We start from the raw sequence: 57,671 nt of genomic DNA, 5'->3' as shown, positions 1-57,671 counted from the left end.
GGAACAGGTTGCAGGTATGGGTATCCCTATGATAGTTAAGTATTGGGAAGGAACGACACATGTTGACCGTGGCGGAAATGTAAAATTTTTGCGTAAAGATTCTGTTGATGAAATCAAAAAAAATATTGAAGATGTATTTTTAGGTAATAAACTTGATAAGATGAAATCTATTGCTTTAAATAGCATGAAATTTTTCTCTTATCGCAATATAGCAGAAAGAAGTATTGTTTAGCGTATGAATATTTGTGTTGTTTGTTCTGATTATCCTAGTAAAAAGTCAAGTACTTTTTCTTTTGTCAAGCAACTTGTTGACGAGTTTGCTGAACAAGGGCATTGCTGTTTTGTTGTATCGCCGTTTAGTATTACTAGGTACAAGTGCTTTAATAAAGCAATTGAAATTCAAAAATTCAAGTCTGGTGGACAAGTTGTTCTAATTCGTCCCAATTATCTATCTTTTTCAATGTTTAGAATCGGTCATTTCTGTCCAACTGATTTTTTTCAAAAACAGGCTCTAAAAAAAGCGTTTAAAATGTTGCCTATTATCCCCGATGTGATATATGCACATTTTTGGTCTTCTGCAATTTTAGCATTTAATTTTGCAAAAAGAAATGATATTCCTCTATTTGTTGCATCCGGGGAGAGTTCTATTCCCAAACCTCTAAACAAAATCTCATATCAAGTATCTTTTTGTAATTATATCTCTGGGGTTATTTGTGTTTCCAAAAAAAATAAAAACGAATCGATTAATCTAGGTTTAACTTCGGATGATAAGTGTGTTGTAATTCCAAATGCAATTGACGAAAAAAAATTCTATAAAATGGATAAAAAAGAATGTCGAAAAAAATACGATTATCCTGAAAATGCTTTTATTGTTGCTTTTGTTGGATGGTTTAACAATAGAAAAGGTTCCAATCGAGTTTCTGAAGCAATAAAGAAATTGAACAATCCCAATATATATTCCATATTTGTGGGAAATGGTCCTGATGAGCCAAGTTGTCCAAACATTATCTTTAAAGGTAATGTAAAACATGAAAAATTATGTTCTTTGTTAAATTGTGCAGATATTTTCGTTTTACCAACTCTTGCAGAAGGGTGTTGTAATGCCATAATTGAAGCGATGGCATGCAATTTGCCTATCATTAGTTCTGACTTATCATTTAATGACGAGCTTTTGGATGAAGGAAATTCCATACGCATAAATTCTAATTCTGTTGAAGAAATTGCCTTTGCAATTAATAAACTGTATAACGATTTTCAACTACGAGAATCAATGGCTGAAGGCTCTTTAAAAAAAGCCTCTAATCTTACAATTGATAAAAGAGCAAAAGCTATCATACAATTTATCGAAACTCGTATATCGGGAAAAACGACAAATGTTTAGTTGGATTAATAAGCCCAATTTATATACCCTTGGTTGGTGTATCTATTTTTATCAAGGAATTCTTTTCCCCGATGGTTTTGTTGCGATAAAACTAATGATGGTTGTATTGTTAGTAGTTTCTCTATATTATGTATTTATCGCAAATACCCAATATAAAATTCCCGCTTATTTAATGGGATTGAACGCTTTACTTTCGTTATTTACTGTATATGGATTATATTTGATAATAATTCCTTATGATTATAATCCTGTACCTGGTTCAGAATTTTTAAAACAGATTTATGTATCTTTATTACCTATTTATGCATTTTATGTTTTTTCGAAGGAAGGTAGGATAAATGAAAAAAGCGTTCAAATATGGGCGATTTTCTTTATTACATTGACTATTGTATATTATTTTGCAAGTGAACGAACATTATTGCGGAATGCGATACTTGCAAAAATAAACAAAACAGAATTTACAAATAATATTGGCTATTTATTTACAGCGTTGATTCCATTAAGTCTTTTTTTTAAAAAACGTGTTCTTTTGCTATATGTCATTTTAGGAACGTGTTTTGTTTTTACAATAATGGCAATGAAACGTGGCGCTATTATTATTGGTGTAATTTGCATAATGCTTGTTTTATGGAATGCTTTAAAAACGTCAAATATCAAAACCAAAATTAGCATTATGATTTTATTATTTATTTTATTTGTTGTCGGAGCTAAATTTGTTGAATATAAGATGGAGACTAGTGATTATTTCATAAATAGAATTGAACAAACTTCTGAAGGAAATGCAAGTGGAAGAGATAGACTGTTTAGTGCGTATTTAAACTATTTTCTTGATGATGCTTCTCCTAGTCAATTTTTTTTAGGATCAGGAGCTAATTACACAATGCAGATGATTGGATATGCCCACAATGATTGGTTGGAAATTGCTGTAAATCATGGCTTGTTGGGTGTTTTATGTTTTATTTTTTATTGGAGCATGTTTGCTAAAACAGCTTGGGTGGGGCGGCTAAAGAAAACAGAGAGTCTTGTTATGCAAATTGTATTTATTGATTTTTTCTTACGAACTTTTTTTTCAATGTCTTACCGAGAAATGCATGTTGTTTCACAACTGATTTTGGGGTATTCTTTAACCAAGGAGATTCGTGATGAGCAAGTTATCTACAGCAATCACACTGTTTAAAGATAATAAATTAACCTTTATAAGTGCTTTAATTGGAAAAATAAGTTTCTTATTTCCTGATAAACTGTATTTACAACTACAGTTTCGATTAAGGATGGGGTATCGATTGAATTTAAAGACTCCAAAATCTTTTAGCGAAAAAATACAGTGGCTAAAACTTTACAATCGCAATCCACTTTATACAACGCTTGTTGATAAGTATGCTGTTAAAAAGTGGGTGGCTGATAAAATAGGCGAGGATCACGTAATACCTACACTTGGTGTATGGGAGAATGCTGATGATATAGATTTTGACAAATTGCCGAATCAATTCGTATTGAAAACAACCAATGGTGGCGGAGGTGATGTTATTATATGTAGGGACAAATCAAATTTTGATAAAAAAAAGGCTATAAATCATCTTAATAACGGGTTAAAAAGATCCTTATATAAGGAATTGAGAGAATGGCAATATAAACACATCCCCCCACGAATAATCGCGGAAAAATACATGGAGGATGAGAGTGGAGAATTAAGAGATTATAAGTTTTTTTGCTTTGATGGAATCGTTAAGGCTCTTTTTATCGCATCAGATAGATTGAAGGTAAATGAAGATACAAAATTTGATTTTTTTGACAGAAATTTCAATCATTTGCCAATCACAAACGGTCATCCAAATGCCAAAATTCAACCTCAAAAGCCTAAAATGTATGAAAAAATGATTTCTTTAGCAGAAAAGCTATCATCGGGGATTCCCCATGTACGAGTGGATTTGTATGAGATTGATGATAAAATTTATTTTGGAGAAATGACATTTTCTCATCATAGTGGAATGTGTCCTTTTTGTCCGATTGAATGGGATTATAAATTTGGAGAATGGCTGCAACTTCCTTCAAAAAGGATTCAATGATGTCCATTTTAATTGGTGCAGATATTGTCCCTACAAAGTCAAATAATGTATATTTTGCCTCTGGCAATATGCAAGATGTGGTGGGCGTCGGTTTACTTAATTTGCTGAGCAAGTCTGATTACCGTATTTTCAATCTTGAATGCCCTCTAGTCAATGCCGATACACCCATTCAGAAATGTGGTCCTAATTTAAAAGCTGAAGTATCAACCGCGAAAGGGTTAAAATCTATTGGTGCAGACCTGCTGACACTCGCTAACAACCATATTATGGACCATGGTAATGCTGGGCTAGAGTCTACTATTTCGATTCTTGAAAAAGAGAATATTTCTTTTTTGGGTGCTGGGAAAAATTTGGAAGTTGCAGCAAAGCCTTTTGTATTTTATATAAACGATAAAAAGATCGGTGTTTACGCATGTGCAGAACATGAGTTTTCTATTGCAGAGGGGAATAAACCCGGTGCAAATCCTTTTGACCCGCTTGAATCTTTTGATCACGTTGTGAATCTAAAGAAGGATTGCGATTATGTGATTGTTCTGTATCATGGAGGTAAAGAGTATTATCGTTATCCTTCGCCAATGTTACAGCATATATGCCGTAAATTTGTACAAAAAGGTGCCGACTTGGTAATTTGCCAGCATAGTCATTGCATTGGATGTGAAGAAAAATACCATGATGGAACTATTGTTTATGGACAGGGAAATTTTATTTTTAATTCTATTAACGCATCTTTATCACAAACTAGTCTATTGATTGAAATTAAGGATGATTTTAGGATTGATTATATTCCGCTTGAAAAGCATGGTTGTGGTATTCGCTTGGCTAAGAATGATGCTGCAAAGAATATCATATCTGATTTCTATCATCGGAGTGAACAGATAAAGAACGCTGAATTTGTTAAGAGGGAATATTCCAAATTTGCCAAGGATATGCTAAATCATTATTTATTGACTTGTTCTGGATATGGTCATAAATTTGCATTAAAATTTTTTAACAAATTGAGTAGATATAAAATGACTGATTTTATCATTAGTCGGTTTAGAACGAAAGAGTTGTTGGCCATAAGAAATTTTATTGAGTGTGAAGCTCATCGAGAATTATTTGTTGAAGGATTAAAAAATGAACCATTTTTTATTTAGCATTTGCGTTCCTGTTTACAATGTGGAAAAGTATGTTTCTGAATGCATAGAATCTGTTTTAAAACAGACTTATAAATTTTTTGAATTGATTTTAGTCGATGATGGCTCCAGAGACGATAGCTTAAAAATTTGTAAAGAATATGAAAAAAAAGATAACAGGATAAGAGTTTTTTCTAAAAAAAATGAAGGGCAGATCGCTACTCGAAATTTCGCATTTTCAAAGGCTTCTGGTAATATAATCTTGTGTTTAGATTCTGATGATTTTTGGGAACCAGAAACATTGGATAAACTTAACCAGTATTTCATGAAATACAACTGCGATTGCATATATTACAACTGGAAACGTTTTTTTAAGGGCGAATCTTACTTAGATAAAAAAATAAATGATAAAATCGAGCTGATCAAAGATAAAAGATTGTTGTTCAAAAAAATTTTGGGAGATACGTATTACAATTCCATGTGTTTAAAAGCTTTTAAAAAGAATTGTATTCCATCAAATAATGATAAGGTCTTTGAAATAATCCGGCATGCAGAAGATCTCGTTCAAACTGTAGAAATAATGGATAAATCGGACTGCGTACTATTTGTTCCTGATATCTTTTATAACTATCGTGTAAATATGAATAGCATTTCACATAATGCGTCTAGCAGGTTTTATGTTCCTGGTAATCCTGTTAGATTTTTTGCTTATAACTTTCTAAAAGAAAAGAATCTATATTCTCAAGAAGATTGGGATGATTATGGAAAATTTTGCGCATCTATTTTTTATTCAAACTTATTAAAAATATCAAGGCTAAAGACATCGATAAAAGAGAAAATTTCAATTTTGGAAATAGAACGAGACTCTGAATATTACAATCAGTTTCTGAAATCGTATAAAACTGGAAATGGTTTAAAAAATTTGAGTCTTGCGCTGTTTAAAAAGAAAAAATTTATAATGCTTTATTTTTTTCTCGCAATGATAAAAATGCTGAATTGTTCTAGCTTTTTTTTGAGAAAATTGATAAAATCAACGTTCTATTTAACTTTTAATAAAAAGATATAAAATATGAATAAGCTACCATTAATTTCTGTAATAGTTCCAATTTATAATATGGAACATCTCTTGAAACGAGCTTTGGAGAGCGTTCTTGCTCAGACTTTGACAGAGTGGGAATGCATACTAATAGATGATGGATCAACAGACAATAGTCCTAAAATCTGTGATGAATATGCAAAAAAAGATTCTCGTTTTAGAGTTTTTCATAAGAAAAATGGTGGGGTAAGTTCCGCAAGACAATGTGGGATAGATAACGCTACAGGTATATATTCTATACATATGGATCCAGATGATTGGATTGACAGTAATATGCTACAATCACTATACCAAGCCGCAGAAACGAAGAATGCCGATATGGTAATTTGTGATTTTATGATTGAATCAAAATTTGGATCATTCCGCAATGTTCAAAAACCAAATAGTTTGAATCATTTTGAAATACTGAAACAGTTGTTATCCTGGAATATTCATGGAAGTTGCTGTAATAAACTAGTTAGACATTCTTGCTATGCAAAGAACAATATATCTTTTCCAAATAAAATGATCATGTGGGAAGACTTGTTTGTTTGCTGTAGAATACTTCAAGACGACATTAAGGTTGCTTATTTGCCAATGCCGTTTTATCATTATGACCGAGTTTCAAATGGTACCAGTGTTGTTTCCAGCATTTCAAGAAAAAAAGAAGAATCAAAAAAATATTTTATAAATTTCTTTGAATCTAATTTCGGAAATGCTATAGATTTTTATTATGTTAAAAGGGATTTAAAATTAGGATTGTTATGGCATTTTCTGAAAAAACCAGAGGACATTGAAAAAGATGAAATTGTAAACACATATCCCGAAATTAATCAGAGACTGTTAGAAGGTTCTTGTTTTTCTTTTAAACGCCCCTTACATAATGCGCTCAAGCTTGTAATCTCTGGTAAAAATGAAAAAATCATAGTGATGTATTTTAAAATACATCAGACTGTGTTGAACTTGCTGGCATTTATAAAACATAAGATTTTTAGAACTGTAGTCTAATCTACTATTAAACATATAAAAAGGATTGAGAAAGAATGCAAATTGGTATTATCACACAACCATTGTTAAACAATTATGGCGGAATTTTACAAAATTTTGCATTACAAGTTATTTTGAAGAAAATAGGCCACAATCCAATCACAATAGATTATATACCCAAAACCCCATATGTCCTTTTTTTGAAAAATCTTATAAAGGAATTAGTTTTAAGTATTGTGGGAAAAAAGGTTTCTTTTTCTTTAAATCGGAAATTTAGGGGAGATCGAAAAAAAATCTTTTCAATTTTTGTTCACAAATATATTTCAAAAACAAAGTCGGTTTTCAATTATAGAAATACAAAAAAATTAGACAATTTTGACATGTTCATTGTCGGAAGCGATCAAATTTGGCGCCCAAAATTTATTCCCTATGTCGAAAAGGATGTCTTTCTTGATTTTTGTAAATATGATAAGAAATTAAGGCGTGTGGCGTATGCTGTTTCTTTTGGTTCCGATCAATGGGAATTCAGTCCTGAGCAAACAGAAAAATGCTCGATGTTGGCAAAAAAATTTGATGCGATAAGCGTACGAGAAGAATCTGGGATGAAACTGTGTAAAGAACATCTTGGCGTAGATGCAACCTGGGTTCTTGATCCGACATTGTTGCTTGATAAAGAAGATTATTGTGAAGTTTGCAAAGATGTTCCTGTTGTTCGGGAACGATTTCTTGCTGCATATGTCTTAGACAAAAATGATGCAGTTCTTGCTCAGTGCGAGTCTATTGCGACCAAACAAGGACTTACGCTTAAATTCTTTGAAGCTGGTTCAAAAGCCTCGTTATCTATTCCTGAATGGCTTGCCATGTTCCGTGACGCCTCTTACGTGGTGACGGATTCATTCCATGGAACGGTTTTTTCAATAATTTTTGGTAAAGAGTTCAAGTGCTTGTATAACAAAAAAAGAGGTTCTGCACGATTTGATTCTCTTTTGAAATTATATAATTCAAATAAAATTGAAGAAATGAGAGGCTTTTCACTGAACTGGTTGAAAAATGCTCTGGAAAACTAATCATTAATAAACATCAACTATCATTAGAACGATGAATGAAAAACAAGAAAGAAATTACGGCATAGATTTATTAAAAATTATCTCCATGTATATGGTCGTACAACTTCATGTCCTTGGATGTGGAGGAATCTTAGGAAATTGCGAAAATTTTTCTTTTAATTATTATGTCGCTTGGTTTCTTGAAATATCGGCTTATTGTGCTGTTGATGTATTTGCTATGATAACGGGCTATTTAATGGTTGAGAAAAAAATCAACGGTTTTAAAATAATACCATTATGGCTTACTGTGTTTTTCTATTCTACATTGATATCCCTTTCTTTTTATTTTATTCCTTTTCTGTCGTCAATATATGTACCTTCAAAAATATCAATAATCAAATCATTTTTTCCGGTTGTAAGTGGACAATACTGGTATTTTACGGCATATTTTGGAATGTACTTTTTCATTCCATTTATTAATATGTTTATTAATTCTATAGAAAAAAGAACTCACCGAAATCTTTGCATTACAATAATAATTGTTTTTTCATTACTTCCAATAATGAATCTCGGAGATATAAAATCTTTTGGGCTTTTACATGGATATTCAGCGATATGGCTTTCCTGTTGTTATATAATCGGTGCATACCTAAAAAAGTATCCTTTAAATATATCGCCCACAAAAAGTCTAATAATTTATTTTGCTTCAATATTTTCCATTTGGCTTATAAAATACTTTTCGCATTTCATTATATTCCATTTATTAAAAAAGGAAAAAGATGTAAATATATTTATTGATTACACTTCTATATTAGTGATTGTATCTGCAATAGCTTTAGTATCTTTTTTTGGAAAGCTAAACATAAAAAATATGTTATGTAAAAAAATGTTAACATTCTCGAGTGTGCTATCATTTAGCGTTTATCTAATCCATACGAATCATTTCATTTATGGTCATGTTATAAAAGATTCATTTATTTCAATTGTCTCAACGAACCCATTTAGACTATTTGTAGGAGTCATTGTGTATTCATTAATGATATTTGTTGTCTGTTTGTGTATAGATACGATTAGATATGCTTTATTCAAATTACTAAAAGTCCAACAAATACCGAATTTTCTTGCGAAGAAATATAAATTTTTCAATGGGTAGTTGACAGGTAGTTGGTAATTATGGGGAAGCTTACAATGGAGACGTTACCAATCCATACATCAGAGCCTATTGAAATATCTGCTACTTTATGGGGCTGTTCCCGAATTAGTCGTCCTTTATCAAATTGATGATCTGCATTTATAATATAACATTGTGCAGCTATAATTGTGAATATACCGGAGCAAAATACACCATGAAACCGGAGTAATGGAAACCGGCGTACCGTTTTGATGGGAACCTCAATTCCGGCATCAAGGAAACCTGTCTAATTTTATTCAGCACAATTCCGTGCAGATAAAATAGACAGGAGGTCAAATGACCAAATACCGCGAAATCCTCAGGCTACGAAGCCTGGGATTAAGCCAAAACGACATCGCATCAAGTTGCCATGTATCGAAGAAGACCGTCAACAGGGTCTTGAAACTTGCTCAAGAACACAATCTCCGCTGGCCGCTGGAAGAAAGCCTAACCGATAGGGAAATTGACAAAATTATTCATCCCGATGGAAATACGGCCAAGAAAACCACAGACAGGAAAATGTCTGATTTTGAGCATGTCAAAAACGAACTGCTTAGAAACTGCGTGAACAAGAAGCTCCTCTGGGCAGAATATCTTGAGGAATGCAGGCTTCAAGGGGCCAAGCCGCTCATGTATTCACAGTTCTGCCACTACATCCTGCAGGATGAACGAGTCCGCAGAGCGACCATGCATATCAACCGCAAGCCCGGCGAACAGATTGAAGTTGACTGGGCTGGTGATCCCGCATACATCATCGATTCCGAAACAGGAGAACAGAAAAAGACTTGCTTGTCGAATACAACGAAAAGCCCTTCCAAAAGAAGGAGGGCCGCAGAAAAGGACTGTTCGACCTGAAAGAGAGAACGTTCCTCTTGCCGCTGCCCCGGACGCGCTACGAAAACGCTTTTTGGCGCAGTTTCACGGTCCAGTTCAATTACCACATCTGCGTTGATGGCAACTTCGTGACGTTTGTGTATTTAAAAAGTTTCTGCACAAAATAGTCGCGAAGAATCATCGCATCGTACGTGTATTCACGTGTCAAAAAAACGCCATCACACATGTCGTCTTTAAAGAACTGACCAGGATGTATTTCCTGGCACGGAATTTTTGCAGCCTTGCAAAAGTCCATAATCTGTTTGTGGTCTGACCAAGAATATTTCGCAGACGTAGCGTAGACCTTCTCAAATTCGCGATGAATGCAGAAATCAAGGTCTTTGTTGAAACGCTCAAAATAATAAGCCGACTTAATAGCCGTAGAAAGGCAGCGCGGATAATGGTATCCTTGGTGCACTCTCGCCTGGTTGATGTAGGTCGCCCGCATAAACGGAGCCGGATCTTTTTCGAGAACCAATACCCGATTTCCCCGTTTTGCACAGAAAAGAGCAGAGTACAGACCATACAGGCCGACTCCGATGATTATTTTATCGTAAGATTCGATATGTACATTTTCCCCATTCTTTTTATTTTCCCAAGCACTTCCCTCAAGCGATAATATAGCTTTTTTACTATAGTAGGATAAGGACAATACATTTTTACAAGTAAATCAAGCGCGTACTTATCTAAATTTGAAAAAAACTCGACACGCTTGGGATGCTGTTTACTAGAGCGGACAATGCAGGGATTGCCAGCAATAGCGGCATCGACAGACGATTCACATTGGACAACTTTATCAGTTATGGAGTCGAAAAGCCCTCTGCTGTGGGCTGTGTTCAACAAAACAACGGATGTCCCCTTATTGTCATCCATCTCGGGATGAACTTGTGCAATATTCCAATAGTCACCAAGCGTAATATCTGCGATGCGGGGTAATTTCCCATAATGGCAATCGGCGCAGCTTGTATTTAAGCAAATGTTTTGCAAAAATACGCGCATAAACTTATCTTCGCGAAGCGTTTTGGAAAATTGAAAACAGTCTCCAGAGATTGTATTCAATGACGAAGTCATTGAAAACAATCTCCACCCGTTCCGCTTATCGCGAAAACGGGTGGAATTCACAAGAGCCGACTTGTCTTTCTCAATTTCTGCAACATACTTTTCAAAGACCTTCACACTAGGCGAACCATGACACACAACATCAACCGTGAACAAGTCGGCAGAGGTCGCCGCATTGCCGAGAACCGCATAAAGGCCAGCAACTTGGCAAGGGGTTCCCGAAAACAACACCTTGCGTCCCGCCTTGAGCAGGCTACGGATTTTTTGATACACAAGCCCGACATCGGCCTGCACATACTTAGATCCACGCAATCGAGACAATTCAGCCTTGTTGACAACAACAATATGACCGAAGTGAGCTTTACCCAACTGAGCGACACCAACAACTACGCCGCCATCATCTAAAATGCGCTCCGCCAAAACGGTAAAAATACCACCGCTAGAAGACTGCAAACGGACAGACTCATTCTTCGCATAGGCTGCCACCGTTTTCGGCGAAACATCTGCGGCATTCGGGTTTTCAACAGGCTTGTTCCATGGGCACACTCGTTCGCACATTCCGCATTTAACACATTTTTCTGCATCAATGACGGGACGATAAAACCCTTCGGCATCTAGCTGCATAGTTATCGCGTTGCGGGCGCACGCATTGACGCAAGCGGCACAGGATGAACAGTTTTGGACGGGAATATTCATGCTATGCCCTTTTTCAAAAATTTCTTTATCGGTTTTAGAATCAAATCGCGTTCGTAGTCGTTCATCGAAATCTTAAAGAACAGAGGCAAATAAATCACCAGATAAACAACTATACCTGCAATGAGTTTTACAACAGAATCAAGAGCATATTGTTGCAAAACATAATAGGTCAGCACAGTCATTACCGCAGGAACAACGGACATCTTTACTATTTCAATCCAAAAGCTGACTATATCTATTTTTTGCTTAACCTGATAATATACATTCATCACCAATATTTGTCCTAATGTGAGAGCTCCCGCAATTGCACAGGCACAGCCTATACCCCCATATAGTTTAGACAGCGGAATTTGCGCTCCAAGACTCACAAGAGAAATAACCAAATATAGAAGAGATCTGAACCTCATCTGGTTACGAGCCTGCAAAATCGTTATTCCCAAGTTCTGAATCAGAGGAACTGTCAGTGGTACAAAAAAAAGCATTGCGATAATGTACGCTTCATCATAGCCGTCCCCAGCCCATAAGTGAATAAATTGGCGACCAAAAAGGAAAAATCCTGAAAGGACCAAGATCATCACGCAATACTGAATTCGTCCAGTTTTGATGAACAAATCAGATATTGCTCGGCCATCTGATTCTCGAACAGCCATCGCAGTTACTTTGGGCAAAAACACCCCACTAATTGCAGTCGAAAAGCTCATATACATGTGTTCTAAAGAAATAGCAACGGCAAATACGGCAACAACAGCAGTTCCTGCATACGCACCCAATATGAATTGCCCAGTACTCCAATATATGCGATCCATGATGACATTCAAAAAAATCCAAAATGAGTAAATAGAAACCTCTTTGAGAAAACTCCACTTGAATTTGACGAATTTCATTTTAATATTCAGGTAATGCTTACAATACCCAAAATTAAGACCAAGCGTTAAAATGTTGAAAAAGGTAGTAACGACCACCATAGCGATAGCCTTGTAGCCCAAGTTTAAAAGAACAATCATCGTCGCCGTATTCAGGATGATACGCACAATAGCAATCACCTTCTGGAAAACAAACTGTTCATACGCAGTAATAATCGAGCCAAACAAGCTAAATGGGAATGTAATAACCAAATTAAAAATCATCAGAGCTAGAATAATTTTCGTTCGTGATAGCTCATTAGTCGTCATAGAGGCTTCAAAAATATTCTCAGCGTTCCAATACAAAACGCCACCAGCCATTAAGGCAATTAGCCCAAGTCCGCAATACAACAAGAAGAACATACCAAACATTTCATATTGTTCTTCTCGTTTGTTTTCAGCTCTGAATTTTGCAGTGTAACGAACAATTGCGTTACCAAAGCCCAAGTCAAGAATCGTCAAATACGCGACAATAGATGCGGCTATAGAATAAAGGCCATATTCCGACTTGCCCATCATGCGGAGCATAAAGGGCGTATATAGTAGTCCGACAAGGTTATGAAGAACCAGGACTACATAAGAAAGTAAGGCTCCTGTTTTAAGTTGAGAAATTGGCATATATATGATTCCAAATTGTAAAAAACAACTCAATTCAATAAATTTACAAAAATTCAGTTATTTATATGAAAATAATCCATTAGAAAAGCTTTCTTTTCAATCCAATTCATATGTTTTGTCATTACACATTTTTTCTCAACTTTTTTACGATATTCATTAAGAGACTCAATAACTCTTGCTGGGCATCCTGCAACTACAGAATTATCAGGAACATCTTTCGTTACAATAGCTCCTGCTCCGACAACACAGTTCTTACCAATTGTAACACCCGGTAAAATGATGGCGTTCCATCCGATATTACAATTATCCCCAATCTTTATCATTCCAAAGACGTCGGCATCCACAAGTATACCATTCTTTCTTAAGGTCCACACGCCTCCATCGTGTGTAGCAAATTTTACGCCGTAAGAAATTCTTACGTTATCTCCTATTTCAATAAGATAGGGTTCTGATCCAAAAAACACATCTGGAAAAATTTCACAATTTTTCCCAAGGCGCCCCCCCCCCGACTTAAAGTAATAGACATTATTTTTTAAGGGAAATACTTTCCGAAATATTTTATGGATCAAATGCAGCATTATACGTTCCTTAAAAAATTACAACTGTTTATCAAGTGCTTTTTTAACCAATTCAATGAGGATTGCCTCCATGCATCAATAATTAAGTCAACTTTATTCCAATCAATTTCAGCATTAAGAAGTTTGTTCAAGGTTGAAGGATTTTCTTTACCGGACAAGCATCGATAATCTAGACCCACTTTGCCTAACAAAGTTGAAAACCGCTCATTCATCCCAACTTGTTTTGCACGGTTAAGAATTACCAAAAAAGGTTTATGGAATAAAAGACAAAAAACAACGCAATGAAAAGAATCTGTAACAACAAACTTTGAACAATCAATGTACTGCAACCATTTTGATACAGAAACAATTGTTTTTTCATCTTTAAGGTACACCTCTTTTATATGATTACAAAGAATAGACCTTATTGAATCTGGCACATTTTCCCGTATACGGTAGACGAAAGTGTATTTACCATGAATCCGTTTATAACGGAAATTTTCCCGATAGAAGTCTGCTTTATGCAAAATCGTCGGATCACAAACACAAGTAACATCTTTTACGCCTAATTCGTTTAAATAGGAAACGGAGGATTCTTCTCGAACACTTATAGCATCAAACTTTTGAAGCAATGGCGTTACCTTTTTTTCAAATTCTTCCGGCCAACGATTTTTCCCTAAAGAAGCCGCATATGAAATTCTATGAATATGATTTCCTGAAAAATTAGCGAAATAAAAATCTTCCAAATTAGGCGTAAAATCGGGATTCCACACCTGGTCACTTCCAACAACAATGATTGATCCAGCTTTTAGAACCGATTCACATTCTGAAATATTCAAACATTCAAGTGATTGTATATTTCGCCAGTCTTTAAAAAGAGGATTGATTATCCTATGCAAATGTTTTTTTGTATAATGGTAAAATAAAATAAAAGGCCAAAGAACAGGATGGCGTTCTTTGGTTTGTTTTTGAACACATAATAAATTATTTTGTTTGATTGCAAGAACTCTAGAGTGCACAATTTGTCTTTGCAAAGCGAAGCACTGCAAAAAAGCCCCATAATTTAAAGCATTGAAGAATGTAATTGTAAAATAGTTCATGCTTTACCTTTCGTAATCAATCTAAAGTAACGGTAAATTGTTTTTAAAGTTCGACAACAATAGTCGTATAGGTATCTTATTCGAACTCCTTTAAAAGACTTCCACACTTCTTTCTCATACAACAGGCAATATCGTACTGATTTATACGGATTGTTAGAGGTTGCCGACCCCTCTCTCCAAGTATATTGATAAACATCATTATCTATGATTTTTATTGACCTTGCTTTTTTTGCATATCTTAAATTAAATATGAAATCTTCTCCATTTGTTATACCCCGCGGAATGTCAAACATCGTGTCGTCCATTAATTTTTTTAGAAAAAGTTTTGCCACAGGCCCCCAATGAACGGAACGCTTTGCTAGAAGGCGATGTATGTATTCTTTCTGAGTCCATTCTGTATTAATTTTTGGAAAAGTCCAGTTAAGATTAGTCTGCATATGTCCAATAACGAGATCAAAACCATAGCTTGCATTTAACAAAATCTCAATTGCCTGAGGGGGAAGTTCATCATCAGCATCAACAAATGTTATCCATTCGCCATTTGCGATGTCAACACCTTTTTTTCTAGCCTGCGTGACGCCTTGATTTTCCTGGTCAATACAAATTATTCGTGAATCTGTTTTCTTCCACGACTCCATGATTTCTAAGCTTCTATCTTTTGAGCCGTCATTAACGAGAATGATTTCAATGTTAATCACAGATTGATTGACTAAACTTTGAATACAATTGTCAAGATATTTTTCCGCATTGTAAACTGGAACAACAATGGAAACATCAATCATATATTAAACTTTGCTCCTGCTCTATTCATTAAAATGTTTTCTTGTTCTAAATTTAGGATTTTTTCTTCTATTATTACCTAGGTATCCGACATCTGAAATTTTGAAACCGTTTTTCCATAAAACATATGGGAATGATAATTGATCCCGTCCGCTACCAGACTGCAATAATTCATTCCACCATGCTGTCATGATTTTCTTTGCAATATCGTTTTTTAGATCAACAACAATAATAGTAGCTTCAATCATTCCAAAATGTTCTGGAAAACCCTCTTGACGGTATTTGGTCATTTGAGTTTTTATCGCGCCCAAATTCCCTCGTTTTAAAACCTCACAAGCTTCTGCTTCTTTGTAGACGCAATCACGATAATCATGAGTATGCATGGCTATGCCTATTTTAGAATTATGAGCAATAGGGCATAGACAACGAATGTCAGAACAAATGTCAATATTTCCGTCTATATAAATTGCGTAATCGTATGCATTGAAGATATTCCATGGATTCAATTTGCAAAATCGATTTATCATTGCATAATCATATTTTGATGCTGTGGCTGGAATTTCTAAATGTTGCCATATGGATTTTGTTTTTTTAGACGAATCGGAAATGCAAAAATAATCCATATCGTCGTCAATCAAAATTGGGTTGTTTACATTGTCGTAGCCATTGGTAATGCACGTATAAACAGCGACTTTTTTTGATACATCTAGAAATGAACCTTTGGCGTAAAAAACGGGCGTTAAATCTTCTTTTTTTCCTTTTGCTAATTTTTTTAAGAGACTGCGACTTTGGATAAAAGAAAGTATTCTTTTAAAACTGAACAACGAAAATAAAAAGTTTAATGCAATTTTACGATTACATGGATTTTGTAAACGAACGATTTCTTCATTTTGCTTTTCTATGGCGTCAATGCAACTTTGAATTTTCATCATTAATCCTATTGGTTTACCTTAACAGGTTCTTTTATACATTCATTCAATACAATTCGCAATATTTTAAGTGATTTAATACTTTCTTTACATTCAAAAATTTTCTTTTTTCGATTTGTTTTCAATGTTGACTTGGTTGCCGCTTTTTCTGCATGAAAAATTTTTAGATTAGGATTATAGACTGTAAGGAGGTGCTTACTTCTAATTTGAGCTAATAAAATGTCTTCTTCCGCATACATAAATGTTCGTGGATCAAAGCCTTTAAAATGCTCAAAGAATTTTGGAGAAAAAACATAACAGCAGCCGTGTAGTTTTACATTTTCTTGTCTAATTTCGTCAACCGTTACATTCTGGGGACCCCTTATTATTGTTTTTACAAATGATTTAATTGTATTCCATAAAATATCAACGCCACAATAAGCTCGAATAAGGGCGAAAAACGTACGCCGCAACGTTGTATTTACCTTTTTTATAGTGTTTAATTCCGTATGCATCGGGTTCTGATTTTTACCACCATATGTTGCAACGTACGGTCCCATTACGGCGAACTTACTTTTTCCCCACTCTTCTAGGATAACTGAGCAAAAATTTTCTTGAATGAGATAAGTGTCATTATTTAGAACAATGACGAAATCGGCGTTGTATTTTTCACGAGCACAATATATGCCAACATTGTTTCCTCTTGCAAAGCCAAGATTTTTTTCATTTAAAAGAACTTCTATATTGGAAAAATTCTCATATTCCCTTTTCAGAAACACGCCACTACCATTAGGACTGTTATTGTCAACAACAATAACAATAAAATTCCTTTGATCACATTTTTCTAGAATTGAGTTAATACAGCGCTCGGTTTCAGCAACAACATTATAATGAAGAATGACAAAGGCAAATTTCATAGGAAACCTCCACTAATTTTATATAATTTCACATATTCTTCAAAACGATCGTTCATATCAAACTTTTTTGATCTAGCAATGCATGCTTCCATGGAATATGGTTTTTCGTCACATATTCTGCAAATTTCAGATTCCATAGTATCTACATCATCGCAATCAACAACAGAACCACAGGTTTCATCAATGCATTCGGGACTTCCGCCTGTTCTAAATGTTACCACAGGTGTTCCGCAGGCCAGAGATTCCACATTCACCATACCAAGAACTTCTTCCCTTGTAGGGTTTGCAAAAACATCTGCAGCAGTATAAATTTCAGCAAGTTCCTTCTGATTTTGAGTACGATGGATTGAAATAATGTTTAACGGTAACTTTTTATCCACGTTATCATCGGTGCCAACCAATACGATTCGGTAATCATCAGGCAAACGTTTTGCAAGTTCAATGAAAACATCAAGACCTTTGCGGATGCCCCAACCAAAAGCAACCCCAAGAACAATTTTCTTGTCCGCCAGTCCATATTTTTTGCAAAAATCGCTTTCCGTGGGTTTAAATATGGAAAGATCTATGCCACTAATTATTACTTTAACAGGATAATCTTTGAGATACGATTGCTTCGTCAAATAACCAAGCCATTGTGAAGGTGTTACTAAAACACATTGCTTTATTCCAGTAAAATATTTCTTTTTCAGATTCCACATCATGCGAGACGTGTCGATATATGACTGAGGATAATCTCTCTTGGGGTATGGACAATCGTGACAGCCTTTTTTCCATCTATCGCATTTTGCTAAGACAAAATGTGGGCATCGTCCTGTAAGACTCCAACAATCATGCAGAGTCCATATTACAGGAATACTATTTTTTTTTATAAATCTAAAAAGGATTGGTAAACAAATGAAATGACCATGTAAATTATGTAAATGAATCAGTTCTGTCTTATTTTTTTTCAGCTTTCTGCACAAAAATATTGTTCCGAAAAATGACATCAATGATTCACACCCTAACAATGGCGAAAAAATACGGTGCAATACATTTTCGATTAGAAAACCAAAATAATTGTGAGATGTTTTCTTTTTTGAATTAAACCATTTTCGAGAATAGGTATCAACAGTGAATCCGTGTTTTTCAGCCACTTTTTTTAGCTGTAGCATGATTTTGCCGGTGCTACCGTAATCTACAGTATTAATCATGGATATGAGCATTAGAATGTCCTAATTCCAAAAAAAAATATAAGGATAAGATTTTGCCCATGACGATGAGTAATAGCTATTTAAAGCAAATAAGCCAAAAGCAAGAACAACAACAAGTTTGGTGGATAATGAAAAATATTTGTTATTAATATTTTTCAATGTTGCTGGTAATATTAAAGGCATCATATTCATAAAATAATAGCTGGTTCTCATAGCTATGGAATAAACTCCTGAAAAAGAAGTAAGAAAACATGCTATAAGCACAAGGTTTAGCATTCCATTATTTTTTTCATTTTCTTCTGCAAATAAAAAACAAAAAACATATATTAAACTAAAAATACAAAAAAAAGTAAATGCACCCGTTTCTTGAATTTGAACATTGGATTTAAATACTTTACTTAGAACATTAAACAAAGGAATCTTTAATGCAAATGTTAGAATAATGGCAACTACAGAAATCCAGCGACCTTTTTTTGATATTTTTATGTAATACAATGGATAAGCCAAAAAAAACAAAACTGCAGATGAATGAAATGACATTGCTAAAAAAACAAGAATAACAAAAATTTTATAACGGTGTTCTTGTATAAATAAAAAAGCTATCATACAAATGCCAACTGAAATTCCTTGTCTTAATCCAGAGAAGCATATTAAAAAAGATTGTAGAGACAAGTAAATAATGTATGATAATTCGATTGACTCACTTTCTTTATAGAAAAGAATGATTATAGGCACAATAGATACAATCGCACAAGCAATTAATAAAATCTGATAATTATTACCAAAGAAGCCCAAAAACCAATTAAAAAATACATACCCTTTTTCGTAGTTTAAAAAGCTTGGTAAAGCTATAACTTGTGAAAAGGAAAGGGAAGAAATATACTGAAAGGATCCTAGGTATCCTCCAAATCCTCCATATCCTAAATCAATACCCATCGATGGGTGTCGGAATGCTAAAAGACAAAGGATTGCACCACCATAAATACAAGATCGAATAATCCTATCATTCCCACAAATTGTAACTTTAGAAAAAAGGATATAAAAGTAAGCAAAACTTAAAAATAATAGATAGTAAATAGCCATAATCGCCTTATATTTCTGCAATTGCGTTTAACAATTCAGTTCCATTAGTGTTTGCATCGTGGTATATATTCGCTGTTGCAAGAGCATTACTTATAATAACAGAACGATCGCTTTCTGACATAGAAACTATTTTGAACAGAGTATTCTTTAACTTATCCTTATTGTCTACAAGCACTGCACAATTATTTCTTCTCAAATGCTCCATAGATGCAATTTGAGAAGGCCCATATGCAAGTAGTAAAATTCCGGAACCTAGAGAATCGGCAATTTTTGTAGAAATTGAGTTTTTTACAAGATCAATTGATTTTTTGTCAAACGCTTCCACATGCAACAAACATTGAGCCGAATAAAAAACCTGTCTAAATTTATCTCCAGAAATAAATCCATTCAATTTAATTGATTTACGTTTTCTCAATTCATTTAGTATACCTTCATCGTTCTCACCACTATATATATTCAATGAATAATTTTTATTATATTCTTTATTTATTTCATCAAGGGCATCTCCAATATCGCACAAGGATATATAGCGATTACATCTAATATTTCCCATATAAGTCAATTCTTTAATAGTTCCCCTTTGTAAAGGAACCGAAGCTATTGGAAATGATGTCCCCGTCATGATGACTTTTGTAGGTTTCTTAAAATATGGCTCGTATATATTTTTAAGTTCTTCGGAAATCGTTACAATTAGCGATGTTTTACTCATTAATTGCTTCATTTTTCGTTTTAGCAAAATATCCTTGATTTTATCAACAATTCCTTTTTGAGGCGACGTAAAAAAATACTCATCACAAACATAAGTGACAATAGGAACATTAAGGAAACGGCTACATTTTAAAGCAATATTATAAATAAATTTATAACCACCTGGAGCAATAAAAATGTGCGTTATTTGTTCTTTTCGCAACCATTCCCTTAAAGATCCGTTAAACCAAGGTGTTATCGTCCACAAGAAATCTCGAGCAAGACTTCTAAATGCTGAACGATTTTTTTTATTTCTGTAAAACGATTCATCATTCCTATTTTCAAAAAGTTTATGATTTAGATTACTTGCAGGATTTATTTTTATTTCCTTCCCATAAACTTTAAACTTCTTAAAAAAATGAAGGACATCTCTATCTGTTATCCTATAATAAGAGTTACAAGCATTAACATCTGGTATTGTAGGATAAATGTAAAATTGACATAATTCTCTTCTTTGAAATGCTGAAAATAACGAGCAAAATGTTTTGCCCATACTTTGAAAAGTTGAGAAAGAATTATGAGAAATAATCAATATTTTCACAGCAAGTCCATTATTTGACAATACGTATTATTACGATCGAATTTTTCTTCAGCGCACTTACGAGCATTTTTTCCCATAGAAAATCTTAACAAAGAATCATTTTCTAATTGTTCTATGTAGGTTGCCATAGCATTAAAGTCTCCATTCTTGCAATTATACCCCATATTGTAGGATTCAATTAAATTCCGATATTCATCACTATTTTGAGTGTTAATAACAGGCCTACCGACAGCAGCATAATCAGCATGTTTATTTATGATGCTCGCAACAGACGTTCCAACAATAGGATTAACTACAATATCGCACAAGAACAGCAATGCACACATTTCTTCATAGGGAATTCGGCCTGTAAATAGCACGTCTAATTCTTTTGATGATGCAATTGTTTCAAATTCATTTCTCTTGGGACCATCACCCATTACAATAAACTTTGGAACATTTTTCCCCTGAGAACGAAGAACAGATAATGCATTAAATACAGTTGGTAAATCATAACTTTTACCTAATGTACCACAATATCCAAGCCATATTTCATCATTTTTGTGAATTTTTTGTTTGATGTGCTCAATATTATTCCTAACATTTTCATCGAATGTTTTAAGATTCGTCCCTATAAAAGCTGAAAGACCTTTAGCACCTTTTTTATTCACCGATAGAGCTAGGTCTACATAGGTTTGTGATACGGCAACAATTTCATCAGCATAGCCATACACTTTATTAGCAAGGTGTTTAAACGGCGCAAAAACAAGTTTGTTAAGCCCAGGAACACTGAAAACCATTTGAAATGCTTCTGGCCACAAATCCTGAATATCCACGATAAATCGGATACCATTTTTTTTACAATATTCTGAAACCTTTGCAGGCGCTGTTAATGAAGGAACGGCACAATAAACGACATCAGGCTTCTTGCGCGAATCTAAATATTTAATGACATTTCTACCCCAAACATAATGGCTCCAGAACCGCTTTAGGCAAATATTTTTCTTGTAACCAGGTTCTTCCAATAAAGTGACTTTAAAAGGATAATCAAGAATATTGGTTCTGCGCGCCTTTTCACCATGGCAGAATGTAGACGCAATCAATTCCACATCGTTATCCTTGCATAACATATTTGCCAAATACGGAAACCGATTATTGTCCGTTCCATGCAACCCACCCACAAAATTAGCAACGATAACAATGTCTTTCATATTCAACTACCCTACAAAATATTCTTCACTATCAAGAATGACTGGTTCAACATCAACATCTCTTAAGAATATGTAAGGCTTTTTGTAGTGAAAATACTGAGCCCTTTCGATTGCATTGGCATTTCCATTCTCCGTTATAATCATCGAATCTTCAATCAGGTCGCAGCCAACATCAGCCATCACGCCCGTATATGCCATGTGGCGAATGTTAACCTCAGTCACTTTAAGATTCCCATTTTTGTCTTCTTTTAAATCAAACGAAAGTATCCCATGAGCCTTCACATTCAACTTTTTACAGAGGTACTTAATACAATCGTCACAGAACTTGTTAATCCGATCTTCGTTCAAAAAACGCCCAAAAGCAGTATTACCCGTCACATGCGAAGGTGCTGTGTTTGCCATAACGTATTCAGCACATTCAAGTGCAGCACCCTTCACATATTCATCATCAAAATACAGCATCTGATTTGCCAAATGACGCCCCGTAAGGAACTCACTGACCGTAAATTCAGGGATTTGACTGTTAATGAATAACCAAGACTTGTAGCTAGAAATGTCCTCTAATTTCAAGGAGCCCAATCCGCCAGTTCCTTCAGTGGCGCGAATCCAGCAAGGGAACCCAATCAGTTTTTCTACATCATCAAAACGAGGATTAAACTGCGTTACCTTGATAGTCTTCGGAATAAAATCAGTGCCTTCAAGAAGTTCAGCCATGATAGACTTATCTTTCAATGAGACTGAGAGTTTCTTGCAGCCCATAAATACAGGACACGGGTATCGGCCATTTTTTTCAAAATAATCGCCCCATTCCACGATTTCAGCTTCAGGCTGAACAAAAGCATAATCAATGTTTTCTTTTTTTACAAGTTCTTCCAAAAATGGGAAATATGCAGGATCTTTGCAGCGAGGGCAAACATAATGTTTGTCTACCATACCCTTGATAAAGAAGCCTAAGGCTTTTTTATTTACATCAATACCGATAATTTTGTAATCAGGGTGTTTTTTACGAATATTTTTCGCAATAGAGCGCGGTGTAAGTCCACCAATACCGGTAACAAGAATCGTTTTCAAAATTAAGTCTCCATAAGGGATTTTTTCAAAAAGAGGATAACTTTGTTCATATCATCTGCGTCATATCGTTGATCACATGTTAGTGATAATTCTTGAGCAAAAATATTCGAAGAAAAGTCTTCATTGTTGTGAGGCCAATGAACAGTACAATAAATGTTGTTTTGTACAAGATATTTTCGGACTTTATCTCGTTTTCCATTTTCAATTATAATTGGAAAAAACAACGGACAATCACCCGATGAAAGACATTGCAAAGGACGGACTTTCGAGATTTGAGATATTTCTGCATTCAATAGCGAAGCATTTTCACAACGTTTCTGCTGTATTGCCTTGCGATTCCAAGAATTTAGGATGCTCAATGAAGTAGAATCCAAACCCACATGTTGATAATTCATTTCAAATTGATGGTTCGTTTCTGCAAAAAAATTCAAAAAGCTCTTTTTCTGAATAGAAAAATCACCTTGCAAGTAATTGAATTTTTCTTGCATAGCCTTTCTTTTCTTTGTCAAAAAAACATCATCAACAGGCAGAAGACTATGATTGACAAAAACACCCTTCATCTTGCAGCACAGTCCTCCACTTAACAGAGGCCCCCATTTCCGAAGAGAGGCGACAACGTAATCGCAATCATTCAGTGGCAAATCATCTATAAACAACGAATGTGTAGCATCATATATTACGATGCCACCGTTGGCACGGAACTTTTGGATAACTTCAGCCGGAAATGGCGAAGATTTGTAGCCAAAATAGTTCGCTATAAGTAACACATTGCAGGCTTCGATTGCGTCAGAAAAGTCTAACGATATAACATCATAAAAATCAACAGCATAAAAAGATAATGGAATGCCGCGCATTCTAAATGGAGCAAGCATCGATTCACAACAATAAGATGGAACACACGCTTTTATAGGAATTTTTATATCATCCAAAACAAAGTCAATGGATGTGCGGCCAGAGAATGTCAAAAGCTGGTCTTCACCAAAACAAAGCCATGATGGAAACGAAGCACAATCAATGACTGCGCTGAAATCATATTCAAATTCGCTTCCAATTTCCCAGCAAACCATAAAATTACGGGACAAAACCAGCTTCTACAAGATTGACATACGTTCCATTACGGAATATAGCCGCTTCACGCGTTCCTTCAATTTTCCATCCGCATTTCAAATACAACTTTTCAGATGCCTTGTTGTCTTCAAGCCAACTAGCTTCAAGACGATGCAAATTAACCACATCAATAGCGTATTTCATCATTATGCGCAAAGCATCCGTTCCTATCCCTATGCCCTTTTTGCAATTATCTGAAAGTTTAAGACCAACTGTAGCTTTGCGGTTATGCAAATCAATCGCCGAAAGCGAGATCATTCCGATCGCTTCTTGGCTTCCCTTTTTACAAATCGAAAACCGTCGATTTCTTTGATCACCAGCGACTGCATCGAACCACTTGTTCTGTTCTGCCTCAGAAACAGGAAAACTCCAACCGACAACCCTGTCAGAAATGTAGGCTGAGTTTATCATTTGCTGATAAACCTTCATGTCTTCGCGCTCCATGGGACGCAAATAAACGTTTTGACCTTCTAACATTTTTTCATTCCCTGACTAATGCGGTACTTGTCAAAATCCATCATTTTGGTTGTTCCGCGAACCTGGATATCGCTGCGTTTTACAACTTTCAGTAGCGTTTTAAGGACAATCGAAACATCCAACATAAAACTAATATTTTTCACGTATTTTAAGTCATACGCAAAGCGGTCTTCCCAATTCAAGGAATTTCGACCGTTTATTTGCGCAAGTCCACTCAAACCCGGGCGAACATCGTGACGATGCTTTTCTTCTTCCGTATAATATGGTAAATACTGCGGAACGAGCGGACGAGGGCCAATAACAGACATATCGCCCTTCAAAATATTGAAAAGTTCCGGCAGCTCGTCGAGACTGGTGCTACGGAGCAATTTCCCATACTTTGTCAGGCGTTTTTCATCAGGAAGGAGGTTTCCTTCAGCATCTTTCTCGCAAGTCATTGAGCGGAATTTTATGAGTTTGAAGATTTTTTCATTTTTTCCAGGCCGAAGTTGCGTGAAGAAAGGGTTGCCCTTCATCTTGACGGCGCCGAGGACGGTGAGTGCCGCGAGGAGCGGGCTCAGGCAGACGATGGCTGCCAAAGCGCAGAAGAAGTCGAGGGGGCGTTTAAAGAAGCGGGCGTACATGTTCTAAATGAGACTGGATCCTTCGCTTCGCTCAGGATGACGGAGTGATGCATGGATTGCTTCGCATCGCTCGCAATGACGTATTGTGTTCAAGCAGCCGGCATCCATATTACTCGAAGCATTCCTTGATGGTCTGGATGATGGCGTCTTGCTGTTCGGGGGTCATCTTGTTGTCGCTCGGGAGGCAGAGTCCGCGAGCAAAGATGTCGGCGCCCACGTCACGTGTTTCGCCTGCGATGTAGGCGTTCGTGCGGGCACGTCCGTTGCCATTCGCGGTGATGAATGCGTGGCTCATGTACATGGGCTGCATGTGCATGGGTTTCCATATAGGGCGACCCTCGGCGTTCATGGCGGCGATGCGCTCGAGGATTTCCGTCGGGCAGCTCTTGCCTTTTTCGTGGATGTAGAGGGCATCGGTTTCGCCGCGCACCTGCTTGCACATGGCGCACTTGTCGATGATCAGGCAGCTGAGCCAAAAGTTCGGTTCGCTGTTTTCAGCATCGTAGGGGTTCATCTGCACCGGGAGTCCCTTCAGGCCTTCCTTGTAGCGCATGTAGATCACCTTTTTCTGGGCAATGTGCTCTTCGAGGTAGGGCATCTGGCCGCGTACCACACCAGCGATGACGTTGCTCATGCGGTAGTTGTAGCCGATTTCCTCGTGCTGGTACCACGGGGCGGCCTCGCGACTCTGGGTGCTCCACTTGCGCACCTTTTCGGCGTCTTCCTTGCTGTCGGTAAGGAACATGCCGCCGCTAGAGCCGGTGATAATCTTGTTTCCGTTGAAGCTGATGGCACTGTAGTCACCGAAGTTGCCGGTCTGCTTGCCCTTGTAGCTTGCTCCGAAGCTTTCGGCGGCGTCTTCGATGAGGAGGGCGCCCCGTTTTTGGCAGATGGTGCGGATTTCGTCAACGCGGGCCGGGGTTCCGTAGAGGTGTACGAGTACCACCAGGCGCACGTCCGGGTAAATTTCAAAAGCCTTTTCGAGGGCGACCGGGTCCATGTTCCATGTCTTGTATTCGGTGTCGATGAACACGGCCTCGCCGTTTTCGTAAGCGATGGGGTTCACGGTAGCGTCGAACGTCATGTCGCTGCAGAACACTTTGTGTCCGCGGAGCGAACCTTCGCCCGCCTTGGGCATGCCGTAGAGAGCTTCGCCAGCAAGTTTTGTGCAGAGATGGAGGGCTGCGGTGCCGGCAGAGAGTGCGACGGCGTACTTGCAACCGACCTTCTCGGCGGCAATCCGTTCGACCTCGTTGATGTTCGCGCCGACGGTGCTCATCCAGTTGGTCTCGTAAGCCTCGGTGACATACCTGATTTCGTCGCCGTGCATCGTTGGGCTAGAGAGCCAGACCTTCTTCTCGAAACGCGTCATGGATTACCGCAACCTCGGTGAAGTTGCGGTAGGGGGGGGGGGCTAGATTACAAAAAACGGACCATGTTTTTGAAAAACAGGTCCTTAATAGCTTTGCAACGATGTATTGGTGTCGAAACCGATTTAGATTTTTTTTACTTTACACTCTCTGCATTTGCCATAGCGATTGTTATTCTTGGAATCAGGAATCATCATTTTGGTTAGGCTGCAAAGCCTTTTTTAACACATCTAGTTGTTCTATGAATTTTTTAAATCCATAGTTGTATTTGGCTACTGTAGGGATGTTTTTTGCCTTTAGTTTTTTAAGAATAGATCTATAAGTTGCAATTGCTGTGGGTGAATTTTTGTCTTTATCAGGGATATGCCCGATTTTGTCAGGGATTCCCTGATTGAGTACAAAAATGCAGTTTGTTGTTGAGCAACATTTCTTTTCGTCATGCTCGTAAAACAACGGAATTAACCAGCATTCTGTTTCGTTAAAACAGATTGCAAAGAAAATTTTTTCACCGTATTTGGCAAGAATATTTGAAGTAAGATTTTGTTTTAGACGGGCTTCTATTTTGAGATAATGAGTTGCATCATCAATGCCCATTCGCTTTTCTTGGTCAGTGATCGCGTCATATCCCTTTTGATGGCTGGCATCGGAATCAATCTGAATTACCAGGCAATCATTCTGTTCAAAAGCCTTTTCCACATCAGTGTCGTTGCAATGCGATAAAACTTCGTGCCATCCTCCAAATCCCAATTGCTTTCCATCCTTTAGTGTGGGCTGTAAAGCGTTTACATTGACATTGTCACTGCCTAAATATTTTTCAATAATATGCGTAAGGATATTTACTTCGGACGCACCTTCACAAAAAAGAGCAATGTTTATCATAGTTCAATATTAAAAATTGTTTGGAAGCCCACCAATTAGACCTTTAAGCCAAGCTTCAGATAAAGACATCTTCGCCTCAGGTTTATACTTAATCGGATTAATTTTTGTATGCCCATCTACAGATCGACGGACGACAAGAAGCTTTTCGTCTTCATCATCTAAATCAAGAGCATCTAAAATAGCAGGATTATGGGTTGTTGCTATAATTTGTTTGTTATGTTTCTTGGCTAGTTCTATAAGTCTTCGTGTAACTTCTTTGCATAGCTTTGGATTGAATGATGCGTCAATATTTTCAATTGCAAAAAAACTCGGGGTTTCGTCAGATATAATCAAAGTCAAATAAAACAGTAGATAGAGGAAACCTTCATTTGTACTCCTCTGGTCGAAATATTCAAGAGATTCTCTTAAATAACTATCGTGAAGTCGAATATTGACTTCAGATGACAACTGACCCGATGGAATGGAAAGTTCCTCAAACCAGTCCAACAACTTGAGATTTTCGTTGATTTCCTGGATTATTTCTGTTCCATTAGGTCTCTGAGATAATTCTTTCAGATATGGTAGCAAACCTTCTCCGCGATTTCCCAAGGGTCGAATTTGTTTTTTATCATCGATTGAGCGAAGGCGACTCTCCTCAAGAGAATAAATCATGAATTTTTGGAAACCAGGAATACTCGGAGTTATTTTAAAATTTCTATTACTTTCTTGAATATCGATGTTCACAATATCATCGCCGTTATGCTCCGATGCTTTTTTAACATCCTCTAAAACATTCAGCAAATCTGAAACTTTGGGATGATCTCCAACTTTTTGAAGCAAAAGTTCCATAATTCGATTATAAGAAAGAGACCGATCCTCCCAATGAGGTGGTTTTGCTGACTGGTTGAAAAAGATATTGGATTGTATAGTTTGATTAGATTCCCCGTTCACAATAATTTCAATTTCTTTTGCTTCGACATCTTCAAATGCTGGTAGCATAAATAGAGGATCGACAAAACGAATACCCCTATTGTCAAAATACTCTTGTTCCAGTTTGTTAGCGCTGGACGCCGCTGCCAATGCAATCGACTCAAGGATATTGGATTTTCCGCAACCATTTGCTCCAATAAACACATTAAATCTGCTTAAATGCGTATTCAAAGAAACAATCGACTTGTAATTCTTTACTGTAATTTCTCGAATCATATTAGTATTACGAAAGGTCCTTTTATGTTGATTTTCATCAAGAATATATAAAAAAACACAAGTCAACAAGACGTTAACAATACAGAAATTCTTTTTTCCTGGTCTGTTGGCAATGTAGAACTTTCGTGTTGAAAGGACGCCCTTTGTTTGAAATTTTAAACGAAGTCCAATTTCGGGAGCAGTTCGCCATTCCTTATCGGGCGACTTATCCACAACAATAAAGTGCTACATTGCTATAATGAAGTATTTTGCGACTAGGAATGCAGACTCCCGTGAAACCGAAACAATCAACGACCAGGTGTCTTATTACAAAGCTGACACAATTATCCGATGAAGAAATTTCTGTTGTTTCGGGTATTCCTTTGGAAGAAATCCAGAAGCGCAGCGCTCAACAACCTTAAATCCGTTGCTTGAATATCCCAAAAGTCCTCTTATTTTTACTACATTTTGCTTGCAAAAATTATAAGAAGGACTTTTTATGTCAAGCTCCATTTTCTGTGACAAGACTCTCTTGATTACCGGCGGTACGGGTAGTTTCGGCAATGCTGTGCTCAACCGCTTCCTCCAGACCGATATTGGTGAAATCCGCATTTTCAGCCGCGACGAGAAGAAGCAAGACGACATGCGCCACGAATTCCAGGCCAAGATGCCGGAAGCGGCCGACAAGATCAAGTTTTACATCGGCGATGTGCGCGACCTCCAGAGTGTCAAGAATGCGATGCACGGAGTGGACTACATTTTCCATGCGGCCGCCCTCAAGCAGGTGCCGAGCTGCGAATTTTTCCCGCTCGAAGCCGTCAAGACCAACGTGTTCGGTACGGACAACGTGTTGACCGCCGCTATCGAAGAAGGTGTCAAGAATGTGGTTTGCTTGAGCACGGACAAGGCTGCTTATCCGGTGAATGCGATGGGCACGAGCAAGGCCATGATGGAAAAGGTCATCGTGGCTAAGTCCCGCACGGTGAGCCCGGAAAAGACGAAGATTTGCTGCACGCGTTACGGCAACGTGATGTGCAGCCGCGGTTCGGTGATTCCGCTGTGGATTGACCAGATTCGCAATGGCCAGCCGATTACGATTACCGAAGGTTCCATGACGCGCTTTATCATGAGCCTTGACGAAGCTGTGGACTTGGTGCTGTTTGCGTTCGAAAACGGCGTTTCGGGCGATATCCTGGTGCAGAAGGCTCCGGCTTGCACTATCCAGACTCAGGCTGAAGCCGTGTGCGAACTTTTCGGTGGCGACAAGAATGCCATTAAGGTCATCGGTATCCGTCACGGCGAAAAGATGTACGAAACGCTCCTGACAAACGAAGAATGCGCCCATGCGATCGACCTGGGTAACTTCTATCGTGTGCCTTGCGACAAGCGCGGCCTGAACTACGACAAGTATTTTAGCAAGGGCGATACGGAACGCAACACGCTCACTGAATTCAACTCCAGCAATACCAAGCTCTTGAATATCGAACAGGTGAAGCAGAAACTTTTGACGCTCCAGTACATTCGCGAAGAACTCGCCAAGGCGGGGAAGTAGACTGCAAGCGGGGGACGCGCCGACCACTTGACAAACGAAATAAAATGGTATACATTTGTGTAGTGAAGTGTAAAATGGAGGCTTGTCAAGTGCTACACCAACAAAATGAATGTATATTGGATTATAGTCGGAGTAATAGTGTCATGTCAAATACAGAACTGCAGACATTCATAGACGAAGTGGGGGAGCTTTCCTTTGATGAAAAGCTCCGTGTTCTTGCTGCAGTTCTTGATTCTATCCGCAGTTTCCGCAAGCCCGAAATGAGCGATGCTAGGGTGAATGAACTGTACGGCAGGTTCACTGGCTGTATCAAATCTGCCGCGGTGATGGATTGTCGCAAGGAAAAATTGGATTACCTTGATGAGAGGTATGGTCTTGACTAAGCTTTTTGTTGACACGAATATTTTTGCCAACTGGCTTATTGCCGATAATACCGGCCACTACGAATCTTCACTGCTGATAAAGAGTTGTCTGATGGGCTATGTTGCGGGTTTTGTCAGTTCGCATTCTCTGACGGATTTGTTTTATATCACGCGCAAGCATTTTTCCGTGGAGGAACGTCGGCTGTTCCTTCAGCTGATTTTGTCGCGTTTTAATGTTGTTGAAGAAAGTTCTGATATGTTCTCTGCTGTATTAGCAGATCCAAATTGCAAGGACCTTGAAGATGGCTTGCAGATGGAGTGCGCCGCACGGGAACGTGTTGACTTTATAGTAACAGAAAATATAAAGGATTTTAAGTTTTCTAGGGTCAAGGCGCTTTCTGCGAAGGATGCCTTGTCTATGGTTTCGTGAATATGAATATATTGGTGACTGGCGCAAAGGGGTTTGTAGGCCGCAACTTGGTTGCGGCGCTCAAGAACATTCGCGATGGCAAGGACCGCACTCGTGGTGATTTGGTCATTGGCGATATCTACGAATACGATATCGATTCGACTTTGGCAGAACTTGATGATGCCTGCCTGCATGCTGACTTCGTGTTCAACCTTGCTGGCGTGAACCGCCCGAAGGACAACAGCGAATTCATGGCGGGCAACTTCGGCTTTGCAAGCGACCTTCTGGAAACGCTCAAGCGCCACAAGAATTTGTGTCCGGTGATGCTCAGCAGTAGCATTCAGGCGACGCTTGCGGGCCGCTTTGGCAACAGCGAATATGGCCGTAGCAAAAAAGCGGGCGAGGAGCTGTTCTTTGAATACAGCCGTGAAACTGGCGCGAAGGTTTTGGTGTATCGTTTCCCGAACTTATTCGGAAAGTGGTGCCGCCCGAACTACAACAGCGCCGTGGCGACGTTCTGCAACAACATCGCAAATGACTTGCCGATTCAGGTGAACGACCCGAACGTGGATATGGAACTCCTCTACATTGACGACCTCGTCGAAGAAATGATTGCCGCCTTGAAGGGCGGGGAACATTACTGTACCTTTGACGGAATCAATGTAGTGCCTTGCTCTCGTCATTGCGGGGAGCGTAGCGACGAAGCAATCTATTGCCATGTCCCGACGGTTCACAAGATTAAGCTCGGAGCCATCGTGGATTTGCTGAACAAGTTCCACGACCAGCCGAATACGCTTGTAATGCCGGAAATCCCGAACAACAGTTTCGAAAAAAAGCTTTACTCCACCTACTTGAGCTACTTGCCCAAGGAAAAGGTCTCGTTCCCGCTCAAGATGAACGTGGATGCTCGCGGTAGTTTTACCGAACTTTTGAAGACTGTGAATTGTGGCCAGTTCAGCGTGAACGTGTCCAAGCCGGGAATCACCAAGGGTGAACATTGGCACCACAGCAAGTGGGAATTCTTCATTGTCGTGAGCGGTCGCGCCTTGATTCAGGAACGCAAGATCGGCACGGATGAAATTATGGAATTCGAAGTGAGCGGCGACAAGATCGAAGCTGTGCACATGTTGCCCGGCTACACCCACAATATTATTAATTTGTCTGATACCGAAAATCTGGTGACCGTCATGTGGGCTAACGAGCAGTTTGACCCGAACCACCCGGATACCTTCGGGGAGAAAGTGGTAAAATAGCGCGTGTCATCCTGAGCGAAGGTCCCTGAGCTTGTCGAAGGGCCGGAGTCGATATATGAAACTTGGCAACTTGTTGCCTTAGTTGAATTAGGTTCGAAGGAGCAGGATCTAGGAAAAATATTATGCAGATAAAAACAGACTACACCGACGTGAAATTTGCCGACAACGGCAAGCTGAAACTTTTGATTATCGTGGGTACGCGCCCGGAAATCATCCGCCTCGCAGCAGTTATTGACAAGTGCCGCAAGTACTTTGACTGCGTTTTGGCACATACCGGTCAAAACTACGATTACAACCTGAACGGCGTTTTCTTCAAGGACTTGAGCCTCAAGGATCCCGAAGTCTACATGGATGCCGTCGGTGACGATCTCGGTGCAACCGTGGGTAACATCATCAATTGCAGCTACAAGCTCATGGTCGCTTGCAAGCCGGACGCATTGCTGATTCTCGGCGACACCAACAGTTGCCTTTCGGCGATTGCCGCTAAACGCCTGCACATCCCAATTTTCCACATGGAAGCTGGCAACCGCTGCAAGGACGAGTGCCTGCCCGAAGAGACCAACCGCCGCATCGTGGACATCATCAGCGACGTGAACATGGCCTATTCCGAACATGCTCGCCGCTACCTGGCCGACTGCGGCCTGCCCAAGGAACGCACATACGTAACCGGCAGCCCCATGGCCGAAGTCTTGCACAAGAACTTGTCTGCAATCGAGGCTAGTGACATTCACAAACGTCTTGGCCTCGAAAAAGGTAAGTACATTCTGCTCAGCGCCCACCGCGAAGAAAACATCGACACCGAAAAGAACTTCACGAGCCTCTTTACCGCCATCAACAAAATGGCCGAAAAGTACGACATGCCGATTCTTTACAGCTGCCACCCGCGCAGCCGTAACCGCCTCGCCGCCTCGGGCTTCAAGCTTGACAAACGCGTGATTCAGCACGAACCGCTCGGATTCCACGATTACAACTGCTTGCAGATGAACGCTTTCGCCGTCGTGAGTGACAGTGGCACACTCCCTGAAGAAAGCTCCTTCTTCACAAGCGTCGGTCACCCGTTCCCGGCAATCTGCATTCGCACCAGCACGGAACGTCCCGAAGCGCTTGACAAGGCCTGCTTCTTTATCGCGGGAATTGACGAAAAGTCTTTGCTCCAGGCCGTCGATACCGCCGTCACGATGAATGCCAACGGCGACTACGGCATCCCCGTGCCCGACTACATCGAAGAAAACGTCTCGACCAAGGTCGTAAAGATCATCCAGAGCTACACTGGCATCGTCAACAAGATGGTGTGGCGAAAGTTCTAGATTCCTAAAAGCGCTTTGTCGGCGAATGGGAAAAAATGGACGGGTAAGTTTTTTTCTACATTTGTCGCGTATGTTTACGGGTATAATTCAAGCAACCGGCGAAATCGTTTCCCTTGAAAACAGGGGTGATGCGCTTACCATGCGCATGAAATCGCCTGGATTCTTCAAAAACAGCAAACTGGGCGACAGCATCGCGAATAACGGTGTCTGTCTATCTATTGAAAGTTGCAGCGCAGACGAGGCTACGTTCTGTCTCATGCACCAGACTGTCGTGAATACGTCCTTTAAGCAGGCGAAAGTCGGGGATCTCGTGAATCTCGAGTATCCTTGCCGTGCCGATAGCTTTATGGGCGGTCACTTTGTAATGGGGCATGTGGACTCGACTACGGAAGTCTTGCGCGTCACTCCGCGCGAAACGGGTGTGGAGGTCGACTTGGCTCTGCCAAAAGACCTGCGCCGCTATGTCATCCGTCGCGGTTCCATCTCCTTGAACGGCATTAGCCTTACGGTGGCCGAAAAGGGGGAGGATTTCATCCGCGTTTGCATTATTCCCGATACTTTAGCCCGCACGAATCTCAGGAACTGGGTGCCTGGCACCATAGTGAATGTGGAAGTCGATATGCTCGGCAAATATATTGAAAACTATCTAAAGGAACGTGACCTTGCTTAATACGATTGAAGAGGCCATTGAAGATTTCAAGAACGGTAAGTTCTTGGTCGTGGTTGATGACGAAGACCGTGAAAATGAGGGCGATTTCATTATCGCCGCCGAAAAAATCACTCCCGAAAAGGTGAACTTTATGCTCCACGAGGGGCGTGGCGTGCTTTGCTGCCCGCTTCCTATTTCTCGTTGCCGTGAATTGAATCTCACGCGTCAGACTGCCGAAAACACTTCCATGCTCGGCACTCCGTTCACCGTCATGGTCGATAAACTCGAAGGATGCACTACAGGCGTTTCTGCCCATGACCGTGCCGCAACGATCCAGGCTCTCGCCGACCCGAATTCCAAGCCTAGCGACTTTGGCCGCCCGGGGCACATTTCTCCGCTTTACGCCCAGGAAGAAGGCGTTTTGCGCCGTGCAGGCCACACCGAAGCTGCAGTGGACCTTACAAAGCTCGCCGGTCTCCGCCCGGCTGCCGCCCTCATCGAAATCATGAACGAAGACGGCACGATGGCCCGTATGCCGCAGCTCCAGGAAGTCGCCAAGAAGTTCGACCTCAAGATTATCTCCATCCGCGACTTGATTGACTACCGCCTGAAAACGGAAAAGCTGGTGCAGCGCGTAGCCGCTCCGCACGTTTCGACCAAGTACGGCGATTTCACGGCTTATGCCTACCGCAGCAAGACTGATGGCGTTGAACATGTGGCCTGGGTTGCCGGTAATCCGGACTTCAGTAAGCCGGTTTATGTGCGCGTCCACAGCGAATGCCTCACGGGCGATATTTTCGGTAGCCTCCGTTGCGATTGCGGTGACCAGCTTGCCGCAGCCATGAAGTTCATTGGCGAACATGGTGGCGTGTTCCTCTACATGCGCGGTCAGGAAGGCCGTGGCATTGGTCTTTGCAACAAGCTCCGCGCGTACGAATTGCAAGAAAAGGGCTTGGATACGGTCGAGGCGAACCTCCACCTTGGGTTCAAGTCCGATTTGCGCCAGTATGGTACGGGTGCCCAAATTTTGGCAGACCTCGGCGTGAAGGAAATGCGACTCCTCACGAACAATCCGAGCAAGATTTCTGGTATTTCCGCCTACGGTCTCAAGATCGTGGAACGCGTGCCTATCGAAGTCAAGCCCAACAACATCAACCGTTTTTACCTGCGCACCAAGAAAGAAAAGATGGGCCACGAGCTCCATCTCGACAATGCCGATCATGGCGCAGCCGAAGTTTTAGATGAAGGAAAATAAGATGAAAGAATTCAAAAATTCCCTCAATGGTTCTGGTTTGAAGGTCGCGATTGCCGTTGCCCGTTTTAACGAAGTGGTAACCGACCGCCTCCTCGAAGGCGCAGTCCGTGAACTAGAAACGCTCGGCATCGATAGCGACGATATCGCTGTGGCTCATGTGCCGGGTGCTTTTGAACTGCCGGGCCTCTGCCGCAGGTTTGTGGATTCTGGCAAGTACGATGCCGTGATTGCTCTCGGTGCCGTTATCCGTGGCGAAACGGGACACTATGACGTTGTCGTGAACAATTCTACGGGCGGAATCGCATCGCTCGCTGCCGAAGGCAAGGTCCCGGTGATTCTCGGAATCTTAACGACCGACACGGTCGACCAGGCGATGAACCGCGCTGGCCTCAAGGCTGGAAACCTCGGCTGCAACTGGGCAAGAACTGCCGTCGAAATGGTAAATCTTTACAAACAGGTTGGAAAGTAATTATGGCTCAGATTAGTTTTAGACCTGCTCGCGTTTTTGCGATGCAGCTCCTTTATGCAATGGAAATTTCTGGCGGTACGGTTGCCGATGCGCTCCCGGGCGTTCTGGAAGCACAGCCGCTTCAGGACAACATGAAAAAGTACGGCATGAAGCTTGTCGACTTGGTCCTTGCTCACAAGGCCGAACTCGATTCCGAAATCGAAGCCTGCTCCGCTCATTGGGGAATTGAGCGCATGGCGACTCTCGACAGGATTGTGCTGCGCATCGCGATGGTTGAACTTTTGTATGTTCCTGAAATCCCGATGAAGGTGGTCATCTCTGAAGCCGTTCAGATTGCCGCCAAGTTCAGTACGGATTCTTCGGGCACGTTCGTGAACGGACTCCTCGCCGGATTCTTGCAGAAGCGTGGCATGGTTGCAAACAATACTAAGAAGGATGCTTAATTTTTATGAAGATTAACGAGAAGTGGCATAAGCACATCTTTGCCGGTATCGCTGGCTTTATTGCTTTGATCGTTTACATGATGACGATGGCCCCGACGGTCTCTTTCTGGGACTGCGGTGAATTCGTCGCTTGCGCTAACACGCTTGGCATTCCGCACCCTCCTGGAACGCCGTTCTTTGTGTTCCTTGCCCGTGCGGTCATTCTCCTTTTGCCGTTCGTGGGCGAGATTGCAAAGCGCGTGAACTACATCTCCGTGGTGAGTTCTGCCGCGACGGTCTATGTGACGGCGCTTTTTGCCTGGGAACTTTTGGCGACGGTCCTCAAGACGGATTCCCTTGCCGAAAAGATTTCGGAAAAGATGCGCACGTTTGTGCTTGGCACGGCCGCTCTCGTTGCTGGCTTCCTCCTCACGTTCTCCGATACGTTCTGGTTCAATGCGGTCGAAGCCGAAGTCTATGGCGTCGCCATGTTCATCCTCATGCTTGTCTCTTATCTCGGCTTGGTGTGGTACAACAAGCGTGACGAGGCGGGTAGCGACCGTATTCTCATCTTCATTTGCTATATCGCATTCCTTGGCGTGGGCGCTCACCTTTATACGATGCTTACGGTGCCGGCTGTGTTTGCCTTGCTTCTCGTGGCTCAGCCGAAAAAGATTGTCGAACGCATTCCTATCTGGATTACGGGTACGCTCCTCTGCTCCGTGATTTACATGGTCTCTGCTTTCATTGAAATCTCGCTTTTCTGCCTTGTCGTACTTTCTCTTGTGGTCTTTGTGCCAGCTATCCGTAGCGTTTTCCCGGCTCGCGTGAACCATGCGTTCAAGCTTTCGCTTGCTTTTGCGTTCTTTGCTTTGGTCGGCTACAGCACGCACCTCTACATCCCGATCCGTTCGGAACTCAACCCGACGATTGACGAAAACGACCCGGAACTGAACATCCGCGACGAACAGGGCAACCTCCAGCTTGGTAACCTCTTTGACGGCAAGAACTGGAACGCCTTCAATGCGTTTATCGAACGTAAGCAGTACGGTTCCGAAAGCATGATTACCCGTGCTTTCTACCGTCGTTCCCAGATTGCTCACCAGGTGCTCTCTTTCCCGAGCATGAGCTATGGTGGTTACCAGATGGCCCAGTATCTGCCGACTAAGGTGGGCGGGGTGAATTACGCTAATGGTGTTTACTCTTTTGATGCTTCCGAAAATGAACCGATTGAACGTTTGGGAATCAAGTTCCCGACGCAGATGTCGTTCATGGGCGACAATACCTTTATGCAGCTCTTTTTCTTCTTGCTGTTTAACGGCCTCCTGGTTGCAACTTGCGTGTACGTTTACAAGCGCAACAAGCATGTGGGTATCTTTATTTCGGCGCTTTATGCGCTTTGCTCTTTTGGCCTCCTGTTCTACATCAACTTTGCCGATGGCACCCGCATGGAACAGCGCGACCGCGACTACTGGGTGAGCGCTATGACGCGCAATGTGGCCGACCTGAACAACGCCGGTGCGGGCATTACGTCTCTCCCGGACCCGAACGAACTCATTGACCTCCGCCAGGAGATTGAGACTGCCAAGTACAGGATTGAACGTCTCCGCATGCGTAATGCGCCGGCATCGCAGATTGTTGAATTCGAAAGGAAGATTAGCGCTGCCGAAAATACCGCCGCATGGAGAAACTGGCAGAAGATTGAGGAAAGCTTTGCCCGTTTTGGCCAGCGCGCCCCGTTCCCAGAAGCTGTCCACATGGAAGTCCGCGAACGTGATTACTTCTACACGCCGGCATTCATTTTCATGAGCATGATTTACGGTATCGGTGCGGGCATTCTCGTGTTGCTTGCGGCGACATCCGCATCGACTATGGCTTTTGCATCTCCGATTGCAGCCGCCCTCGTGCTTGTCTCGTTCCTTGTGCCCTGCATTTCGAACTACAAGGAACATGACCGTTCCGGCCTCTGGGTTCCTTGGGATTACGCTTACAACCTCCTCAACAGCTGCCGCCCGAACGCCATCCTCTTCACGAATGGCGATAACGACACGTTCCCGCTGTGGTTTGCTCAGGAAGTTGCCGGTATCCGTAAGGATGTGCGCGTGGTGAACCTCTCCTTGGGCAATACGGACTGGTACATCAAGCAGATGCTTACCAACGAACCAATCCTCAAGCTTTCGTACAACAAGGAAACGATCGATAATGATATGGTCCTTGACAATAGTAGCGCGAACAACCCGAACCACCAGGTGTCTACATGGGTCCGCCGTGCCGAAAACTTGAAGCCGAAGCTCAAGGAACGAATCGACCAGTTGGAAGCTAAGGGCTATCTCTCTGAAGCCGATTCCGCAAAGCTTCTCCAGTTCAAGGTGAATTACCAGGTTTGGGATGCGTTCCTGGATTGGGCTAAGAGAACTCGGGCAGGCATGATGCTCACGCAGTACAAGCTCGTGATTGACCTTGCTCTCCAGAACATGGACCGCCCAATCGAAATCTCGACGACTGTGGGTACGTCTAACTTCATGGGCCTCGAAAAGTACATGGTCCAGGAAGGCATGGTCTACAACTTTGTGAAAGGCGACCTCACGCCGAAGCAGAACGCTTTTGATGCCAAGGTTACTGCAGCTATGATCGACACCGTGTACAAGTTCCGCGGTCTCGGTGACGGTTCAGCTTACATCAATTCCGAAACCGAACGCTTGCTCAGTAGCTATGTCTCGCTCTATCTGCAAATTTCGTTCGACGCCCGCGAAAAGATTGCAGCACTTATCTCCAAGAAACCGTTTACGAGTGCCGACAAGGCCGAAGTTGAACGCATCGCTACGGATGCCGCCAAGTACCTGGAACTTGGCATTTACCAGTTCCCGAGAGAATGGCGTAACTACTGGGCCGCTTCTTACGTGTATGCATCTGCAGGCATGAAGGAGAAGGCTATTGATGTCGTGAAGCGCGGTTTGAACAGTATTCCGGCTTACGATGCTCCGGGCCAAAGCCGCCTTGCGATGAGCCTCCAGCAAATCGAAGCGATTACGGACGAGTCGCTCAAGGTCGATGAAGAAACGGCAGTGGCGCCGGCTGCGGACTCTGCAAAATAGTTTCGAGGTATTGTCATGGATTTGAGCTTGGTTATCCCTGTTAAGGAAGAAAGTGAAAATCTTCCCCAGTTGTTTAAGGAAATTTGGGCTGCCATTCAACCGACTGGTATGGAATTCGAGGTTATCGTTATCGATGACGGTAGCCGCGACAATACCTGGGAAGTGGTGGAGGGCTTGGCTAAGGAATACAATGCCAAGCCGGGTTCCTCGGTAAGCGCATTCCGTTTCCAGTTTAACTGCGGCAAGGCGGCGGCGCTCGCTCTTGGTTTCTCCAAGGCTTGCGGCAAGTACGTCGCCACGCTCGATGGCGACCTGCAGGATGACCCGCTCGAAATCCCGAAGATGATCAAGATTCTTGAATCCGGCTATGACCTCGTCTCTGGCTGGAAAATCCGCCGCCTCGATCCGTGGCACAAGACGATGCCTTCCAAGCTTTTCAACTTGACCGTGTCGATGGTCTGTGGCAAGCGCCTTCACGATTTCAACTGCGGCATCAAGGCATACCGCAGTTCCGTGGTTCGCTACATCCAGCTTTATGGCGACTACCACCGCTTTATCCCGGTAATGGCCAAGTGGCAGGGCTTCCGCATTACTGAAATGCCCGTCGCACACCGCGCTCGCGTGCATGGCGTCTCGAAGTACGGCGTTTCGCGCTTGGTGAGCGGGTTCCTTGACCTGGTTTCCCTCATGTTCATGCGCAGCTTCTCTTCGAAACCGCTCCATTTCTTTGGGCTGATCGGGCTTATATTGATGCTTTTCGGTCTTGGCACTTGCGGTTATTTTGGCTATGAATGGATCCAGACGGGGGCCATGCATGTGCGTCCGCTTTTGCTGGCTGGCGCATTCTCGCTTGTCATGAGTGTCCAGTTCTTCTCGCTTGGGCTTCTTGGCGAGATGATGAACGGCAATAAAAAACGCACGTATCCGGTTTCCGATGTCATTGGCCAACTGTAATTTTGTATAGATTTGTGTTTAGAGAGGTATTTAATGGAGTTCCCTAAGAGTTTGGTGATTGTTCCTACCTACAATGAGAAGGAGAATATCCTCCTCATCATGTCGGCAATTTTGGAACAGAATAAGTGTCTAGAAATTTTGGTCGTGGACGATGGCTCCCCGGATGGAACGGGTGACCTCGTTCAGGCCGAGGCCGACAAGAATCCTCGAATCCACTTGATTCGCCGTAAAGGCAAGATGGGCCTTGGCTCAGCTTACGTGATGGGCTTCAAGTGGGCGCTTGAACGCGATTACGAACGCGTGTTTGAAATGGATGCTGACTTTAGCCATTCTCCGACGGACTTGAACCGCTTTTTGGAAACTGCCGAAGATGCCGACCTCGTGCTTGGCAGCCGCTACCAGGACCACCGCATTAGCGTTGTGAACTGGGACCTCCGCCGCTTAATCCTCAGCTATGGCGCAAATGTCTATACGCGACTTGTGACGGGCCTTCCGATTAGCGATGCGACTGGCGGCTTCAAGTGCTTCCGCCGTGAAGCATTGCAGGCGTTGAACCTCGACAAGATGAAGAGTGACGGTTACTGCTTCCAGATCGAGACGACCTTCAAGATTTGGAAGAAGGGCCTCCGAGTCAAGGAAATCCCCATCATCTTTACGGACCGCACCCGTGGCACCTCCAAGATGAGCGGCGGAATCATCTCCGAAGCTTTCTTCCTCGTGCTGAAACTGCGACTGGGCCTGGCTTAGACGAAAGAACGGACCTACGGTCCTTTAGACGAGAGACGACAAATGCGTAAGGCGAATGATGCAGGATTGCTTGCAAGCCTATTTCTGAGCCTAGCATTTGGCACTTGTGCAACGGTTTTATAATGGTGCTTCGCACAAAATATGAAGGTTATTTGTATGGTTTATAGATTTGATATAAGTTTTATGAGTCAAAAATTCTTGGCTCAACAATGTGTCTGTGAACAGCCCCATTGTATTTTTTCCTCTCGTCTTTCGTCTGTAGGCGCAAAGCGCCGTTCTTTCGTCTAATATGCTTTCCTGTTCTGTCATTATCATTGCTTATAACTCTTGCGACTTCATTCCGGCATGCCTCAAGTCTGTGCGCGACGCCTGCGAGGGTATCGATTCGCAGATTATTGTTCTGGATAACGGTTCCAACGAGCCGATTATTCCCGAAATCAAGAACTTCTTCCCCGAAGTGGAATGGATTGACTCCAATGAAAACTTGGGTTTTGGTAAGGGCTGCAACTTGGCTGAAAAGCATGCGACCAAGCCGTACCTGTTCTTCATCAATCCTGATACGATTATCTCGAAGAACGCCTTCTGCGAAATGCTCAAGTTCATGGAAGAACACCCGGAAGCGGGTACGGTCGGCTGCCGCATCTTGAACGAAGACGGAACGCTACAGTGGGCTTGCCGCCGTTCGTTCCCGACGATTGTGTCTGCCGTCTCAAAGACGATTGGTCTTGCGGCGATGTTCCCGAAGAGCAAAACGCTTGCCAGCTACAACATGACGTACGCCGACCCGGACGAGATGATTGAAGTCGATGCCATTAGCGGCTCGTTCTTCTGCATCCGTCGAGATGTCTATGAAAAGCTGAACGGCTTTGACGAAGACTACTTCATGTACGGCGAAGACCTGGACCTCTGCTTCCGTACAAAGCAGATGGGCCTCAAGAACTATTACACGCCGGTCACGAACATTCTGCATTTTAAGGGGCAAAGCTGCCGCACGCGCCGTTGGGGTTCCTACGTGGACTTCTACAAGGCTATGCTTATCTTCGTGAAAAAGCACAAGGATCTTTATTTTGTCCCAAATTTCCTCGTGTCTTTCGGTATTTTATTTGCTGCATTCGTGGGCATGTTCTCGCGCCTGATTCCAAAGTTCTGGAAGATGTTCCTCGATTTGGGCGTTGTGGCGCTGTGGGCACTTGTATTTTTGCCCGGTTTGGGAAATGACGGATGCATTTTTACATCCATTAAGGAATCCATCGGGGTGATAACGACTTTTGATGACTGGTGGCTTGTTGGCTTGGTCGCCATTGTTAATATGGTCTTTCTTATTTTCCGTGGGGAATACACGGAATCCAGCCTCAAGGGCGAAAAGTTCTTGCAGTACCTTGTGCCACTGAACCTTCTTGCTGTTGGTGGGTATGAGGTATTCCGTTACTTTGCCCAATTTTCTTATGTCCCGGGAGACAAGTCTACAATCTATCCCAGTATTGGGTGGTGCGTCTATGCTGTCTGTTCCAGTCTCTTTATCCCGCTGGTTCTCCTTGCTTGGCGCCGCGTTGCGTTCTGGATAAACTATTTCTACCGTATTTTTGCAAAAAAACGCCACCGCTCCATTCTGCTCGGCGGTCGCGAAGATTCCCTGAACAACTGGTTCGATAGCTACAACGTGATTCCCGGCATCGAGATCCTTGGCTGCGTGAGCGGCGAACCCGAAAAGCTCTCCGAAGAGAACCGCAAGCACCTGCTCGGGCCCCTTTCTCAGATGGAAAACATCTGCAACCGCACCGGCTGCCGTGAACTGTTGGTGGTGTCCAATTTCTCGGGCTATCGTGAGGATTTCAACATTAACTGGCTGGATAGCCTTGGCCTCAGGGTCTATTTGCTCATCGGAAACGGGAAAAATGGCAATTTTGCCCTCGTAGACCTTAAATATCTTCGTTAAAATCGTTCTTTTTTGTAAAAATTGTGTTATTTTTTTGATGAAATAACACATTTAAAAGGTATTATGCTCGATTCTAAATTGTTAAGTATTCTTTGCTGTCCGGAAACCCGTCAACCGCTCGCCCAGGCAGGCGAGGATTGCATTGCGCTTTTGAACAATGCGATTAATGCGGGTTCGCTCAAGAATGTTGCTGGCGAAGCTATTACTGAACCTTTGACCGAAGCGCTCACGACACCTGATGGTTCTCGTGTCTATCTGGTTCGCGAAGGCATTCCTGTACTTTTAGCGGATGAAGCTATTCTTCTTCCATTGGAGAAATGATGGCTGTAACGTTGGATTCTCTCAGAAAGGCTGTAAAAAAAAGTAAGGGGCGTTCTCAGGCTTTGGCCTGGCTTGCCGATATGGAGCGTGCTTCGGGGGATTATGAAGCCGCTCTCAAGACGGTGGATGCCGCTCTAGCTGCATCTCCCTCCGATGTTCCTGCAATGTTGGTCCGTGCAAAAATTTTGGCGGGGCAGCAGGATTTCGCCGGAAGTATTATGGAATACAAGAAGGTGCTCGCCAAGGACCCGTTCTGCCTTTCTGCCCATAAGCGGATGGGAGAATCCTACGATAAGCTTGGCAAGGAAGCGGAGCGCAATGCCTGTTTCCGCCGCGTTCATGATATGGACCCGCTGGATCCGTTCTGGAAGGACGAGTACGATGTTCTCCCCGAAGAAGACCAGATGCTTGCCGCACCGCCGATGGACGATAGTTCGTTCACGATGGATATGGATGCCGAAAATGGCGATGCGACAGAAGAAGATAATATCTTTGCGAATTTGGCGGCATCGCTCCCGAATACGGATGAAGAGGACAATTCCTCGATGGAAGCCTTGCGCAATTCTCTGGATTCTGTGTCGGATGGTAATGTCGAGGATTCCCAGAAATCGGAAATTTCGGACTTTGACGGCCATGTGCTGAACTCGTCTGAAGTTTCTTCTGCTATTTCTGGAATCTTGGGCGGCGATGATGATCTTGATGTGGCCGATTCTGACGCGGACAAGGCGCCGGCTGCAGAAGAACTTGCAACATCTTCGCTCTTCTCGCATTTCTCTGATGAAAGCGAAAAGGCCGAAACAATCGACGAACCGAAGTCTGAAGATGTCGTGGAAGAAAAGTCCGATGATACTGAATTTAGCCTCGACAGTCTGGACGAACCGCTAGAAGCGGATGAAAAGGCGACGAATGTCGATGACGCGTTCTCTTCGCTTTTGGGCGATGATGAACTTCCGGAAGAAACTTCATCGGCAGAACCTGCTGCTGAAGTCGCCGAGGAAAATCTCGGTGCCCCTGATGAAGAACCGACGGAACAGGATAACCTTGTTGGTTTACATTCTGAAGGTCTTGTTCCGACAACGCACATGGATTTCTCGGATGAGGAAGATGCGGGTGAACCGGATGTGCTTAATTTGGATGAAACTCCGGCTGCTGAAGAATCAAAGTCTGAAGCTCAGGCGACGACTGTTGATGATGCTTTCTCTTCTTTGCTTGGCGATGATGAACTCCCTGAAGAAAAGCCTGTAGAAAACGAAGCTCCTGCCGAATCTGTTGAAGAAAAGCCTCTTGAAGAATCTGTAGAAGATTCTTTTGGCAGCTTGTTCGAAAAGTCCGCTGATGCCGACTTTAGCATGAATGACGATGCTTCGTCCGATGCTCCGGCTGTAGAAGAACCTGCGCAATTTGCAACAAGTGCAACTGCTGGAACAGAAGAAAAACCGGCTGAAATAGAAGAAAATACAGAAGCCGAAACCCTTGCGGAACCTTCTGAAAAGTCTCTTGAAGAATCTGTGGAAGATTCATTTGGCAGCTTGTTTGAAAAGTCCGCTGATGCCGACTTTAGCATGAATGACGATGCTTCGTCCGATGCTCCGGCTGTAGAAGAGCCTGCAGAATCTTTGACAAGCGCCTTGACCGACGTCGAAGAAAATGCTGAAATTTCGGACAATGTAGAAAGCGCTATTGAAAAGTCTCCGGAATTTAATCCGACGGAATCGGAAGAAAAGATTGCACCGGTAGAAGGCTTTGTCCCGACAACTCACATGGACTTTTCTGACGAAGAAGACTTGCCGAAGTCCGATGATGACTTTGTTCTGAATTTGGATGAAACTGCTCCGACAGAAGAATCTGTCGCTGAAAAAACTGTTGCAGAAGAATCGGTTGTTTCCGAAGAACCTGTTGCTGAAGAACCCGTTGCAGAAGAAGTCGATGGCGCCTTTGACGCTCTCTTTGGTGATGATGAAGCTCCTGCAGAACAGCCGAAGGAATCCGCTCCAGACGAAGATGTCGCAAAGGAAATGGGCGGAGCATTTGCCTCCATGTTCGGAGACGATGATGACCTTGCCCTGCCAGAAGAAAAGTCTGATAGCGCGCCAAGTGAAGTTGTAGAAAAATCGGCTGAAGAACCTTTAAGCCAGGAAGCGACGAGCGCAGAAATTGAAGAAAGCGTTGTCAAGGAAGATGTCGAAAAGAGTGTCGATGAATCTTTTGATAGCATCTTCGGATCTGATGCCGATGACCTTCCTGAAGAAAAAACTGAAGCTGCTGAAGTTCCGGCTGAAGTTGCCGCCGAAGAACCGACAAGCGCCTTCTCTGCTCCGGCTGATACTCTCGAAGAGCCTGTCGCAGAAGAGCCTGCCGCAGAACCTGCTGAACAGGTTGCCGAAGAAGTTGCTCCGTCTGCAGAACTCGATTCTATTGATTCTGAAGTCTCGAACGCTTTTAAGGGCCTCTTTGACGAAGACGATTCCTTGCCGGAATCTGATGAACCGAACAACAACGGTGTTGACTACCTGATGTCCGGCGATTCCGATGACGAAGTGGCTGCAAGTCTCGTCGAAAATGCGGATGCTCCGCTCTCTCGTGGTGCTGCCGATTTGGATGATAGTCTGAATACGCGCACTCTAGCAGACATTTATATGGAGCAGGGTGTTTACGACAAGGCTCTTGACATTTATACGGATTTGGCCAAGAAAAATCCGGATAACGAAGAAATCAAATCCCGTCTGGAAGAAGTAAAGAAACTTTGCCGCGAAAAGTTTGGAGAAGTCTAATATGGCTGAACTTCGCATTGAACAGCTCTTGCGTGAAATGGTAAACCGCAAGGCGTCTGACTTGCATCTGCGAGTTGGTGTTCCGCCGGTTTATCGTATCAATGGTGCTTTGCAAAGACTTTTTGATGTGCGCATCGATAGCGCTATGATGGATTCCTTCTTGGATGATATCATGAATCGCGACCAGAAGCAGCGTTTTGAGGCTAATAAGGAATGCGACTTTGCCGTGGGCGCTCGTGATATGGGCCGTTTCCGTGTGAACGTTTTCCGTCAGCGTGGAACAATTGCGGTTGTGATTCGTCATATCAAGGCTGTGATTCCTGCTTTCGAAGATTTGCACTTGCCCGAAGTGATTCGTGACTTGGCTTTGACTAAGCGCGGTCTTGTGCTTGTGACGGGTACGACGGGTTCTGGTAAGTCCACAACGCTTGCTTCGATGATTGACTACATCAATCAGAAAGAATCTGTGAACGTCATTACGGTCGAAGACCCGATTGAATACCTTTATCGTGATAACGTGGCGATTATCTCGCAGCGTGAAATCGGCGTGGATACGCTTTCGTATGCGAATGCACTCCGTGCTGCGCTCCGTCAGGATCCGGATGTGCTCCTCGTGGGCGAAATTCGTGACCTTGAAACGATGCAGATTGCGCTTACCGCAGCAGATACTGGCCACATGGTCTTTGCGACTATCCATACGACGAATGCTGTGGAAACGATTCACCGTGTGCTTTCGATGTATCCGCCGCACCAGCATGATGAAGTGCGTCTTTTGCTTGCCGAAGTTTTGGCTGGCATTATTTCGCTCCGTCTTTTGCCGACGAAGGATGGCAAGGGGCGAGTCCCGGCTGCCGAAATTCTCGTGAATACGGGCGCTATCAAGGAATACATCCAGGATAAGAACAAGATTGACATGGTGGAACAAGCTGTTGCCGAAGGCCACCTTCAATACCATAGCCAGACGTTCGATCAGGCGCTCCTCGAACTTTACCAGAACGAGCAGATTTCGCTGGAAACGGCAATGAATGCAGCGACGAACCGCGATGACTTTGACCTTAAGATTCGTGGTATTTCTGGTACATCTGATCGCGGCTGGATGTAGTTTAGACGAAAGATCGCTTCGCTGGTAGACGAAAGACGAGAGAGGCGAATGCTGTAAAATTGAAATTTGAAAAAGGCGAGCATTATAGCTCGTCTTTTTACTTTCAACTAAGTTCTAAGCTCTACCAACTAAGTTCTAATTTGTATAAACGCAGCGGTCGGTGCTGTTCCCGAAGCAAGTCTTGGTCATGCCGCTTATGCTATTCACGACACTCGGCTTTCCTACGTTAGAAACCATGCGGCTTCCGGAGAAACTCGGCTTGAATGCGATATCCGCTGTGCCGTAGTAGTTGTCTGTCGTGAAACTGACACTGTACTGCGTGCCTTCTTCGGAGTTGTTTGTGCCGAATCCGAGCAACTTGCCGCCTGTAATCGATGTCGTTCCGTCCGAATCGACCATGCCGCCCATACCACCGTTCATGCGGCATTCCACGATGATGACGCCTCCGGTGATGCTGATGCCGCCATTGCTGTCGATGCCGTCCGTGTCGCCTGTGCCCACGTAAACGTAGTGGTAACCGCCAGAGACCTTGAGATTCCCGGTGCTACCGCCCATGCCTCCGCCTGCTCCGCCCCAGCCGCCGCGACCTGTGTTGCCTGTGGAGGTCGTGCTTGTGCCGCCGGCTGCATTCCAGCCGTCGTCCGTGGTGATGACGCTTGTGATGCCGCCTTCGAAATTCATGTCCGGAGATTCCATGCCTTCATAAGCGATGGTCACGCTCACGTTCGCATTGTCCTTGACGTAGAGAGATTTGTCGGCGTGGACGCCGTCGTCGTCTGTGGCGATTGTCGTTGTTCCACCACTGAGTGTGATAGTTCCGCTACTGTGGAGACCGTCGTCACGGCTGTTGATGTCGATAACGCCACCGCTAATAGTGATGCTTGAATCGCCCTTGATGCCCTTCATGCTTTCGGTGGTGGAGCAGGAACTGCCGCCCATCCCGCCAAAACCGCCCATTCCGCCGCGTCCGCCGGTCGTGCTGGTGTTCAAGCTGAGGCAGGATTGTCCGCCGCCAGATGTAATCTTGATTGCCGGTGCTGTGGATTCTCCATTGGCGACGATGACTGCGTTTGCTGCTGTGATGCCGTCAAATGCGGATGTCACGGTGATGGTGCCGCCCGTGATTTCGATGGAACCCTTGCCGTTTGCCAAATCTGCAGCGTCCTCGGTATCGCTCTTGATGCCGTCGCCTTCGGCTGTGGTGATGTTGATGGTGCCGCCGCTGATTTCGACGGAGCCTTTGCCCTTGAGACCATTGTTCTTTGCGTTCACGGTGATGAGGCCGTTTTTCACCTTCAAGTCATTGCTGGTATGGATACCGTTGTTGTAATTTGCCTTGACGATAAGCGTACCTTCGCCTTTGATGGTGAGGTCGTCCTTCGCGTAAATGCATGCGCCCGTCGTATCAGTCTTGGCTTCACCGGAGTCGTTGGTGTAGTTGTAAGTCTTTGTTCTTGTAGATGCGTCTGTGAATGTGTTGGTCGTGCCGTTCTTCGCGACGACAAAAGCCTTGCTTGTTTTCTGAATGTAAATTGGGGCGTCTGCCGTGTTTGTAAGCGTGAGTCCTTTCATGTTCAAGTAAACGGAACTGTCCGTCTTGGCGGTGTTCACGAGAATTTGGGCGTCGCTACCGCTGTAAGAACCGCTAAAGTCGTATTCGCCACCGCATTTGATGGTGACGCTACCACCTGTAACGGTGATGCAGTTTCCGGCATTTGTGGCTGTGGCGCCACTTGCTGCGTAAGTGATGACGGGGCGACCTCCCGTATTTTCGTTGGCTTGTGCGGGTTCTGTGCCTGGATTTGTTGCAATGGCGCTGCTTGACGAGCTGGTTTCGACGCTATTTGCCGGATTGCTTGCGGAACTTGGGGCAGAGCTTGTGTCGGAATTGCTTGAGGCCGGAGTCGGCTGTGAAGCTGTTGTGCTGCTTGTTGGTGATTCTGAAATGCCCGCGCCTTCAGGAATATCCGGGGTTTGCGTGAGTTCGGAATTGCTTGACTGTATTTCTTCTGCGAATTCAGAATTGCTGGAATTGATTTCACTGTCTGGATTGTAAAAAGCGCCAGAAGGTGACGTAGAATCCGAGCAACTTGTAAGTATTGCTAGTGAAATGCAGGATGTATAGCCCAGTGCTAAGATTTTCTTGTTCATAATGATATCTCCCATTCAACTAGTTTCAAACTTATATTTCTTTAAACTTTCTCCAAATGCCTATAATGCTTTTATCCTTGCAAGGAATATTTTTTTTGTGGAACGAAAAGTTCCGTATGGAACGATTAGGCTCATTTTTTCGTTTTTCGGAGAATCCGCTGAACGATTATGCTAAATTTGGGCAATGGTTTTTAAGAATTACTCAATTATTCTCTCTTGCGTGTTTGTCATGGCGGCTGTAAGCGAGTCTTTTTCTGCCTCTCCGGTCATTGAACCTGAACATTCCCGCAACTTACGCAATCTCGAAACGGCTCCGATGCTGTTTGAATACCATCGCCAGACTATAGGGGAGGACCTCCAGTATTTCACATACCCGCGTAGGGATACGAGTTTCCGCAAGAACTTTACGAAAACCGAAGGCGATGCGCTCCTTTATTACGATAGCGAGCGTGGAGCCGCAATTTTAGGGAACGGGCTCAAGCTCAATTGCAAAGCCGGCGATTCGGCTTGTGTCGCGAAATCTGTCGCGCTTGAAAATGCTGTTCCGCGTTTTGGAATTGCCGCAAGTGTTGTCGGTGGCATCGACTATCGCGGTGGAGAATCGCTTGGCGATCAGGTTTGGTCGGGACGTGATTATCGTGTTAAAAAGTCGTCCATCGGCGATACGATTTGGCCGGGGATTGATGGCGGCCTTTACTTGCGTGGCTTTGTCGATTCCGTGGACTTTGTGTTGGACGCTCGAATCTATAGCGAAGGGCATTCCGCCAAGTATCCGAAGTCTTTTGACGGCGAGTTCTTGGAAAACCAGAAGAGCGAGAATAATTCCGGTGTCGAGTACTCGAGCTATGCGCGCTACCGTACGCATTTCGCTTTTAACTACGACTGGCTGCGTTTGGACTTTGGCCGTGATGTGATGCACTGGGGCCCGGGTTACTACAATAACTTGTCCTTGAACCAGTTCGCGCTTCCGTACAACATGATGAGCCTAGACTTGATGATTGGCCCGCTTCGTGTAATGAGTTTTTATGCTGACTTGCGCATATTCAATAGCATGAGCGATAAGAATAAGGATTTTACACGAAATCTCTTTGGCCATCGCTATGAGCTTGCCGTCGGGAACGCCACTTTTGGTATTAGTGAACTTACGATTCTCTATGACAATATGAAGCCTTGGTTGTTTGTTCCGACTGCACCCTTGTTTATGGAAAAGGGCAACTACTCCGAAAGCAGCAACAACGGCTCGATTTCTTTTGACTTTAACTATCGTTTGTTCAATGCGGTGCGCTTTTATACGGAATTCTTCCTGGACGACATGGAATCCCCGATTAGCCTCATCCGAAACGACAATATCGAAGCGAAGTGGGCGTGGATGGCGGGTTTCCAGGCTGGACACGACTTTTACTACAAGGGACACAAGATTGAGGCGGGTATGATTTTTGAATATGCCCGTGTTGAACCTTTTGTTTATTCACACTTTAAGCAAAATACAGCTCAGGTGGCGCACCTGGGATTTCCATTAGGCAATCAGGGCGGCCCCAATAGCCGTACGATTGACTGGAATGTGTTTGCTCGTCTGGATGGGCATATTTTTGCATCGATTCGCCAGACGTGGTTCTGGAAAGGGACGGATCACGGTAGCGCTGTGAACGATACGACGCCGACATCGAACCACATGAAGATTCACAAGAGCTTCTTGAAAGGCGCGAAGCTCCAGTATTTGCTTTCGCCGGCGATTAGCTACGAGGGACAGCGATTCTCGTTCATGGGAGAGCTGACATTGATTGATGACCGTAAAGCCTACATTCGCGCAGGATTTAAATGGTAGAGTGTATGAATAAGCCTGAACTTTTAGCACCTGCGGGTGACCTTGTACGAATGAAGTATGCATTTGCCTATGGTGCAGATGCGGTTTATGCCGGACAGCCGGCGTTCTCGTTGCGCGCTCGCGAAAACGGTTTCAAGAATCTCGATGACCTTGCTGAAGGCATTGCTTACGCACACGAACATGGCAAGATGTTCTACCTCACGAGTAACGTGATTCCGCGTAATGTGAAGGTGGAATCGTTCCAGAGAGCTTTGAATGCCGCATTGGAACTCAAGCCGGATGCCTTGATTGTCGCAGATCCGGGCTTTGTGGGCTGGCTCTTGAAGGAACATCCCGAAACGGAAGTTCACTTGTCTGTGCAGGCGAATACGACAAACTATCTTGCAGCCTCGTTCTGGAAGAACTTGGGCGTTCGCCGTATCATTTTGAGCCGTGAACTTCGCCTATCCGAAATTTTGGAGATAAAGAAACAGGTCCCGGACCTTGAACTGGAAGTGTTCGTCCATGGCGCTGTTTGCATGGCCATGTCTGGCCGTTGCATGCTTTCGAACTGGGTGACGCACCGCGATGCAAACCAGGGCGCCTGCGATAACAGTTGCCGTATGCCTTATCGCTTATATGCAAATTCCGGTCCGCAGGTCGAGGACTATCGTGAACATGAAGGCTCTTTTGCGCTTCAGCGCACCGATCGCCCGGAACTTGACCCGATTGCGCTCGACGAAGATACGTGGGGCACCTACTTTATGAGTAGTCGTGACCTTTGTGCCTTGGACGTGATTCCTGAACTCGTGGCGGGCGGTCTTGATTCCTTCAAGATTGAAGGTCGTACACGCTCTGTGTACTACTTGAGCCAGGTCGTGCGCGCTTACCGCATGGCGATTGATGCCGTAGCAGAAGGGATGCCTGTGCCCGAAGAAAGCCGCCGTGCGATAACCTTTGTCGATGGGCGAGGCTTTATGCCTGGATTCTTGCGTGGACCGTTGCCGCAGAACTACGAAGCGACGCATGTGGATGCCGCTGGTGGTTGTGTGGCGGCCCAGATTAAGGACTTTGATGAGGCAACGGGCGCCTGCCTTGTGAACGTGAAAAATCCTTTCTCTATGGATGATACGTTGGAACTCATGACTCCCGATGGCATGCAGAAGTGCGAAGTCGAGGAAATGCTGGATTTCCGCGGTGCAGCTGCGGATCGTTTGAATCCGGGAACTGAAGGACGCGTTTTTCTGGGAAAAAATACTTTAAATAGCGGAAAAAACTCCAAATTTGGCTTTCTTGTGAAACGTGCAAATTCATAATATACCATAAAAAAATAGATTTGGAACATGGCAGTCGATAAAGCGACAAAAGAACAGGATGAACTTGAACTTTATCAGATAGATGATAAAGCGATTGTGCCGTTCTTCCAGAAACATCTGGAAGAGTTACGGCAGTTCATTCAAGATCATCAATGCAATGATCATCTTTGCTTGTTGGTGTTGTTGAAGCAGTTTATTCGAACCTACCGCATGCCGTTCAATATGCAGCGCTATATGGAAGTTCAGAGAACTTTCATCCAGCGTTCTTTGCATGACAAAATCCAGGACCGCCAGCAGGCCGTGAGCCACTGGATTCAGGAATTTGCCGGTCGCCATCGCAACCGCATGATCCAGCTGCAATGCTTGTATCTTGATCGTGTGAAGGATCGTCTGCTCCCTGAAATCGAAAAGTTGCTTGAAAATAGGATTGACCATCAGCAAGAAAAGCTTGGTGAGAATAAGGCTGAGCCTCAGTCTACTCCAAGCAACGAGTCGCAAAACGTCTAGAATTAAATAGGTCATTAGCAAAAAAAACTACTGACTAATGACTATTGACTAATAACCAAAAATCAATAACTAATCACCGCATGTAACTTGTTGATTTTCACCAAGTTACATTTTTTATAATGCTAAAAAGTGGCGTTTTTGAGCGAATTTCGCCATTTGTATAAGAATTTGTATGCTTAAAGTAAGGAAAATCTTGTCAAGGGATGTTTGAAAAAATACCTGTTGATAACTTGTGCTAATAGTAAGTGATAATTTTGTTACACATACGTTCGTAAGGGTGGTGTAAACTGGAAAAAGTGTGATAAAAAATGTTTCTAAAAATTTTTTGCCATTTTTGAGCGAAAAATAGGGATTTCGAAAAAAAAAAAGTTGGGGTGCTTGTGGTTCGGATTTCCTTTCTTATTTTTTGCTTGCTCTTTTATACTTTGGATTGGTTTTTTAGATCGTGGAAAATACTGTTTCTTTGTTGGATATTGCAGAGTCGCCCTGGCAACAGGTGCTCGACCGCGTGCGTTCGGAATGTAAGGACTTTTTTGGTGCCGTAATTCTCGACGCTCTTGGTTATGAGGGAATGTGCAATGGCTATGCCTTGCTCACTGTTCCTGATGAGCTTCGCGAGAACTGGGTGAATTCCCATTATGGCGATTTATTGCGCAAGTCCTTTACGGCTGTATTTGGTAGTGAATTTGTTGATTATCGCATCCGTCAGATTGCACCGACGGACCCGATTCCCGAAATCAAGCTCACGATGCCTGTTATTCCGCGTCCCGAGAAAAAGAAAGTCGAGGTTAAGCGCCCGAAGCAGCCTTTGGCTCTTTATGCCCGCTATACTTTTGAAAACTTTGTTGAAGGGGAGTGCAATTCTACGGCTTTCCGTGCGTGCCAGGCGGTGGCCGAAAATCCGGGTGACCCGGCTTTGAATCCGCTTTTTGTCTATGGCGAGAGCGGCCTTGGCAAGACGCACTTGTTGCAGTCCATTGCTGCTAAAATCCAGAAGAGCCGCCCTGAGGCATCCATTGTCTATTGCCACGCTTATGACTTTTTGCGTGATGCAACGGCTATGGCGTCTGCACTCCACAACAAGACGGGCAATGTGCGTGAGCTTGCAGAAAAGTTCCGTGAACGCTATGAACTTTGCGATGTGCTTTTGCTCGACGATGTGCAGCTCTTGGAAAAGGGCCTCTGGACGCAGGACCGCCTTGCGATTCTGATTAAGCATTTGCGCGCCGAAGGCAAGCAGGTCGTGATTTCTTGCGACCGCCACCCGAACCTGTTTAAGGTTGTCGATACGGATAACGAATCCCGCGGTTCTTCGAGGTCTTCAATCCCGAGCATTTCCAAGAAGCTTCTTGCTCCGCTTGCCTCCTGTGTGGCTGTGGGCATTGACGAACCGGATCTTGCGACCCGCATGAACTTGATTAGCAAGAAGTCCGAAGATTTGCCGTTTGCGAAGGCCGACCGCGAAGAAATTTGCCGCTACCTTTCGATGCAGCCGCGCAAGAACGTGCGCCTGATTGAAGGTCTCTTGAACTTCCTGGGTGCGATGAACATGTTCTGCAAGGCCGATTTGAACTTGAATGGCGTGAAGCGCCTTGTGGCTCCGTCGGAACATGGCGGTCATGTGGAACTCACCGCCAAGAACATTATTGAAGCGGTCGCTATGGATTACCGTGTCGAGGTCTGTGAACTCTCGTCCAAGCGCCAGGCTGCCGCGATTTCTATGCCCCGCAAGGTGGCGATGTTCCTTTGCCGCGAACTCACGACCGATTCTCTCCAGAATATCGGTGCGATGTTCTGCAGGGACTATGCCACTGTAATCGCCGCCATTAATTCCCTGAAAAAGCAGATGGAAACGGATGCGTCCCTCGCAAGGCGCGTTCAAGATATCCGTTATATGCTGGAAGCCTAGCATGATTGCTCTTTTAACGGGTGGCGCCGGCGTCGTAGGGAAGGCGTTGTGCCGGGAACTAATAGCACGGGGAGTGTGTGTCCGCGTCTTGACGCTTCCGGGCGATTCTTTGGCGAAGTCCTTACCGAGCGAGGTGGACGTCCGTTACGGCGATGTGACCGATTTTGATTCTATCCGAGGGGCGTTCGAAAACGTCGATGTCGTCTATCACTTGGCGGCAATTCTTTTATCTACAAAACGCGGGGCGTTCGAGCATGTGAATACGTGGGGGACGCGCAATGTTGTTGAAGCCTGCAAACTTGCGGGTGTGCGGCGCTTCCTTTATGTTTCTAGCATTTCGGTAACGTACCCGGTACTCACGCCGTATGGCGAAAGCAAAAAGAAGGGGGAGGCTTTGGTGCGAGCCTCCGGACTTGACTGGACGATTGTGCGCCCGACGCTTGTGATTGGCGATGGGGGCGGTGTCGAGTTCAACATGTTCCGCGATTACGTGAAACGATTCCCTGTCTATTTTATGCCGGGTGGCGGCAAGTGCTTAAAACGCCCGGTCCGCAGTGTGGATTTGGTCAAGGGAATTGCCGTGGCAGGGCTTATGACGAGTGCCGTGGGGAAGACTTATGCCCTTGCGGGTTCAACCGTAATGACGATGGCGGAAATGGCTAAGCATGTGCTGACTGACGCCGGGATGCACCACCTGATGGTCCCGCTGCCGTGGTGGATCTCGAAACGCATTGCGGTTCTGAAAAATTGGATTGGTGGCGAGCGCGTGTCTGCCGAGCAGGCTTTGGCGGGTTTTCTGTACGATGCCGCGCCTTCCATCGAGGATGCCGAACGCGACCTAGACTACTATCCGGGCTGCCCGTTCTAGGATTTTAGAACTTAGACAACTGCGTAAGGCGAGTGAAGCAGGATTGCTTGCAAGCCTATTTCTGAGCCTAGCAGTTGAGATTAGAGCGAAGCGATAATCTCACTTAGAACATTGCTCTTCTCTCTAAGTTCTGCCTACTTAAAAACATCCATATAATACATTCTTGGAATGGACAAGGCTGTTTTACAGCTTTTTTGTGTGATTTGTAAACTTTTCTTGGTCTAAATTGGACTAAATAATTTATATTGCATAACATGAATAAGAAAAAGTTACTTGCTCTTTTAGTTTCCTCGGCTTTCCTCTTCGCTGCTTGCGGAGATGACGATAGCCCTTCTTCTCCAAAGAATAACCAAGAAGAAGTATCATCTTCTTCCGAAGAAGATGATTGCGATTCCGATGAATGCGAAGTGAAGTCTTCATCTTCCAAAACAGAAGATAAGAAGTCGTCGGATTCAAAAGATGACGACAAGAAGTCTTCGGACTCCAAGGATAATAAGTCTTCCGATTCCAAGTCTGAATCGAACTCCTCTTCTTCCGCTAAGGATGAGGCGAAGTCTTCTTCAAGTGCTGAAACTCCGAATTCTTCGTCTTCTGCGGACGCGCCGAAAGGCGCTCGCGCTGCAAAGCTTGCAGACCTCGAAAAGAACTATGAACTCAAGATTTTTGACCAGACAGTTTACCTGTCGACCGGCAGTAAGCAGGGCCTTATCGCTCTCCGCATTCTAGATGAAATGTGGCTTGTGACTTATACGGATTTTGCAAATGGCGAAGTGAAATTCGTCGATGGCAATGTCGGCAAGCAGTATGCAGAAACGGATGGTGTTAAAAAGATTCTGGAACAGCTCAAGGCCAAGGACGGTTTCACGCTTTCGTTCATCGTCGACAAGGATAACGTCGTCAAGTATGCGGTCAATGGCTCGAAGGAATATAGCGAAGCGGTGAAGACTAGCGTCGCCGTGACGAAGGGCAAAGTTTCCAAGGCTGCCGACATTCAGAACAAAATTTTCGAATGCACCGATGGTGATACGACGAGAACATTTACGTTCTTCGATAATTCGTATATCGTCGAAAATGCGGCTGACGGAAAGGTTGCCTACTGGATTGGCGGTCATTATGACATCCAGCGTAGCACGCTCTTGATGCGCCCGGCATACTATAACAAGCCAGTTTATTCAATGTACACCTATTCTGTCGGAACTGACAACAAAATCTCGTCTTCTAATGGCGAAACGAAAACGACGATGAGCTGCGATGTTGAAGCTAGCGAATATGAATACGAAAAGGCTAGCGATTTTGTCGGTGAATGGCAGGCTAAAAAAGATAATATCGATTGGAAATTTACACTCAAGGCCGATGGTACTTATGAAATCTCAGGTTTCGATGGTACAAAAAATGTTGAATCCAAAGAAGGCGTCTGGGAAATCTATGGCTACCACTTGATGATGCGCAATAAGGGGTGCTTGCATCCGGATAAGTGCACAACGAGCATCCATGGACAGCTCCAGGCAGGACCGACTGATCGCAATACCAACAAGATTAGCGGTTTCTCGTTCGTCCATCATGATCCGGATACGCCTAAGATCCCGACCTCTTTCGAAGCTCCGCAGTACGAGTAGTAGTTAGAACTTAGAACTTAGAACTTAGAACATTGCTCGTCTCTCTAAGCTCTGCTAACTAAGTTCTGCCAACTTGCATTTTATAATGCGTTTGAAAAAAGGCATCGCTCATGGGCGGTGCATTTTTTTATTTTCTAGCGCAGAGGATATTGAAATGAAACTTTATGTGGTACAGATGAAAATTTTGCCGGGCAATGTGCAGG

The 57,671-nt window shown here is 43.2% G+C and carries 51 protein-coding genes and 2 pseudogenes (2 of these 53 cut by a window edge); 33 read left to right on the top strand and 20 right to left on the bottom strand.

Annotation, left to right across the window (positions count from 1 at the left end; genetic code table 11):
* The 10 genes and pseudogenes from B3A20_RS06700 to B3A20_RS15605 form a co-directional block, all read left to right on the top strand.
* Positions 1-232, top strand: the 3' end of a protein-coding gene (locus B3A20_RS06700) for a glycosyltransferase family 4 protein (RefSeq protein WP_290763005.1). The gene continues 914 nt to the left of window position 1, outside the view; 232 of the gene's 1,146 nt are visible here — the last part of the coding sequence; its start codon lies off the left edge, out of view; its stop codon occupies positions 230-232.
* Between the two features lie 3 nt (positions 233-235).
* Positions 236-1,381 carry a glycosyltransferase family 4 protein gene (locus B3A20_RS06695; protein ID WP_290763003.1) on the top strand — a complete coding sequence of 382 codons (1,146 nt, stop codon included), beginning with the start codon at positions 236-238 and terminating at the stop codon, positions 1,379-1,381.
* Positions 1,374-2,558: an O-antigen ligase family protein gene (locus B3A20_RS06690; protein WP_290763002.1), complete on the top strand. Its 1,185-nt coding sequence runs from the start codon at positions 1,374-1,376 to the stop codon at positions 2,556-2,558. Before B3A20_RS06695 ends, B3A20_RS06690 begins: the two co-directional genes overlap by 8 nt.
* A complete protein-coding gene (locus tag B3A20_RS06685; protein ID WP_290763000.1) occupies positions 2,524-3,447 on the top strand; it encodes an ATP-grasp fold amidoligase family protein in 924 nt (307 codons plus the stop codon). The genes B3A20_RS06690 and B3A20_RS06685 overlap by 35 nt, the downstream gene beginning before the upstream one ends.
* Positions 3,414-4,583, top strand: a complete 1,170-nt coding sequence (locus tag B3A20_RS06680) for a CapA family protein (RefSeq protein WP_290762998.1) — start codon at positions 3,414-3,416, stop codon at positions 4,581-4,583. The genes B3A20_RS06685 and B3A20_RS06680 overlap by 34 nt, the downstream gene beginning before the upstream one ends.
* Positions 4,564-5,628, top strand: a complete 1,065-nt coding sequence (locus B3A20_RS06675; protein ID WP_290762996.1) for a glycosyltransferase family 2 protein — start codon at positions 4,564-4,566, stop codon at positions 5,626-5,628. The genes B3A20_RS06680 and B3A20_RS06675 overlap by 20 nt, the downstream gene beginning before the upstream one ends.
* Positions 5,629-5,631: 3 nt before the next feature.
* Positions 5,632-6,645 carry a glycosyltransferase family 2 protein gene (locus B3A20_RS06670; RefSeq protein WP_290762995.1) on the top strand — a complete coding sequence of 338 codons (1,014 nt, stop codon included), beginning with the start codon at positions 5,632-5,634 and terminating at the stop codon, positions 6,643-6,645.
* A 35-nt stretch (positions 6,646-6,680) separates the two neighbouring features.
* Entirely contained in the window at positions 6,681-7,691 is a 1,011-nt protein-coding gene (locus B3A20_RS06665; RefSeq protein WP_290762994.1) for a polysaccharide pyruvyl transferase family protein, read from the top strand.
* 31 nt (positions 7,692-7,722) lie between these two features.
* On the top strand, positions 7,723-8,823 hold the full coding sequence (locus B3A20_RS06660) for an acyltransferase (RefSeq protein ID WP_290762993.1): 1,101 nt from the start codon (positions 7,723-7,725) through the stop codon (positions 8,821-8,823).
* A 561-nt stretch (positions 8,824-9,384) separates the two neighbouring features.
* A pseudogene (locus B3A20_RS15605) lies at positions 9,385-9,615 on the top strand (IS21 family transposase); the annotation flags it as partial.
* 193 nt (positions 9,616-9,808) lie between these two features.
* On the opposite strand, the pseudogene B3A20_RS06650 reads toward B3A20_RS15605, so the two are convergent.
* The 19 genes and pseudogenes from B3A20_RS06650 to B3A20_RS06560 all read right to left on the bottom strand — a co-directional run.
* Positions 9,809-10,279, bottom strand: a pseudogene (locus B3A20_RS06650) (FAD-dependent oxidoreductase); the annotation flags it as partial.
* Positions 10,258-11,469, bottom strand: coding sequence for a Coenzyme F420 hydrogenase/dehydrogenase, beta subunit C-terminal domain (locus B3A20_RS06645; RefSeq protein ID WP_290762987.1), 1,212 nt, complete (start codon positions 11,467-11,469; stop codon positions 10,258-10,260). The pseudogene B3A20_RS06650 and the gene B3A20_RS06645, both read right to left, overlap by 22 nt.
* Positions 11,466-12,989 carry an oligosaccharide flippase family protein gene (locus B3A20_RS06640; RefSeq protein WP_290762986.1) on the bottom strand — a complete coding sequence of 508 codons (1,524 nt, stop codon included), beginning with the start codon at positions 12,987-12,989 and terminating at the stop codon, positions 11,466-11,468. The genes B3A20_RS06645 and B3A20_RS06640 overlap by 4 nt, the downstream gene beginning before the upstream one ends.
* Before the next feature lie 53 nt (positions 12,990-13,042).
* Complete coding sequence (locus B3A20_RS06635; protein WP_290762984.1) at positions 13,043-13,567, bottom strand: acyltransferase; 525 nt, start codon at positions 13,565-13,567, stop codon at positions 13,043-13,045.
* Positions 13,567-14,646 carry a polysaccharide pyruvyl transferase family protein gene (locus B3A20_RS06630; protein WP_290762982.1) on the bottom strand — a complete coding sequence of 360 codons (1,080 nt, stop codon included), beginning with the start codon at positions 14,644-14,646 and terminating at the stop codon, positions 13,567-13,569. The genes B3A20_RS06635 and B3A20_RS06630 overlap by 1 nt, the downstream gene beginning before the upstream one ends.
* Positions 14,643-15,428 carry a glycosyltransferase family 2 protein gene (locus B3A20_RS06625; protein WP_290762981.1) on the bottom strand — a complete coding sequence of 262 codons (786 nt, stop codon included), beginning with the start codon at positions 15,426-15,428 and terminating at the stop codon, positions 14,643-14,645. The genes B3A20_RS06630 and B3A20_RS06625 overlap by 4 nt, the downstream gene beginning before the upstream one ends.
* A 21-nt stretch (positions 15,429-15,449) precedes the next feature.
* On the bottom strand, positions 15,450-16,358 hold the full coding sequence (locus tag B3A20_RS06620; RefSeq protein ID WP_290762979.1) for a glycosyltransferase domain-containing protein: 909 nt from the start codon (positions 16,356-16,358) through the stop codon (positions 15,450-15,452).
* Between the two features lie 5 nt (positions 16,359-16,363).
* Entirely contained in the window at positions 16,364-17,251 is an 888-nt protein-coding gene (locus B3A20_RS06615; RefSeq protein WP_290762977.1) for a glycosyltransferase family 2 protein, read from the bottom strand.
* Positions 17,248-18,441, bottom strand: a complete 1,194-nt coding sequence (locus tag B3A20_RS06610) for a glycosyltransferase (RefSeq protein ID WP_290762975.1) — start codon at positions 18,439-18,441, stop codon at positions 17,248-17,250. Before B3A20_RS06610 ends, B3A20_RS06615 begins: the two co-directional genes overlap by 4 nt.
* Before the next feature lie 21 nt (positions 18,442-18,462).
* Positions 18,463-19,524, bottom strand: coding sequence for an EpsG family protein (locus B3A20_RS06605; protein WP_290762973.1), 1,062 nt, complete (start codon positions 19,522-19,524; stop codon positions 18,463-18,465).
* 7 nt (positions 19,525-19,531) lie between these two features.
* Complete coding sequence (locus B3A20_RS06600) at positions 19,532-20,812, bottom strand: hypothetical protein (protein WP_290762971.1); 1,281 nt, start codon at positions 20,810-20,812, stop codon at positions 19,532-19,534.
* The gene (locus B3A20_RS06595; protein WP_290762969.1) at positions 20,809-22,002 is read right to left on the bottom strand and encodes a glycosyltransferase family 4 protein; all 1,194 of its coding nucleotides are present in this window, start codon (positions 22,000-22,002) and stop codon (positions 20,809-20,811) included. The genes B3A20_RS06600 and B3A20_RS06595 overlap by 4 nt, the downstream gene beginning before the upstream one ends.
* A 6-nt stretch (positions 22,003-22,008) precedes the next feature.
* Positions 22,009-23,073 (bottom strand): hypothetical protein, encoded by a 1,065-nt coding sequence (locus tag B3A20_RS06590; RefSeq protein WP_290762967.1) that lies wholly within the window; start codon positions 23,071-23,073, stop codon positions 22,009-22,011.
* Between the two features lie 2 nt (positions 23,074-23,075).
* Positions 23,076-24,155, bottom strand: coding sequence for a hypothetical protein (locus B3A20_RS06585; RefSeq protein WP_290762965.1), 1,080 nt, complete (start codon positions 24,153-24,155; stop codon positions 23,076-23,078).
* The gene (locus B3A20_RS06580) at positions 24,145-24,657 is read right to left on the bottom strand and encodes a GNAT family N-acetyltransferase (protein ID WP_290762963.1); all 513 of its coding nucleotides are present in this window, start codon (positions 24,655-24,657) and stop codon (positions 24,145-24,147) included. The genes B3A20_RS06585 and B3A20_RS06580 overlap by 11 nt, the downstream gene beginning before the upstream one ends.
* Complete coding sequence (locus B3A20_RS06575; RefSeq protein ID WP_290762962.1) at positions 24,651-25,280, bottom strand: sugar transferase; 630 nt, start codon at positions 25,278-25,280, stop codon at positions 24,651-24,653. Before B3A20_RS06575 ends, B3A20_RS06580 begins: the two co-directional genes overlap by 7 nt.
* A 109-nt stretch (positions 25,281-25,389) precedes the next feature.
* Positions 25,390-26,652 carry a DegT/DnrJ/EryC1/StrS family aminotransferase gene (locus B3A20_RS06570; RefSeq protein ID WP_290762961.1) on the bottom strand — a complete coding sequence of 421 codons (1,263 nt, stop codon included), beginning with the start codon at positions 26,650-26,652 and terminating at the stop codon, positions 25,390-25,392.
* A 181-nt stretch (positions 26,653-26,833) separates the two neighbouring features.
* Entirely contained in the window at positions 26,834-27,529 is a 696-nt protein-coding gene (locus B3A20_RS06565; RefSeq protein WP_290762960.1) for a hypothetical protein, read from the bottom strand.
* A gap of 9 nt (positions 27,530-27,538) precedes the next feature.
* The gene (locus B3A20_RS06560) at positions 27,539-28,714 is read right to left on the bottom strand and encodes an AAA family ATPase (RefSeq protein ID WP_290762959.1); all 1,176 of its coding nucleotides are present in this window, start codon (positions 28,712-28,714) and stop codon (positions 27,539-27,541) included.
* Between the two features lie 478 nt (positions 28,715-29,192).
* On the opposite strand from B3A20_RS06560, the gene B3A20_RS06555 reads away from it, so the two are divergent.
* The 16 genes from B3A20_RS06555 (at position 29,193) to B3A20_RS06480 (ending at position 47,297) form a co-directional block, all read left to right on the top strand.
* Positions 29,193-30,245 (top strand): polysaccharide biosynthesis protein, encoded by a 1,053-nt coding sequence (locus B3A20_RS06555; protein ID WP_290762958.1) that lies wholly within the window; start codon positions 29,193-29,195, stop codon positions 30,243-30,245.
* Positions 30,246-30,388: 143 nt separating this feature from the next.
* Positions 30,389-30,628 carry a hypothetical protein gene (locus B3A20_RS06550; RefSeq protein ID WP_290762956.1) on the top strand — a complete coding sequence of 80 codons (240 nt, stop codon included), beginning with the start codon at positions 30,389-30,391 and terminating at the stop codon, positions 30,626-30,628.
* Positions 30,615-31,037 carry a type II toxin-antitoxin system VapC family toxin gene (locus B3A20_RS06545; RefSeq protein ID WP_290762954.1) on the top strand — a complete coding sequence of 141 codons (423 nt, stop codon included), beginning with the start codon at positions 30,615-30,617 and terminating at the stop codon, positions 31,035-31,037. The genes B3A20_RS06550 and B3A20_RS06545 overlap by 14 nt, the downstream gene beginning before the upstream one ends.
* Before the next feature lie 2 nt (positions 31,038-31,039).
* Positions 31,040-32,269, top strand: a complete 1,230-nt coding sequence (locus B3A20_RS06540; protein WP_290762953.1) for a capsular polysaccharide biosynthesis protein CapF — start codon at positions 31,040-31,042, stop codon at positions 32,267-32,269.
* A 122-nt stretch (positions 32,270-32,391) separates the two neighbouring features.
* On the top strand, positions 32,392-33,576 hold the full coding sequence (locus B3A20_RS06535) for a UDP-N-acetyl glucosamine 2-epimerase (protein ID WP_290762952.1): 1,185 nt from the start codon (positions 32,392-32,394) through the stop codon (positions 33,574-33,576).
* Positions 33,577-33,646: 70 nt separating this feature from the next.
* Positions 33,647-34,246, top strand: a complete 600-nt coding sequence (locus B3A20_RS06530) for a riboflavin synthase (RefSeq protein WP_290762950.1) — start codon at positions 33,647-33,649, stop codon at positions 34,244-34,246.
* Entirely contained in the window at positions 34,233-35,480 is a 1,248-nt protein-coding gene (locus B3A20_RS06525; protein ID WP_290762948.1) for a bifunctional 3,4-dihydroxy-2-butanone-4-phosphate synthase/GTP cyclohydrolase II, read from the top strand. Before B3A20_RS06530 ends, B3A20_RS06525 begins: the two co-directional genes overlap by 14 nt.
* A gap of 1 nt (position 35,481) precedes the next feature.
* On the top strand, positions 35,482-35,949 hold the full coding sequence (gene ribH / locus B3A20_RS06520) for a 6,7-dimethyl-8-ribityllumazine synthase (protein ID WP_290762946.1): 468 nt from the start codon (positions 35,482-35,484) through the stop codon (positions 35,947-35,949).
* A gap of 2 nt (positions 35,950-35,951) precedes the next feature.
* A complete protein-coding gene (nusB, locus tag B3A20_RS06515) occupies positions 35,952-36,392 on the top strand; it encodes a transcription antitermination factor NusB (protein ID WP_290762944.1) in 441 nt (146 codons plus the stop codon).
* Positions 36,393-36,397: 5 nt separating this feature from the next.
* The gene (locus B3A20_RS06510; protein WP_290762942.1) at positions 36,398-39,466 is read left to right on the top strand and encodes a DUF2723 domain-containing protein; all 3,069 of its coding nucleotides are present in this window, start codon (positions 36,398-36,400) and stop codon (positions 39,464-39,466) included.
* A gap of 15 nt (positions 39,467-39,481) precedes the next feature.
* Positions 39,482-40,420 carry a glycosyltransferase family 2 protein gene (locus B3A20_RS06505; RefSeq protein WP_290762940.1) on the top strand — a complete coding sequence of 313 codons (939 nt, stop codon included), beginning with the start codon at positions 39,482-39,484 and terminating at the stop codon, positions 40,418-40,420.
* A 33-nt stretch (positions 40,421-40,453) separates the two neighbouring features.
* A complete protein-coding gene (locus B3A20_RS06500) occupies positions 40,454-41,167 on the top strand; it encodes a polyprenol monophosphomannose synthase (protein WP_290762938.1) in 714 nt (237 codons plus the stop codon).
* A gap of 289 nt (positions 41,168-41,456) precedes the next feature.
* Positions 41,457-43,103 carry a glycosyltransferase family 2 protein gene (locus B3A20_RS06495; protein ID WP_290762936.1) on the top strand — a complete coding sequence of 549 codons (1,647 nt, stop codon included), beginning with the start codon at positions 41,457-41,459 and terminating at the stop codon, positions 43,101-43,103.
* Between the two features lie 63 nt (positions 43,104-43,166).
* Positions 43,167-43,424: a Trm112 family protein gene (locus B3A20_RS06490; protein ID WP_290762934.1), complete on the top strand. Its 258-nt coding sequence runs from the start codon at positions 43,167-43,169 to the stop codon at positions 43,422-43,424.
* Positions 43,421-46,195 (top strand): tetratricopeptide repeat protein, encoded by a 2,775-nt coding sequence (locus tag B3A20_RS06485; protein WP_290762932.1) that lies wholly within the window; start codon positions 43,421-43,423, stop codon positions 46,193-46,195. The genes B3A20_RS06490 and B3A20_RS06485 overlap by 4 nt, the downstream gene beginning before the upstream one ends.
* 1 nt (position 46,196) lies before the next feature.
* On the top strand, positions 46,197-47,297 hold the full coding sequence (locus B3A20_RS06480) for a type IV pilus twitching motility protein PilT (protein WP_173563717.1): 1,101 nt from the start codon (positions 46,197-46,199) through the stop codon (positions 47,295-47,297).
* A 135-nt stretch (positions 47,298-47,432) separates the two neighbouring features.
* On the opposite strand, the gene B3A20_RS06475 is transcribed toward B3A20_RS06480, so the two are convergent.
* Positions 47,433-49,448, bottom strand: a complete 2,016-nt coding sequence (locus tag B3A20_RS06475; protein ID WP_290762931.1) for a carbohydrate-binding domain-containing protein — start codon at positions 49,446-49,448, stop codon at positions 47,433-47,435.
* Positions 49,449-49,632: 184 nt separating this feature from the next.
* Between B3A20_RS06475 and B3A20_RS06470 the strand changes: the two genes are divergently transcribed.
* From B3A20_RS06470 to nadE, 7 genes are all read left to right on the top strand, one after another.
* Positions 49,633-51,273 (top strand): hypothetical protein, encoded by a 1,641-nt coding sequence (locus tag B3A20_RS06470; protein WP_290762930.1) that lies wholly within the window; start codon positions 49,633-49,635, stop codon positions 51,271-51,273.
* A gap of 5 nt (positions 51,274-51,278) precedes the next feature.
* Positions 51,279-52,568, top strand: a complete 1,290-nt coding sequence (locus B3A20_RS06465; RefSeq protein WP_290762929.1) for a U32 family peptidase C-terminal domain-containing protein — start codon at positions 51,279-51,281, stop codon at positions 52,566-52,568.
* A gap of 27 nt (positions 52,569-52,595) precedes the next feature.
* Entirely contained in the window at positions 52,596-53,075 is a 480-nt protein-coding gene (locus tag B3A20_RS06460; protein WP_290762928.1) for a hypothetical protein, read from the top strand.
* A 445-nt stretch (positions 53,076-53,520) separates the two neighbouring features.
* A complete protein-coding gene (locus B3A20_RS06455) occupies positions 53,521-54,984 on the top strand; it encodes a DnaA ATPase domain-containing protein (protein ID WP_290762927.1) in 1,464 nt (487 codons plus the stop codon).
* Between the two features lies 1 nt (position 54,985).
* Positions 54,986-55,852: an NAD(P)H-binding protein gene (locus tag B3A20_RS06450; protein WP_290762926.1), complete on the top strand. Its 867-nt coding sequence runs from the start codon at positions 54,986-54,988 to the stop codon at positions 55,850-55,852.
* Between the two features lie 254 nt (positions 55,853-56,106).
* Positions 56,107-57,468 carry a hypothetical protein gene (locus tag B3A20_RS06445; RefSeq protein ID WP_290762925.1) on the top strand — a complete coding sequence of 454 codons (1,362 nt, stop codon included), beginning with the start codon at positions 56,107-56,109 and terminating at the stop codon, positions 57,466-57,468.
* A 154-nt stretch (positions 57,469-57,622) separates the two neighbouring features.
* Positions 57,623-57,671: the beginning of an NAD(+) synthase gene (gene nadE, locus B3A20_RS06440; protein WP_290762924.1), read on the top strand. Its footprint extends 1,427 nt past the window's final position; 49 of the gene's 1,476 nt are visible here — the first part of the coding sequence; its start codon is at positions 57,623-57,625; its stop codon lies off the right edge, out of view.

The organism is Fibrobacter sp. UBA4297 (assembly GCF_002394865.1).
Taxonomy (GTDB): Bacteria; Fibrobacterota; Fibrobacteria; order Fibrobacterales; family Fibrobacteraceae; genus Fibrobacter.
Note: the sequence above shows the minus strand (reverse complement) of the source record. Positions and strands in the feature narration are given on the sequence as shown.

What these genes read in the sequence shown, in the direction of transcription:
- B3A20_RS06695 (WP_290763003.1), top strand. Translation starts at nt 236, where the DNA reads ATGAATATTTGTGTTGTTTGTTCTGATTATCCTAGTAAAAAGTCAAGT.
- B3A20_RS06690 (WP_290763002.1), top strand. Translation starts at nt 1,374, where the DNA reads ATGTTTAGTTGGATTAATAAGCCCAATTTATATACCCTTGGTTGGTGT.
- B3A20_RS06685 (WP_290763000.1), top strand. Translation starts at nt 2,524, where the DNA reads ATGAGCAAGTTATCTACAGCAATCACACTGTTTAAAGATAATAAATTA.
- B3A20_RS06680 (WP_290762998.1), top strand. Translation starts at nt 3,414, where the DNA reads ATGGCTGCAACTTCCTTCAAAAAGGATTCAATGATGTCCATTTTAATT.
- B3A20_RS06675 (WP_290762996.1), top strand. Translation starts at nt 4,564, where the DNA reads ATGAACCATTTTTTATTTAGCATTTGCGTTCCTGTTTACAATGTGGAA.
- B3A20_RS06670 (WP_290762995.1), top strand. Translation starts at nt 5,632, where the DNA reads ATGAATAAGCTACCATTAATTTCTGTAATAGTTCCAATTTATAATATG.
- B3A20_RS06665 (WP_290762994.1), top strand. Translation starts at nt 6,681, where the DNA reads ATGCAAATTGGTATTATCACACAACCATTGTTAAACAATTATGGCGGA.
- B3A20_RS06660 (WP_290762993.1), top strand. Translation starts at nt 7,723, where the DNA reads ATGAATGAAAAACAAGAAAGAAATTACGGCATAGATTTATTAAAAATT.
- B3A20_RS06645 (WP_290762987.1), bottom strand. Translation starts at nt 11,469, where the DNA reads ATGAATATTCCCGTCCAAAACTGTTCATCCTGTGCCGCTTGCGTCAAT.
- B3A20_RS06640 (WP_290762986.1), bottom strand. Translation starts at nt 12,989, where the DNA reads ATGCCAATTTCTCAACTTAAAACAGGAGCCTTACTTTCTTATGTAGTC.
- B3A20_RS06635 (WP_290762984.1), bottom strand. Translation starts at nt 13,567, where the DNA reads ATGCTGCATTTGATCCATAAAATATTTCGGAAAGTATTTCCCTTAAAA.
- B3A20_RS06630 (WP_290762982.1), bottom strand. Translation starts at nt 14,646, where the DNA reads ATGAACTATTTTACAATTACATTCTTCAATGCTTTAAATTATGGGGCT.
- B3A20_RS06625 (WP_290762981.1), bottom strand. Translation starts at nt 15,428, where the DNA reads ATGATTGATGTTTCCATTGTTGTTCCAGTTTACAATGCGGAAAAATAT.
- B3A20_RS06620 (WP_290762979.1), bottom strand. Translation starts at nt 16,358, where the DNA reads ATGATGAAAATTCAAAGTTGCATTGACGCCATAGAAAAGCAAAATGAA.
- B3A20_RS06615 (WP_290762977.1), bottom strand. Translation starts at nt 17,251, where the DNA reads ATGAAATTTGCCTTTGTCATTCTTCATTATAATGTTGTTGCTGAAACC.
- B3A20_RS06610 (WP_290762975.1), bottom strand. Translation starts at nt 18,441, where the DNA reads ATGATTAATACTGTAGATTACGGTAGCACCGGCAAAATCATGCTACAG.
- B3A20_RS06605 (WP_290762973.1), bottom strand. Translation starts at nt 19,524, where the DNA reads ATGGCTATTTACTATCTATTATTTTTAAGTTTTGCTTACTTTTATATC.
- B3A20_RS06595 (WP_290762969.1), bottom strand. Translation starts at nt 22,002, where the DNA reads ATGAAAGACATTGTTATCGTTGCTAATTTTGTGGGTGGGTTGCATGGA.
- B3A20_RS06580 (WP_290762963.1), bottom strand. Translation starts at nt 24,657, where the DNA reads ATGTTAGAAGGTCAAAACGTTTATTTGCGTCCCATGGAGCGCGAAGAC.
- B3A20_RS06575 (WP_290762962.1), bottom strand. Translation starts at nt 25,280, where the DNA reads ATGTACGCCCGCTTCTTTAAACGCCCCCTCGACTTCTTCTGCGCTTTG.
- B3A20_RS06570 (WP_290762961.1), bottom strand. Translation starts at nt 26,652, where the DNA reads ATGACGCGTTTCGAGAAGAAGGTCTGGCTCTCTAGCCCAACGATGCAC.
- B3A20_RS06565 (WP_290762960.1), bottom strand. Translation starts at nt 27,529, where the DNA reads ATGATAAACATTGCTCTTTTTTGTGAAGGTGCGTCCGAAGTAAATATC.
- B3A20_RS06560 (WP_290762959.1), bottom strand. Translation starts at nt 28,714, where the DNA reads ATGATTCGAGAAATTACAGTAAAGAATTACAAGTCGATTGTTTCTTTG.
- B3A20_RS06555 (WP_290762958.1), top strand. Translation starts at nt 29,193, where the DNA reads ATGTCAAGCTCCATTTTCTGTGACAAGACTCTCTTGATTACCGGCGGT.
- B3A20_RS06550 (WP_290762956.1), top strand. Translation starts at nt 30,389, where the DNA reads ATGTCAAATACAGAACTGCAGACATTCATAGACGAAGTGGGGGAGCTT.
- B3A20_RS06545 (WP_290762954.1), top strand. Translation starts at nt 30,615, where the DNA reads ATGGTCTTGACTAAGCTTTTTGTTGACACGAATATTTTTGCCAACTGG.
- B3A20_RS06540 (WP_290762953.1), top strand. Translation starts at nt 31,040, where the DNA reads ATGAATATATTGGTGACTGGCGCAAAGGGGTTTGTAGGCCGCAACTTG.
- B3A20_RS06535 (WP_290762952.1), top strand. Translation starts at nt 32,392, where the DNA reads ATGCAGATAAAAACAGACTACACCGACGTGAAATTTGCCGACAACGGC.
- B3A20_RS06530 (WP_290762950.1), top strand. Translation starts at nt 33,647, where the DNA reads ATGTTTACGGGTATAATTCAAGCAACCGGCGAAATCGTTTCCCTTGAA.
- ribH (WP_290762946.1), top strand. Translation starts at nt 35,482, where the DNA reads ATGAAAGAATTCAAAAATTCCCTCAATGGTTCTGGTTTGAAGGTCGCG.
- nusB (WP_290762944.1), top strand. Translation starts at nt 35,952, where the DNA reads ATGGCTCAGATTAGTTTTAGACCTGCTCGCGTTTTTGCGATGCAGCTC.
- B3A20_RS06510 (WP_290762942.1), top strand. Translation starts at nt 36,398, where the DNA reads ATGAAGATTAACGAGAAGTGGCATAAGCACATCTTTGCCGGTATCGCT.
- B3A20_RS06505 (WP_290762940.1), top strand. Translation starts at nt 39,482, where the DNA reads ATGGATTTGAGCTTGGTTATCCCTGTTAAGGAAGAAAGTGAAAATCTT.
- B3A20_RS06500 (WP_290762938.1), top strand. Translation starts at nt 40,454, where the DNA reads ATGGAGTTCCCTAAGAGTTTGGTGATTGTTCCTACCTACAATGAGAAG.
- B3A20_RS06495 (WP_290762936.1), top strand. Translation starts at nt 41,457, where the DNA reads ATGCTTTCCTGTTCTGTCATTATCATTGCTTATAACTCTTGCGACTTC.
- B3A20_RS06490 (WP_290762934.1), top strand. Translation starts at nt 43,167, where the DNA reads ATGCTCGATTCTAAATTGTTAAGTATTCTTTGCTGTCCGGAAACCCGT.
- B3A20_RS06485 (WP_290762932.1), top strand. Translation starts at nt 43,421, where the DNA reads ATGATGGCTGTAACGTTGGATTCTCTCAGAAAGGCTGTAAAAAAAAGT.
- B3A20_RS06480 (WP_173563717.1), top strand. Translation starts at nt 46,197, where the DNA reads ATGGCTGAACTTCGCATTGAACAGCTCTTGCGTGAAATGGTAAACCGC.
- B3A20_RS06475 (WP_290762931.1), bottom strand. Translation starts at nt 49,448, where the DNA reads ATGAACAAGAAAATCTTAGCACTGGGCTATACATCCTGCATTTCACTA.
- B3A20_RS06470 (WP_290762930.1), top strand. Translation starts at nt 49,633, where the DNA reads ATGGTTTTTAAGAATTACTCAATTATTCTCTCTTGCGTGTTTGTCATG.
- B3A20_RS06465 (WP_290762929.1), top strand. Translation starts at nt 51,279, where the DNA reads ATGAATAAGCCTGAACTTTTAGCACCTGCGGGTGACCTTGTACGAATG.
- B3A20_RS06460 (WP_290762928.1), top strand. Translation starts at nt 52,596, where the DNA reads ATGGCAGTCGATAAAGCGACAAAAGAACAGGATGAACTTGAACTTTAT.
- B3A20_RS06450 (WP_290762926.1), top strand. Translation starts at nt 54,986, where the DNA reads ATGATTGCTCTTTTAACGGGTGGCGCCGGCGTCGTAGGGAAGGCGTTG.
- B3A20_RS06445 (WP_290762925.1), top strand. Translation starts at nt 56,107, where the DNA reads ATGAATAAGAAAAAGTTACTTGCTCTTTTAGTTTCCTCGGCTTTCCTC.